This window comes from Rossellomorea sp. H136, from assembly GCF_056838065.1.
In genome coordinates, this window is the sequence record NZ_CM166371.1 from 4,340,034 (window position 1) to 4,397,704 (window position 57,671).

Genomic DNA, 57,671 nt, shown 5'->3' on the forward strand with positions numbered 1-57,671 from the left:
TCAGGAGTTTCATCCATTACAAAATCAAACAGTTCATCTGTTTCATCAAATGATATAAAACCATGGATTAGAGGGTTTGCACGGATTGGATTTATTTCAAGAGGGATTGTTTATATGCTTATTGGCGCATTAGCCATTATGGCAGCACTCGGAATAGGAGGAAGCACTTCGGACTCGAGTGGTGCCTTTTCAGCAGTGGCAAGCAAACCCTTTGGGGAAGTCCTTCTCTGGCTATTAGGTCTCGGCCTGATCGGAATTGTTCTTTGGCACCTCATTCAAGTGGTAAAAGATCCGGAACACGTGAATAATGACGGGAAATCAATGTTTAGAAGACTCGCTAATCTGATCACCGGCATTGCTTACGCTTCTTTGACTTATAATGCTTTCGCCATTGCGATGCATGCCAAAAACTCCGGTTCGGGATCTAAGCAAACCTTATCTGCTAAGTTATTGTCTCAGCCCTTTGGTCAATGGGTTGTAGGAATTGTCGGACTTATCATTATTGGATATGCACTTTATGAAATTCATAATGCTTATACTGAAAAATACACGAACAAATTCAAAAGGCATGAAATGTCCGAGAAAGAATGGGAATTGGGAAGAAAGACAGGCAGGCTAGGGTTATATTCCCGGGGCATCGTCTTTTTACTGATCGGTTATTTCTTTATTCAAACTGCGATCACAGCCGACCCGGATAAAACACAAGGATTGGATGGAGCACTTTCCAAGATAGCCCAACAACCTTATGGTCAATGGCTTCTGGGAATTGTAGCGGCAGGATTGGTACTATATGGCGTATTTCAAATTTTAACAGGTAAAAACCGTCATATGAGCATGTATTAAGAATGAAAAGGAGCAGCCAAAGGGCAGCTCCTTTTTTCTTCTGGCACCACTGTTAAAATGTAACTGGATCCATTTCTTCTGTTAAAGTCTTCATATTATATCCTTGATCAGTCAACTTCTTAAGTAAAGAATCTAAATAAGCGAGTGTCGTAGGTTTTTCATGAATAAGAATGACTTTTGGCTGGTTTTCATATGAATAAGAAGCTAACTGATCCATGACATTCTGAACATACTCCCCACTATGATATTTCCAATCTTCACTATCCACATTCCAATCCCATAAACTAAATCCCTCTCTCTTTACTGCCTTCAAATATTCCGGCTTCATATTGGGTACGGACCCATAAGGAACGCGAATCAGCTCGCTGCGAATACCCGTAATGGACTCTAACGTAGATTGGGCCGTCAACATCTCCCCTACAACCGATTCACTAGATTGGTAGACTTCGGATACATCATGGGTGACACCATGCAACCCGACACTATGCCCTTCTTCCACCATTTGTCGGACGGCCTCACTATGTTTTTTCATATTCGGTTCCAGCATAAAGAAGCTCGCTTTTGCACCATATTGATTAAGCACTTTAAGAATCGCTTCCGTATTTTCATTCGGACCATCATCGAATGTGATGTAGACCGTCTTTTCATCCTCAAAGGTCCCTTGTTTATTCACATTGCTCGGATTCTCCTCATTAGACTTGTCGTCTTCTACAATCACCGCTTCACTGGAATTAGTCTCTTGTTCCTCTGCTTGAGTATTGCTGTCATGTTCCTCAACCCCGACTTCAGGTTGTCCAAATTCGCCTTCCTCTTCTTCAGAAGGTTCTTCCTTGACTACCTTTGGCTGAGTGGTTGTTTCCTTTGTATTCTTCGCTTCCCCAATGTCCAATACCCACGAAGTTGAAAGAATGAGTAATAACACGATCACTCCTGCCAGTCCCCCCAACTCAATGGGTTTGATCCATTTTCTTTTTTTCCGTTGTCTCCCCATGTCGATCACCTTTCTACTTTCTTGTTACCTTTAATGATAGGGTCATAGACGATGGAAAAGGTTACTTCCCGGTTACAAAGTAAGGGAGACTTTTGTAACTTTTTTGTTACTTTTGTCGATTGGGTTTACACTATACTAGTGAAAGCTCTAGGCAGGATGTGATGATCAATTGAAGAAGATTTTCTTCCTAATGGTTTGTCTTTCGATGTGTACGGCTTGCTCTTTATTCCAATCCAATACATCGTTACTTAAACCACCTGAACTTCCGGTTAAACAGCAGGAAGTGAAACAAGCGATCGGAAAATATGTTCCGTCACAAGCGGAATGGGTTTCACCGATTGAAGACAAACAAGCAAACAAAATGATAGAAGCAGATTTGGATCACGATCAAACGAACGAATTGATCGTATTCTATAGACTACCCGATCAAACCTCTCAAATGGAAGCCATTGTTCTAAAGAAGGAAAAAGGGGAATGGAAGGAAACAATGAAATTGAAGGATCTTGGAAGGGAACTTCATAAAGTAGAATTTCTGGACTTTAACCAGGATGGATACAAAGAAATACTGGTTGGGTTCTCCTTCTCAGAAGAAGCTTCTGACAAAGCACTGATCGTGTATGATCTATCTAAAGATAAACCGAAGAAGCTGTTGGAATCCCAATATAGTGCGTTTTTTTCAGGAAACTTCACTAAGGATGGTCAAGGGGAAATCCTCCTTGCCTCACTTGTTCCCAACCAGTCTCATTCTGTTCGTCTTTATCAATTCAGCAATCATAAAATGAACGTATTAGATGAGCTGAAGTTAGATCCATATGTTTACCCTTACTACCATTCTTTAGCCGGTTCCATCGCCCCTTCTTTAAAGGGAGCGATACTCGATGCAGGTGTAGGTGCTCATTCATCTACGTCATTCATTATTGGTGTAGAGAACGAGCAATTGATGAATGTTTTACCGGAAAACATAAGGGAGGAAGAGCTTTTCAGGGCATACGCCGTGAATAGTGAAGATTCGAACGGAGATGGTATCCTTGAATTCACTCTGCAAAAAGAGGCAAGCGATGATAATCTTGCCTATTCTGAGATGCCATTCATCAATGAGTATTATCAGCTCAGCGATCAAAAACAAGCAGAGCTCATTCATCGATACTACGACAATACAGATTATTTATATAGGCTCGAGATTCCACAGGAATGGCCTTCTATAGAAGTGAAGGAATCAGAAGACGGACGTTATGTGGAATTCCTTTCCTTGAAAGATGGCAGCGTGATTTTTGATGTATACGTGATTGACAAAGGTCAATCACTGCCAAAAGGGTGGAATCTATTATATGAAACCAATCAATTCACATATGTAACAAAATACTCAGCGGCAATAGGCAAGCGTCTCTTCCAGCCTATCTGATGAGAAAATGGAGGTGTAGATGGATGAAGCACATTTTGATTATTGAAGATGAAGAACCCATCCGTGGCTTTATCGAGATTAACTTAATGCGATACGGATACGCTGTCTTGCAAGCTGGTAGCGCGGAGGATGGAATTGACCTGGTTAAGAAAGCCCAACCTACAGTCGATATTGTCTTACTCGATGTCATGCTTCCTGGTATGAACGGATTTGAAGCATGCAAAGAAATCAGAAATTGGAATCCATCCATTGGAATCATCATGTTGACGGCTAAAGTACAAGAAATGGATAAGGTACACGGATTGATGAACGGGGCAGATGATTATATCCCGAAACCATTCAGTCCGAATGAGCTCATCGCTCGAATTGAAGCATTACTGAGAAGAATGAATGTCCATCAGGTCAATGAGGATAACCAATCCCCCATCACGTTAGACGAACAGAAGAGACTTCTATTCGTTCAAGGAAAGAAGATTGACCTTTCCCCGATAGAGTACGAATTACTCAGCATCATATTTAAGGCAAAAGGAGAAGCGATCTCTCGAAATGATCTGTTAGATGAAGTATGGGGACTCCAATACGCAGGTGACCCGAAAATTGTGGATGTGAATATTCGACGAATCCGTCAAAAAATTGAAGAAGATCCTTCCCATCCTCACTATATCCTGACGGTTTGGGGATATGGATATCGCTGGAATGATGAAAATGGGAATTAAAAAAAGATTACTCATTCAGAACGTGTCCATTATCACCTTAACTATTCTTTTATTTTTAGGCATTCTCGTTTCCGGAATCTATTCTTATTACTACAACGGTACAATAGATATGCTGAAGAATCATGCTGTTAACTCGTCACAGTTTGCCAATAAGTATATGAACCTTCATTCATTTACCTTAAGGAATGAATTGGCCAATCTCCAGAATAACTTCTCCATCCCTCAAGCCGAAACACAAATATTGAATGCCAATGGAGACATATTATCCTCTTCGACTGGCTTTATTCCGGATCAAAAGCCTGACTTCAAGGATATTGAGGAGGCATTTCGAAATGGCAGCGGAACCTGGATTGGCAACCACCCCAAAACAGGTGAGCATATTTTGGCTGTCTCTGTACCGTTAAATGGAGAGAATAACACCATTGGATTGATCCGGTTTATTACATCCCTGGAATCACTGGATAACAGTTTCCGAACGATCTTGCTTTCTTTATTTTTAATTGGACTGGTTATTTTGCTTATCGTTTTTATGGTGAGTACATTTTTTGCCCGTAATTTAACGACACCTGTGATTGAACTGACCGAAGCATCACAGAAGCTTGCTAAAGGAGCATTGGAAACAAGAATTGTCGGACAATACAAGGACGAATTCCAAACCTTGAGTACGTCCTTTAATGACATGGCGAGGGAACTGCTTAAAACGGAGAAAATGAAGAATGAGTTCATCTCTTCCGTTTCCCATGAACTTCGCACTCCCCTTACGAGTATTAAAGGATGGAGCGAAACATTGCTGACGGGTGATTTACAAAATGTGCAGGAAAACAAAACGGGATTGAACATCATTTCGAACGAAACGAATCGTTTGATTGGACTTGTAGAGGAGCTATTGGACTTTTCGCGATTTTCAAATGGATCATTTACGACTCACCCCACTACCTTTTCTTTCAACCGTACAGTCAATGAAGTCATTCTTCAGCTGGATCAAAAACGGAAAGAAAAAGGAATATCCATTATGTTGGAAAGCGAAGAGACCATGGATCTATTTGCTGATGAGAATCGTATTCGACAAGTGTTGATCAATCTACTAGATAACGCAATTAAGTACTCCGACCCGGATTCAACGGTTTTCATACGTTATAACAAGATGAATTCCCGTTTTACCTTTGAAATAGAAGATGAGGGGCAGGGAATCGACCCAGAACACCTGCAGCATATTGCCACCTTATTCTATAAGGAGAAGGAGAATTCAGATGGGTTAGGGTTAGGACTAGCCATCTGTAAAAACATCATTGAATTGCACCATGGAAAATTGTTTGTAAAAAGTGAAAAGGGTTCAGGTACAACTGCCGGTTTCACCCTTCCCTTACTTTCTTAAAGAGCTTGGATTTTGAATCCAGGCTCTTTTTTTGTATGGATCAGGCATGAATTTTGACACTCCTTTTATTCTGTTGTATCTTATGACAATAAATCCTCACTAAACCTATAAGAATTATGAATATGTATGCTTAGATATTTTGGGAAATCTACAACTAATTAGAAGGAAGGGCTACAATGAAATCTCTTTGGAGAGGGTATCTAAATACATCACTTATTGTGAAAATAACCGTCGCTCTTGTACTTGGGATTGCGGTCGGATTGATATTCGGAAAGGATGCATCAGCCCTTTCCCCCCTTGGCGATATATTGATTCGCTTGCTGAAATTTCTTATCATCCCTCTTATCCTGTTTACATTGATGGTCGGCGTGAATCAGACCAATGTTAGCAAACTCAGCCGAATGGGTGGAAAAACGTTCTTATTTTATTTATTCTCATCAGCATTAGCGATTGTGGTAGGAATTGCCGTTGCAAGTATTTTCAACCCGGGAACAGGCATGACCCTCGATACGACGGAGGAATTCGAAGTACCGGAAAATCCGGGGGTGACCAGTGTACTTCTGAACATCATTCCGGAGAATATCGTCACTGCGTTCACGGAAATGAACCTTCTGGGAATCATCTTTACCGCCCTTGTGTTTGGTATTTCCATATCCTATTTAAGATCATCAATGGAACATCACGAACTGGGTGAACAGGTCTATAAAGTCGTGAACGGATTAAACGAAGCGACCTTAGCCATCATGAAGGTAATCCTTCAATATGTCCCGATCGGTATCTTTGCGATCATGGCAGTTACTGTCGGAAAACAGGGGTTAGACACATTGTTATCATTAGGAAATATGATTTTGGTGCTTTACCTTGCATTGTTTGTCCAAATTGCCATCTATATTGTCGCCTTGCTCATATTCAAGATTAGTCCCGGCAGGTTCTTTGCCCAGGCACGGACACCGATGATCACAGCATTTGTGACCCAGAGCAGCTCGGGTACCCTGCCTCTAACATTAAACGCCGCAAAAAATCTTGGTCTGCCTAAAAGCTTATATGGATTCAGCTTACCACTTGGTGCCACGATCAATATGGATGGCGCTGCGATCCGGATCGCCGTTTCGTCTGTTTTCGCTGCTAACGTAATCGGTAACCCATTAAGCCTGACTGATATGCTGGTCGTTGTCCTCGTAGGAACTCTGGCTTCAATTGGAACAGCCGGTGTTCCCGGTGCAGGTATCATCATGATTGCCACTGTTTTCGCCCAGCTCGGGTTACCGATGGAAACCGTCGCTCTGCTAACGGCGATTGATGCCCTAGTTGGAATGGGTTGTACGGCTCTTAATGTGACGGGAGATTTGGTTGGTACGTCGATTATTGATAAGACGGAAAATGGAGACAATCAGGAAGCCGCTTCCGTATAAATATCGAATAAATAGAGGCTGGGACATAAGTTTTTTAGCCTACGTCAAACCCGAACAAACCTGCTTCTTTGTGTGCAGATTTGTTCGGGTTTATTATTTATTTTCGAAATTTGATTTTAGCTGTTTCCAGCGGTTGATTGGAGTGCAAGACGAAGACTCCTGCGGGAAGAGTAGCTTATGTGAGACCCCGCAGGCTTGCCGAGGAGGCTCACGGGCTACCCGCGGAAAGCGTAGTCTTGCACGGAAATCATTAGCGGTATGAAGAACCTACACTTCCATTGTTCGTCTTTTTATCGTGGTTTTTTAGTCCCAGCCTCTTTATTTAAGGACGGGATTTCCATTCCATTAAGACGGCCATTAATTTCCCGTGCTCTTTTTCTCCCTTAACGGCAAACCTTAACCACCTTCCATCCAACCCTTTGAAATTATGGGTATGGCGGCTCACAATACCATTCTCCAACAGAAAACGAAATAACTCGGTTTGATCGTTAAGATCTGGATCCTTTAAGAGATAAAAGTTCGTCTGACTTGGTGAGTAGTCAAATTGGGATTGGTCGAAAAATGCAAACAGCTTCTCCCTCTCCCTTTTCACCATGTATTGAGTATGTTGAATGAAATCTGTGTCCTCTAAGAGTGTTTCCCCTACTTTTTGAGCGATTCCGTTCACACTCCAATGAACTTGATAGTTTCCCAGTTCCTTCACGACTGTCTCACCAGCCATTAGAAAACCCAAGCGGATCCCAGGAATGCTAAACATTTTCGTCATGCTTCTTAACACCATTAGATTTGAGTATTCCTTTACCAGATGGGCTGCCGTCACCTCTTCCAAAGGAAAATCATAAAATGCTTCATCCACAATCACATAACAATGTTCTTTATGAGCTTCCTTAACAATCTCTTTTATCTTTGAAGCTGAATATAACACACCAGTCGGATTGGTCGGATTACATAAAAAGACAGCATCCACCTTTGAAAGATACGCTGCCAACTTTTTTGAATCAAGATCCCAGTCGTCCTCTTCCAGAAGTAGGTGATGAATGGTGCAGTCATTGATTTGACAAGCCTTCTCGTATTCTGAAAAGGTGGGATGAATGATGAGAACATTCGAGTGGGCCATCCATCTCCCAATAAGATGGATCAGTTCAGCACCACCATTCCCTATGAGAATCTCTTCTTCCCCCACCCCTTCTTTACGGGCAATTTTTCTTCGTAAGGATGCAGAGTGAGGATCCGGATACGTCACGATATCCCCTAATAGATCCTGCCATATCTTTTTTAAACGATCTGGCGGACCGCTGGAGTTAATATTTGCACTTAAGTCGACGATTTGATCAGGCATCGAAATATCCATTGCTCTATATGTATATTGCGGATTCGATCCATGTTCTGGTAATTCCAATAAAAACTCCCCCTATCCAAAGAATCATGATAAAAACGAAACATGCTTTCTGCATTCGCCTAATGGTTGCAGGGATATGATTCCGTTCTAATTCAAAAACCTTTCTCCCCATTTTTTCTCGATGGGAAACCATCCCTTTATACGTGTTGAGGCCGCCCAGTTGAACCCCTAGACTCACCGCCACTGCCGCTTCTCCCCAGCCGCTGTTTGGACTAGGGTGTTTCTTGGCATCTTCCAGTAGAATTCGAAATCCTTCTTTGTAAGTGAAATATTCAGGGCGTATACAGAAAAATAAGATGAATCCTGTGATTCTACTCGGAATCCAATTCAGGACGTCATCCAGCTTGGCTGATGCCCACCCAAAGTCTATGTACCTCTTATTCTTGTATCCCACCATAGAATCGCACGTATTCACACATCTGTACACGATGGCTAGAGGGGCACCGCCAATCAATGCCCAAAACAAAGGAGCTGTTATCCCATCACTTGTATTTTCCGCAACGGTTTCAACAGTCCCTCTTACAATTTCACTTTCATTTAAGTATTCTGTATCTCTGCCCACGATATATGAAAGCTTTTCCCTTGCTGTTTTCAAATCGTTTTCTTCAAGTGGTTGCAATACTTCTAAAGCAGCCAATCTAAGGCTCTTTTGGGAGATGGTCGTCGTGATGACGATGGCTTCTACCAAGATCCCTAAGATTGTATGCATAGAATAACTTGCCCAAATGAGGCAAGAGGTAAGAATAAACGCCGCCACTACCAATATCGATACCATCACTATACCTTTCCTTTTTAGAAACCTTCCTTTATTCAACCAGCGATCTAAACGAGAAATCGCCTTTCCCATCCACTTAACAGGATGAGGCCAGTGGGGCGGATCTCCAATCCATAGGTCCAGCAAATAGGCGATTGTTATAGCAAACAAGTGATGAATCATCAGGTACCCACCCTTTTCTTATACTTGGAAATCGCGTGGATGGTGCACTCATAAACTCCTTTACTAATCCTTTTTCCCAAGGGGGTAATCGTTCCTGCGTATTCCAGAAGAACTCCCTCTTCAGTGCTCGCGATTAATATACTGTCAGTAGAGGTACCCGTTGCTCCACTCCCTGTAACGGGATCTTTCACATTATGAGCTGCAAGTGCTTTCACCTTGGCTTCTGTTGCAGTCATAATCCCTTGGATGCTTGCGGCCTCCGATACTCTCCCATTGATGAACACCCAGATGTTAATCGTACCGGGTGAATGATCAAACGAATGACGGTCACTCATACTTGCATCAACGGCATTGCCGACTCCTGCTGTAACGACAATGAATATAGAAAATGTTTCCTCCTCATAAAACCCCCAGCACACATCTTCCAATTGAACAGCCGTCATCATCCCGACCGTTTCTTCTTTTTTTGCACCTATTTGCTGGAGATAATCTTGCATCTCTTCATGATGGTTATCATTATTGTAGTTTTTTGATACATGGCGATTAACAAACGTTTTATACCAGCCTGTTCCGGCATTGGTGACGCCTGAGGATATTGTTTTGAGTGGGCGTGATGATTGGAGGATGATTTGATTCTTGGAGCAGGTTAGTAAGTGGTGGTTGATGATTTCTCTCTTCATAAGTTACCTCTCCTTTAAACTAACTATACTATTATATCAATTTTGTCATTTACCTTCTAATACCAATCTCATAATCTTGACTTAATACACTCTCCAATGAAAAACACGACAAAAAGAGCTAACTCTTTCATTCCGAAGTTAGCTCTTTCATCATCACATTATGCACCAAGGAAAAATGCCCCATATAGCAATGCAGCACCTATTACGTATGCTGGACTCACTTTCCATTTTTCAAGTAGAAAATAACTGCACACTGCAATCAATCCAGTTTGAAAAATTCCAATGCCCTCATAAGCACTGGTAAAGAAACCAATCGTCATGACCCCTAACAATACTGCAATTGTCGGACGAACCAAATTTGTCATCTTTTTCACTCTAGGGGAATCCTTATTTTTCATTAATAAACCGAGTAACATAATCATTAAGATTAATGAAGGGGCAACTGTTGCAAACACACCGACTATTGCCCCTGGCACCCCGCCTTGCTGGTAACCTATATAACCGGCCATCTTTGTAGCTATAGGTCCCGGCAAAGCATTTCCTAACGCCAAAACTTCACTGAACTCACTTACCGTCAGCCACTCATAATGATCAACCACTTCATTTTCCACCAATGGTATTGATGCCGGCCCCCCTCCATATCCCAATACTCCGGGAATGAAGAAAGCCAAGAAAATTTGAATATAAATCATGATGCTTTCACCTGCTTTTCCTGACCTGGATTTCGTGACAGAAGGGCAAATCCTAGTAAAGCACCAATCACGATAGCCGGGTGAACTCCTAAGACGGAAAGTAATAGAACACTCACTGCCAGCAGAATGATGGTTATTTTCCAGCCCATACTATTTTGAGACTTTTTGACAAACCCCCACGTTAATACACCCAGCATAACGCCGACTACAGGAACTACTGCACTGGCCATCCCCTGTACCCAATTCTTATCTTTATAAGTATTTAGAACAGTCAGCAATAAAACCATCAAAACAATAGTTGGAATGATGGTGGCCAACACGGCATTAATCATCCCTAAGTAGCCACCGACCCGAAATCCGATATACCCCGCCATCTTGGTTGCAATCGGACCAGGCAATGCATTCCCAAGAGCCAAAACATCGGAGAAATCATCATCGTTCATCCATTTATATTTTTCCACTACTTCTTTGTGAACAAGAGGAATGGAGGAAGGTCCTCCTCCAAATCCCAACATACCTACTCGAAAAAAAGCGAGAAATAAATGCCATTGTTTCATGATGTCACCCCCTCTTCCATTCGATCAATCACCATTCATCACCAAGCCGAAATGGCCCCATCGGTCCGTGACTCTGTACCTCCCATTAGAACTCCCGATGTCGGATTTCTCCAAATGATCTGGCCTCTTCCGAAAGATCCGTGATCTGTCGCTACTTGAATATGATGTCCCCTCCTGGCCAATGCCTGGGCAATGTGATTGGGGAAATTGGGCTCAACCAGAACTTCTTTATCCTTTAACCATTGCCACCTTGGTGCATCCAAAGCAGCTTGTGGATTTAAATGAAAATCAATCGTATTCATCACTACTTGGAAATGTCCCTGAGGTTGCATATATCCACCCATCACACCAAATGGACCAATTGCCTCTTCTCCTTTTGTCAAGAATCCAGGAATGATCGTATGATATGTTTTCTTTCCGGGCTTTAGTGCATTGGGATGATCAGGATCTAAAGAGAAATCATGCCCCCTGTTCTGCATGGAAATACCGGTACCCGGAATCACAATACCTGATCCAAATCCCATATAGTTACTTTGAATGAAGGAAACCATATTCCCCTCATCATCAGCAGCAGCCAGGTAGACCGTACCGCCTTTTTGGGGCTGAAATTCTTTTGGAGTGATCGCGTCTTGTTCAATCATTTCCCGTCTTGAGCGTGCGTATCCTTCAGATAACAAATGTTCCACAGAAATCGGCATTTCTTTTTCTTCTGTGATAAATGCTTTTCCATCGGTAAAGGCAAGCTTCATGGATTCGATTTGTTTGTGATATGTATCAACTGCGTCTTTTTCTGATAAATTGAAGCCTTTCACGATATTTAGTCCCATCAAGGTAACCAGCCCTTGACCGTTAGGAGGAATCTCCCAAACATCATAACCTTTGTAGTTTGTTGATATCGGGGTCACCCATTCCGCTTTATATTCTGAAAGATCTTCCTTGGATAAGTAACCACCACACCTCTCGACATAGGAAGAAATCTTTTCCGCGAGCTCTCCCCTATAGAAACTCTCTCCATTTGACTCTGCAATCAACCTGAGAGTCGCGGCGTGACCCGGTGATGTCCATATCTCTCCAATAAGAGGTGCTCTCTGATCGGGCGCAAATGTATCGAACCAGGGCTGAAATTTTTTATCATCTTTAAATAATTCCCTGAATTTCTTATAGGCCAATCCCCAATACTTCCCAAGTACAGGACTGATTGGATACCCTTCTTCAGCATATCGAATCGCTGGTACCAGCACCTCATTTAATGGAAGCTTACCAAATTTGCTTGATAGCTCTGCCCATGCTGAAGGGGCACCTGGAACGGTTATAGGGACAGCTCCATGCACAGGCATCCCTTCATGCCCTTTCCTTTTAACATCTTCAATGGAAATACTTTTTGGAGAAGGTCCGCTTGCATTCAAACCATGAAGTTCCCCTTTTACCCACACCAGGGCAAATGCATCACCACCAATTCCATTTGATGTAGGTTCAACTACTGTCAGCGCAGCCGCAGTGGCAATCGCAGCATCTATCGCATTTCCGCCTTTTTGTAATATCTCCAATCCTGCCTGAGACGCAAGTGGCTGAGAAGTAGCAACCATTCCTTTCTTTGCAAAAACGGTATTACGTATTGAAGAATACGGTTGATATAAATGATCCATCTTCATAGTAGTTCACTTCCTTTTTCGACATGATGACATGCTACATAATGTTGATCTCCCATATCACGCCAAACTGGCTTCTTTTGCTTACATATCTCTGTAGCAATCGGACAGCGTGTATGGAATGTACATCCCGAAGGAGGATTTGCAGGATTTGGGATTTCCCCTTCCAACCGGACCCTCTTCCGATTCCTCTCGATCGAAGGACGGGGAATAGATGACAAGAGAGCCTTCGTATAAGGGTGCAATGGGTTTTCGTAAAGCTGTTTGGCAGATGCCAATTCAGCCGTATTTCCTAAGTACATCACCATTACCCGATTACAAAAATAACGTACCACTCCCAGATCATGAGAGATGAATAAATAGGTTAAACCGTATTTTGACTGAAGAGTCTTTAACAGTTTCAGAACTTGTGCCTGCACGGATACATCGAGTGCAGAAACTGCTTCATCACAAATAATGACAGAAGGATTCAATGCTATGGCACGAGCGATCCCTATTCTTTGGCGCTGGCCCCCGCTGAACTCATGTGGATATCGGTCATAATGTTCTTCCTTGAGGCCCACCTCTTTAAGCAGGTCGATTACTTTCTCTCTTCTATCTTTGCTGGACAGCTTGGTATGCATGATAAAAACTTCTTCAAGGGCATCTCCTATTCGCTGTCTTGGATTCAGTGAAGCATATGGATCCTGAAAAATCATTTGCATTTGTTTCTTGAAGGGAAGTCGGTTACGATCGGATAAATGCTGAAGCTCCTGTCCCCGAAAGATCACTTTTCCTTCAGTCACAGATTCTAGCCCTAGTACGGCTCTGCCTAATGTAGATTTACCACACCCGGATTCCCCGACAACACCTAAACTCTCACCCTCAAACATTTCTAAACTGACATCCTCTACTGCTTTCACTTGACCTTGAACTCTTTTGAGTAATCCCCCATTGATAGGGTAGTATTTTTTCACACTTTCTAACTTAAGTATGGACTTTTTGACGGTTGTCGGCACCTTCGTCTACCTCCTGTAGCCAGCATTTCACTCTGTGGTCTCCTTGCAATTCAAAATCATCCGGAACTTGAACGACACACTTCTCCATTGCATAAGGACACCGGGGATGAAAACGACACCCGTTGATTTCTTCATTAATATTTGGAAGTGAACCAGGGATTGCCTCAAGTTCAAAATCGGGTTCATCCAAATTGGGTACAGATTTCAACAATCCCTTGGTATAGGGATGCTGGGGATTTTCAAAAATGGATTCTACTGATCCCTCCTCTACTTTTTCCCCTGCATACATGACCATTACTCGATCCGCTACTTCTGCCACAACCCCCATATCATGTGTGATCATCATAACGCCCATGCCAAGCTTATCTTTCAAATCTTGGATTAAATCAAGGATTTGAGCTTGAATGGTCACGTCCAAGGCAGTAGTCGGTTCGTCCGCAATGAGTAATTGGGGGTGACAGGCGAGTGAAATGGCAATCATGACTCTCTGCCTCATTCCTCCACTTAACTCATGAGGATACTGTTTCATTCTTTTTTCAGGATAAGGGATCCCTACTTGCTTCAATAACTCAATCCCTTGTTTATGAGCATTTGATTTATTTAGCTTATGATGTAAAATGAGCGGTTCTCTCAATTGATACCCGATTGTCAAAACCGGGTTCAGCGCCGTCATAGGCTCCTGGAAAATCATTGATATATCCTTACCGCGAATCTTTCTAAGTTCCTCTGCAGATAATTGGGTTATATTCCGATCCTTGAAATCAATACTGCCTTCCTTGATGAATCCATTGCTTGGAAGCAGCCCCATCACGGATAAAGAGGTAATGCTTTTTCCGCACCCTGACTCTCCTACGACACAAAGGGTCTCTCCTTTTTTTATAGAGAATGATACTCCCCGGACAGCCGACACATCACCATCTGCCGTCCGAAAAGCTGTGACTAAGTTCTTTACAGATAATAGTTCTGTTGTCATCCTTACCCCTACTCTCTGTAAACGTTGTATAACGACCATTGACCAGTCGGATCTAATTTAAGACCTTTTACAGATTGATCCGTTGCTGCCGTTACCACTCCATGATTCATGACGATGACCGGTGCATCCTTAACGAGTAATTTATTCGCTTCATCCAGTTTCTCGGCACGTACATTTTGATCAACATTTTCTCTCGATTCATTAACGAGTTTATCGAATTCAGGATTACTGTATCGAACACGATTGGATGATCCTACATTATCTGAATGAAAGTTTGGATACAATAGCTCACTTCCATCTGACGTTGTATTAGACCAGCCGAGGAACGTCATGTCATATTTCCCATCACGCGCTGTATCTAAGAATGTTCCCCATTCCATTGTCTCAATGGATACTTTCAAGCCTGCTTCCTGTAACTGCGATTGGGCAATTTCTGCCATCAGCATATAACTATCACGATTCGCCACTAATATCGTAAGCTCTTTTTCTTCAAAGTTATTCTTTTTCACCAGTTCTTTCGCTTTTTCAAGATCGTGTTGATACCCTCCTTCGTTTGCTGACTCATCATAACCGAATACCTTAGGACCGATTACACTGTTCCCTTCAATGCCAAGTCCATTCAACTTTTTCACGTAGGCTTCACGATCGAGTGCATAAGCCACCGCTTGGCGAAACTCGGGATTGTTCATCGGCTCTTTTTCCATATTGAATCCCATATAGTATACAGGGGTCCCTTCCTGCTTCGATACCTCTACATTCTTTATAGACTCTACACGTTGTAATTGTTCGGTAGGAATAGCATCAATAAATTGAACCTTTCCTGTTTGAAGCATAGAAATCGCCGTTGTCACTTCTGGTACCACTTTGAAAACGACTTTCTTAAGCTTAGGTGCATCCTGCCAATACTCTTCATTTTTCTCGATTACAACCTGATCTCCCGGTGTCCAACTTACGAATTTAAAGGGGCCGGTTCCTACAGGTTCTTTCATTAAATCTTGAGATTCATCCGCTGCCGGACTGACAATTGATGAATTTGTATGTGACAATGCTGCCAATAATGGTCCATATGGATATTTCGTTTTAATTTCAACCGTATAGTCATCCACAACATTCACTGACTCAATGGGCTCCAATAGTGACGCACGGGGTGCAGCTGTTTCAGGGTCCATAAATTTATCGAATGTGTATTTAACTGCTTTTGCATTAAAGTCCGTTCCATCATGAAATTTAATATTTTCTTTTAGTGTAATAACCCAAGTTTTATCGTCTGGTGTTTCATATGATTCAGCAAGCAAAGGCTCCATTTCCATCGTCTCTGGATTTCTCGTGAAAAGTGTTTCATAGACTTGTTCAATGACGTTAGAGGAAACCGAATCGTTTGTTAATATAGGTGAAAGCCCCACTACATCGGAAGTTGTCGCATACGTTAACTCCTGAGAGACTTCCCCGCTACTTTTTTCACCACCTCCACTTGAATTGCTTGAACATGCCGTCATGAAAACTACCAATAATCCTACCAATACGATAAGCCACTTCTTCATCTTACATCCCCCTCTATTTTTATTGATTCAGATCCATGTTTGGATCAAGTGCATCTCTTAAACCATCTCCGACTACATTAAATGCAAATACGATCAGCATGATGGCAACCCCCGGTACGATCGTCATATGTGGTGACGTCCACATAAAATTCTGTCCTTGGGCAATCATTGCTCCCCATTCAGGGGTCGGTGGCTGAGCACCCAATCCCAGATAGCTAAGGGCAGCGGTTGATAGGATAGCGGTTGCCATTCTCATGGTTGCGAATACAATGATGGGGGCCATACAGTTAGGTAGAATATGTTTCACCAAGATCCGCAAATCACTGGCTCCCAGTGATTTCATCGCTTGAATGTACTCTTGCTTTTTTACGGATAATACAGATCCTCTTACGATACGTGCGCAAGTTGGGATGGACCAAATACTAATTGCAATCGCCACATTCACTAAACTCGTTCCAAGAACGGCAATGATCAGCATAGCTAGCAGGATACCCGGGAAAGCAAAGAGTAGATCCACAATCCTCATGATGAATCCATCCAGTTTACGGTAATAACCTGACAGGAGACCGAGCGTTACGCCCCCAATCAGCCCCAGACTTACAGCAGTGATCCCAACTACAAGGGAGATTCTCGCTCCAAAGACAATCCTGCTCCACATATCGCGGCCATAGTTATCCGTTCCCAGCCAGTGTCCTTCCGAGAATAGAGGTAATTCACTTGCCGCTAAATCTTGTTTAAGCGGCCCGTGGCTAGTAATCAATGGTGCTGCTATAGCCAGAAAAATTTGGAGGGTTATAATAATCAACCCTATTACGGCTAATTTATTTTTCAATAAACGTTTTACGGTTGTTATCAGATACTTTTCCTTTTTCTTCAATTGAGCGGAGCTTCTTACAGAGTTATTCGTCACCACTTCAGCAGCCATTTTTTCTTTCCTCCCTTCTATTAATCGTAGCTAATTCGTGGATCTATAAAGACATAAATAATATCAACTAACAAATTCACAAGAACAAAGAGCGTTGCCACTAATAAAACGGAACCTTGAACCATTGGAAAGTCCCTGGCTGCTATCGCATCAATCATTAATCTTCCCACACCGTTGATGGCGAAGACCTGCTCCGTAATAATCGTTCCGCCAAGGAGGAAACCAAAATTCAATCCAATTACAGTAATGACAGGAATCATCGAATTTTTAAGGGCGTGGATCCAAATGATTGTTTTTTCTTTTAATCCTTTTGCCCTGGCTGTACGTATGTAGTCTGCCCGAATGACTTCAAGCATTGAGGAACGGCTCATCCTCGCAATCATTGCGGCCGACCCTGTGCCCAATGTAATAGCTGGAAGAATCAGCTGTTTCATCCCTTCTATCGTCCCAAAAGGAGCATCCAGCCCTCCGACTGGTAAGACCTGCAAATTTACTGCAAATACCAGAATCAGAATTGTTCCAAGCCAGAAGTTCGGTATGGAAATACCTGCTAAAGCCACAACCGTGCTCGAAACATCCAACCAGGAATTTTGTTTCAATGCTGAAATAATTCCAGCGATGAGTCCGATCACTACTGCTACGATCATGCTCGCAATAGCGAGATTCAACGTATTAGGAAACCTGACTGCAATCGCTTCGGATACGGATTGCTTTGTTTGATAGGAATAACCAAAATCACCTTGAAATACCCCTTTCAGATAATCCCAATATTGAACCAAGAATGGATCATTCAGACCGAGATTATCGCGGATGGCTGCAATATCAGATTCTGAAGCAGTTGGTCCTCCGATAATGGATGCTGGATCTCCTGGTGCGATATGCATACTGCCGAAAACCAGGAACGAAATACCGATGAGTAAAAGTAAAAGCTCAAAAAACCTTCGTGTTATAAGTGCTGCCAAAATCTTCAACCTCCTTTTCCTTAGTTTTTCCTTTTACAGTCCACTTACGTTTGTTAGGTCAAAATCAATATTAACTTAACAAACGTAGTTAATTTTATGTTATTGACGATTATATCGGATGCCGAAAGGAAAATCCACACATTTTTTCTAAAAAAATTATATATTTTGAATTTTTAGCTTTTATTGGCGTTTTTCAAAAGAAACCAAAAAAAAGAGCTTACCAAAATGATGGTTAAGCCCTTTTTCCTATAATTTAAGTCCACTTCTACTTTTGAATCTTCTTAGTAGAATGTGACTTTCTACTCTGGAAATGCCCTCCAGAGAATACAGTTCATTATTCACAAACTTCTCTAACGCTGTAAAATCTTCGACAAGTACGTGCATATGTAATGTGCTTGGCCCTGTCATTTGATAGCAACTTGCTACACTTGGATTATCGGCTAAGGTTTGAGCGACTTCCACTAAATAAGCTGGCTCACAATCTACTTCAAAGAAAGCCGATACCTGTTTTCCAACTTTTTCAGAATTTATTACCACACTAAATCGCTCTATGACCCCATTTTCCATTAACTGATGTACCCTTTCCCTGACAGATACTCGTGAAAGATTCAACTCTTTCCCAATATCAGCGTAAGAAAGACGTCCATTTTCAGTTAACAACTGTAAAATTTTACGATCAATGTCATCAATCTTCATCACATCACCTCACAAATCAAACATAAAGTATTTTAACAAAGTAAATTCATTATAACGATAAACCAGTTTTGAGAAAAGGGAGTATCAGAATTCCCCGAAAGATTATGAAGGGTATTTCATCACGTTCCTTTAGTCCTTAATCCAGATTAAAAAAAAGATTAATTTCCTCTGAATAAACAGAAGGACCTCCTACTAAAGGAAGTCCTTCTAACTATAGTATCTTTCTCTAAGAGGAGGTTTTCTTGAATTTTCACGAAACCTGATGATGCTCCCATCCTGAAGACTCATCGGCAAAAATGATTCCCAACTCGTGATGATCACCTTCATAGAGGGCTCCCTGCGTAAAGCGGTTTTCCCCGTTTGTCCCAAGCACCTCAAGTTTACAGTAAGCGCCGTTCTTTTGAAGGGCTTCATAAAATGCTCTTTCCGTATTCACTTCCACTCCATTTACTTTCAGGACGATTTCTCCTACTTGAAGCGTCAGTTTCTTTGCAGGAGAACCAGGTAGAATTCCAAGAATCATGACTCCCTTAGACTGTCTTTTAAAGAAGTATGGCTTAGAATCCTCAGCACTTCGGTAGCGATAAGAAATCCATGCCCGTCCTCCCATTGCCACAACAGCTGCCCCGATTGAAAACATAGGAGCCCAGAATCCTGTTACAGCCAGTGTCAATACGAATGCACCAAGCCAGAATACCCTGTATCCCGTATGCTTAATCGCAACTTCAGGCAAGGTGCTTTTAACAAGCTGCTGAAAACCAAGTAGAAAAGGCACACAAAGGAGAGAATACGTCTCTGTCCCCAATGTAAACACCGGCCACCATTCAAATGGAAGGGTCAATGTCCCGGTAGGAATCAGCACAAACATCGGCACAAGCCACAGTTTCTTCCCTTGATGGGCACCTACTTTCAGTCCACGTGCACTTTTAAGAAGACGGGGTGAAGTATGCTTCCACCCGTTCAATCGAATCAGGCTTCCTTCAATCATTGTCAATATACCAAGAAGCACGACGATGGAGCTCAGCAGCCCTAAATTCAAGTTATCTACATATGTATTCACATAAGGGATATCCCACTGAAAATAATCCACCGCAATCAGGATAAAATACGAAAACCCTACCGTCATGGTCGCAGACATGAGGTGAAAACAACTCGTTAATGCAAACAGGATGGATACCAACCCTATTAGCATAATTCCGGCGAAAGGAATCACAACCCCTGCTCCCACTGTAACGACAGAAAAAAGCAATCCAAGTACAACTCCATATGAAAATAAAACTCGCGTATCATGATATCCGTCCAGCAATCTCGTATTAAAGTCTCTTCGTTCTCTTTTGACACGATAATAGCCTGTCATGATAGCGAAAAACACAGACAAATATAAAACAGGATGAAGAAATAACTTTCCAAATCCCTTCAAGACCTCCAGCAACCAAATCTCAACCAATGATCCGTCACCACCTTTTTCAAGAAAATTTGCATTATCTACTATTTTATCAAAAGAATCCATTAAAACCTATTGCAATTTTATTTGATAGTTTTACGATTCGATTTCATTTCCGACAGTATTCTGCATATTTTCCCGGGAAATGATGTCGGATAGACAGGAATAACAAGTGAATATGTGTGATTTTTCAAAATAAAAATTGGGAGCCAACCATCATGATGGTTGGCTCCCAATTTATTAATGCTGTGCTGTTCTTTCAATATATTCTAAAGCCGCCTGCAGCTGTAGGTCATTCTTCTCATTCTTTACCGCTTCAAAGATTTCTTCCTGTAACTTTTCCGCTGTTACAGTATCAATGATCCCTGTAACATCAATGCTCTCCTGACTTTGGAAATCCTTTACGGCCTTTTCTGTTTTCTTACTGAAATATCCATCCACGCGGTCAATGGAGAATCCAAGTCCTTGAAGCATTTCCTGGGCGTTTTGAATCTGTTCATTGTTCATCCCTTCTTGAAGGGGCTTTTCAATTTGAAGCGGATGGGCATAGAAATAGGACGGCTGTCTGACAGGGATATCCGGTTTGATTCCCTTTTTATGAATCCAGTTTCCATTTGGCGTCAGCCACTTGAACATCGTCAGCTTGATATTGCTTCCATCTCCCATTGGAACGGCTTGTTGTACCGTGCCCTTTCCAAAACTCTTCGTTCCGATGAGTGGATACCCTTCCGCTTCTTTTAGTGCACCAGCGAGAATTTCAGAGGCAGAAGCACTTCCTTCATCAATTAACACCACCACAGGGTACGCTTTTCTTGCTTCGCTATTTGAGAAGGATTTCATCACTTCCCCGCTGCGTTCCTGAATTTGCACATACGGCTTTTTCTCTGTTACGAACTCTTTGAGGATTTCTTCCACACTTGAAAGGAGACCTCCTGGATTCCCTCTCACATCAAGGACCAATCCTTCTACCTTTTTCTTCTCAAGTTCTCCTAATTGCTTTTTAAAATCAACGGCTGTATTTTCTGAGAAAGTAGTAATCTGGATGTATCCTGTTTTCTTTCCATTAACTTCCTTCACATCAGAGATGACCGTCTCGACAGGAATCTCATCACGTTTCACAGATACTTTGATGGGATCCGTCAGTCCTTCTCGCGTAATCTCCAATTGAACCTCAGTACCCTTTTTCCCTCTGATTTTCAAGGTAGCTTCGTATAGGTCAAGTCCTTCGATGCTATTTCCGTCTACTTTAATGATCCGGTCATTCGGTTTCAACCCCGCTTCTTCCGCAGGAGAATTTTTAAAAGGAGCGACAATGATCAGCTTTCCGTCCATGATCGTGACTTCTGCTCCGATTCCTTCAAAAGAAGAATCCAAAGCGTCATTAAATTGCGATGCCGTTTCGGCATTCATGTAAACGGAATAAGGGTCATCCAGAGTCTTCAGCATTCCCTGAATCGCACCTTCCACCAGCTGTCCTTTATCCACATCCTGAAAGAACTTGTCACTAATCAAGTCGTAGGCTACTTCTACTTTGTGTAGCTTGTCATTAAGCTCGCCTTTTCCGTCAAACTGAGCAAGCTCGTCCCCATCCTTGCCCGTCCATTCCAAGCCGCCATACATTCCTCCAGCACCGATCAGCATACTGATGATGATTGTGATTATGAGCTTTCTGCCCGTCCACTCCATATATTCCCCTCCAGCTTGTTGTTGGTCTTTGTATAGATAAGAGTGGCGCGACTAAGAGCCTTTCTTATCCAACGAAATAGACACCACACAAAAACGCGCTAAGGCGGTGCGGTGTCTTTGCTTATCTAACTATATGCCGGAGGGGGACGAGTTATGATAAGGCGATCCTTATTTTATTCCAGTAAAAACTCTTTGAACGTGATGGTTTTGAAGGTGAGAAGCAATGATTCCTCCCCACTTTTCAAATTCCACCAGGAACCCGTCATGACCAAAGGCGGTAGAGATAAAGTAATGTTCACTCTTTGGTACAAGATGTGTAAACTCTTTTAGATACCCAGGTGAATAAATTAAATCTCCTTCATAACTGATCGAAATCAGTTCGCACTGGTAGTTTCTCGCTACCTCTTCTGTTCCTCCTCTTCCCCTTCCGATATCATGTGAGTTCATCGCATTCAGCAAGGTAAGGTAGCTGTTTGGGTCAAACCGCTTTCCTAATTTCTTTCCTTGGTAATCGAGATAGCTTTCGACATTGAAGAGTTCGTTTTGCTTTTCACGCTGGAAACGATGGTCGAACAGTTCCTGTGTCCGGTACGTGACCATTCCAACCATTCTGGCAATCTCTAACCCTTTTAAAATGGAGCCTGGTGGATAATACCCCTTTTGAAACTCAGGGTCCTTTTCAATCGCTGTGATTCCGATGTGATTAAAGGCGAGACCGTAATCATTTAAGGCAGGAGTGACGGCAAGGGCGAACACTTTATTTATAAAGGCAGGATAGAGGGCTCCCCATTCTAAGGCCTGCATCCCTCCCAGTGAGCCTCCGATGACCGCTTCCATGTGGTCGATTGAAAGTTGTTGGAGTGCTTTATATTGGGCATGGACCATGTCCCTTATCGTAATACCAGGGAAGTCCGGACCGTAACGCTCTCCCGTATGTTGATTGGTGGACGCCGGTCCCGTACTTCCTTCACATCCTCCTAATACATTAAAGGCAATCACATTAAAATGTTCGGTATCAATATACGACCCCCGACCAATCAGTCCGTCCCACCAGCCGCGGTCTTCACTCGTCCCCTTTACGATATGGGTCCCGGTGAGAGCATGGCAAACCAGGATGGTCGGTCCTTCTTTGTTTCCTGTTCGTTCATACGTAAGATCTACATTTTTCAACGTGGTGCCGGACTCTAATGTTAGGGATGGGATGGTAATGGAGCTAACTTCATATGTGTATAGCTTCTCCATTCCTCCACCTCCTTTTTTGATGTTGTGGCGGGGTGATCAGGATTCCACTCCGGATACCCCCGCGTATAAAACAGTTGATTTTGTACTGTTTTTTGGATAATTGCCATTATGGGAGTTGAGAATTCGTCGTTAAGTCTATCGTCATGAATTCAGATTTTCATTCGAGGGGACTGCGAGCAACCTGTTCGCTGATATATTGGGAATTTCGCTGATAAAAGCCCGATTTCGCTGATATATTCGAAATTCCGCTGATAAAATCAAATTTCCGCTGATATCTCCCTTACATAGTCCCTGGATGGCCTATAAATAGTATCCAAAATCCACTTTTTCACCCTGTAATTTGATTTCAATTACGATTTTAGGGTTAGTTTCCCCAGTTTCTATCATACCCGTGATGTTTCCAACGCCACTTCAATGGCATGATCCAAGTCCTCGATCAGGTCCTTCGCAGACTCTAATCCAACAGAAAGTCTCACAAGGTCCTCGGTTACCCCTGTCGCACGGATTTCCTGGTCGTTTAATTGTTGATGGGTCGTAGAAGCCGGATGGATGATCAGCGATTTCGCATCCCCTACATTGGCAACATGAGACCAAAGGGAAATGTTATCGACTACTTTCCGTCCTGAATCTCTACCACCTTTAATTCCGAAGACGACGATGGATCCCGCTCCATTTTTCAAGTATTTTTGAGCAAGTTGATGAGACGGATGCTGCGGCAGCCCAGGGTAAGATACCCAAGCGACACCATTATGCTGATCTAAATGCTCCGCAATCTTCAAGGCATTCTCTGTGTGACGTTCGATGCGAAGATGCAGCGTTTCTAATCCCTGCAGCAGCAGGAATGCGTTCTGTGGACTTAAGCACGCTCCCAAGTCACGAAGCAGCTGCACTCTTAATTTTGTAATGAAGGCTGCCGGCCCTACATCCTGTGCATAACGCAGTCCGTTATAGCTACGGTCCTCTTCCGTGAAGCCCGGGAATTTTTCATGATTCCAATCAAACTTCCCTCCGTCAATGACGACTCCCCCGATTGCTGTACCATGACCGCCAATCCATTTTGTTGCAGAGTGGATGACGATATCAGCTCCATACTCGATCGGCTTACATACATATGGAGTGGCAAAAGTATTATCGATGATCAGTGGGATGTGATGGTCATGAGCCACTTTTGCTACCTCTTCAATATCAAGCACATGTAGACTTGGATTTCCGATCGTCTCAGCGAATACAGCCTTCGTTTTTGGCGTAATCGCTTTACGGAAATTTTCCGGGTCAGTCGGATCTACAAAATGAACCTTGATTCCGTATTTCGGAAGGGTGGTCGAGAATAAATTATAGGTTCCACCGTAAAGATTGGTAGCTGCTACAATTTCATCACCTGCTCCGGCGATATTTAAGATTGATAGTGAGATAGCGGCCATTCCCGATGAAACACCTAGTGCTCCGATTCCACCTTCTAAAAGAGCGAGGCGCTTTTCCAACACGTCTACAGTTGGGTTCATGATTCGGGTATAAATGTTTCCCGGTTCTTCAAGTGCAAATAATTTTGCTGCATGATCACTGTTATCGAAAACGTAAGATGTCGTTTGATAAATCGGCACTGCCCTCGAACCTGTAGATGGATCCGGCTCCTGGCCACCGTGAAGTAAAAGTGTGTCGAAATCGAATGATTTTGTCATTGATAATTCCTCCTAAATGGTTTTGGTGTTTGGGTTTCCGTTTTGCGGTTGGATGTTTTGGACGTTTGCCTGTTAAAGTTTGTTGGAATTTTGACTGTTGAATTCGGAATTGACTGTTAAAATAATTCGTTTTTTTATCAGTTAAATACCGACCTATTCTCTCATGTTAAATTTCGGCCAAAATTCCCCTGTTGAACTCAGAAACTGAAAAATCGAAGAAGTATATTTTCCTAAGAAGATGGAAGAGGAAAAAATAAAAAACCCTCTTCCTAAGAAGAGGGTCTAATTTAATAGGGTCCTCCTCTTATCTTTCAGGCAGATCGCCTGCAGGAATTAGCACCTTTTCATGTGACGCATTACTGCGTACATGAAGGTTGCCGGGTTTCATCGGGCCTAGTCCCTCCACCTCTCTGGATAAGAGCATGTAGTTGTCAATGTGAAAATTCTTGCGTTGAGATGAATTATAAGGGGTAACCGACCTCAACGTCAAGAGTATTTTTAGAATTTTTACATTATTTAATTTTTAATAGAGGCTGTAATCGCTTCGTTAAATTGAACGACGATGTCTTCCCCATCTTCAATACCTATCGATATGCGTACGACATGTGTATTTATTCCGAGTTTTTCCTGCGCATCCTTCGGTAGAGCACGATGAGACGTTCCTAATGGATAAGAAACCGTTGTCTCTACACCTGCAAGGGAAGGGATGATTTTAATCCATCCAAGTGATTTGAAGAATGTGCTTATATCACATGTGTTGGATAGCTCGATTGTTACGATTGCGCCATTTCCTTTATCCGATAGATCGGTTGGGTAATAGACTCCTTTCACATAATCATTTGATCGAAGGTCTGCCGCAAGAACTTCTGCATTTCTTGCTTGGGTTCCCATACGAAGAGCCAGTGTTTTCGCTCCACGGCAAGTCAGCCACGCTTCAAATGGACTCAAATTTGACCCGATGTTGACAACTTTCTCTCTCGCTTTTTGAACAAGCTCTTCTTTTCCCACGACGACACCTGCTGTGATATCACTGTGTCCTCCGATATACTTCGTGGCACTGTGAGCGACAAGGTCGACCCCTTCCAAGAAAGGCTGGCGCAGAAACGGTGTGGCAAATGTGTTGTCGATCATTGTTTTCAGGTTGTGTTTTTCAGCGAAGTCAACCATTTTCGGGATATCTTCCACTCGCATAAACGGGTTTGTTACGGTCTCACTGAAAAGGAGTTTGGTTTGTGGAGTAATGGCTTCCTCTAATTCTTCCACACTTGTAAAATCAACGAATGAAGTTGAAATACCGAATGATTTCAGCTCTTCTTTCAGCATATGGAACGTACCGCCGTATAAATCCTCGGCGGCAATGATATGATCGCCTGATTGCACAACAGCGAGGATTCCAACAAGGATGGCCGATAATCCAGAAGAAGTCGCGACACCTGCTGGAGCTCCTTCCAAGTCTGCTACCATCTTACCAAGCTCGTCTGTATTTGGATTTCCCGTTCTCGTATAGAGATAGGGGGATTTCCCTTCATAGAAACCCTCCAACTCTTCTAAAGAGGTAAAAGAAAAGGCAGATGTTTGGTAAATCGGAGTCGCTTTACTGCGGATTTCCTCAGTCCCTTTTAACTGACTATGTACGACCTTCGTTGTGAACTTCATCTCTGTCATCCTTCCTGAATCTATGTATTTTTAAAAGTGTATCATATTCAGAAGATTGTGAGGAGTAAGATGTATTCCAAGGCATAAAAAAACACCTGCCCCATTGCAACAGGTGCTCGCCGATTCCGTTTATTGAACGTTATTTAAACATCCGATCAAGCGATTTTCAATATCCGATGCCAGGCTTTTCAGTTCATCGTTATCCACCATTTTGATCAGCTTGCTTGGTTTTGCCATACCAATCTTGGTTGTACCGCTTTCTGTGTATACCGTCACTTTGCAAGGCAGGAAGTAGCTTACGAGCATGCTTTCTTCCAGCACTTTCTTCGCTTCGTGAGGATTACACACCTCTAATACGACTACCTCTTCATTGAAATCATGGGCCTTATCCTGCAGTTCTGAGCAAGATCAAGATTCCATAACACGCCAAAGCTTTCATCTTTCAAGGCAGTTTCTACTGCTTCCACCGCTTCTTTCACACTTATTGAAACTTCCTTTGTGTAATGAAACATGTTCACATCTACACCTTTATCTTTCTCTGAGTCTATATTCTGTTAATACCTCACAGTGTATCAGGTCAAACATCCCTATTTAGAGGTCCGTCCCTCTCGATTATTCCATTCCTTCAACCATTTGACCCATCATGTCTTCGTTCATGGGGCCGACGATTTTGTGTTGGATGATGCCTTTGGTGTCGATCATGTATGTGGTCGGGATGGTGAACGCCCGGTATTCGTCTCCGATTTCTCCCTTTTCATCCATCGGAATGGGGAAGGTGAGTTCGTAGCCGTCGACAAATTGATGGACGGCCTTTTCCCCATCGTCCATGGAGGTCAGGTTGACGGCAAGGATTTCAACGTTTTCTTTCTCCGCATTCTCTTCGTAGTAACTCTGCATATGGGGCATTTCCGCTTTACATGGCGGACACCAGGTAGCCCAAAAGTTCAAGATCACTTTTTTACCTTGATAATCTGAAAGCTTTACATCTTCACCATCTAAAGTGGTTAATTCAAAATCCGGAGCGCGGTCCCCTTTTGCGAGCCCCTGCTCTGCATTAGAAAGATCCATGGATTCATTGGCTAATTGAGCGGCCTCTTCCCTTGCCTTCTTTTCCTGCTGATCCTGAAAAAAGTTCGCTAAGAAGATGCCAATCAGAAGCGCAACGATGGCCAATGCAAAATTTCGTTTATTCATTCTGTTTCCTCCTTACGTTTAAAAGAAAGATGAGATAAGTCATCATGATCAAATACGTCCAGGCGGTGACGGTCAATTCAAATCCTCCAATGAAGGCACTTAGAAATAACTGGACCAAAGTAAACATAACCAATAACTGTCCTGCCCAGATATCGCCGCCGGGATCACTTGCTTTTTTTATAAAAAAGTCAAGGATTAATAGATTGAGCACAACTTGGATACCAGCTAAAAGATAATGGTGATGAAGCATATGAAGGAAAGCTTCTAAGACAAGAACTGTGACCATCCATGAAATGATGATAGTAGCCGGATAATCTACTTTCTTAACAAATATGTAAGTTAGAGCTGCTATCAGTCCTAACCAGTACCCAATGACTCCTCCATGAAAATAGAGGATTGTAATGGGATGCTCCATAACCGTTTGAAAGTCAACCACTATCACACTCAGCTTCCAAACGAGTAAAAAACTAAAAATACTATTCGAATACCAGTCGCTCGCCTTTCTATTCCAAAAATAGAGGAACAAGAAAGTGAGTATGAACGAAGCGATAATGGCTCCCCAAGAAGCCGGAAATGTGAAGGAGCCTATGGTGTGCCATCGTTCAGTCATAGGCATTCCCCTCCCTTCAGATATTTTCTGGCTTATCTATTATTCTTTCTAACAACAATATAATAAACCGATGGATGCAAGTGACCTACTGTTGTGTGGAATCCGGATGATTGGAGCTGTCGATCGAGTTCCTCGGAAGAAATCCGATGATTTAAAGGCGGTCCCATTTCTGATTCTACCTTTTCCCAATCAAGGATCAGCCAAATTCCATCTTCCTTCAGCATATCGTGTAAATCCTGAAATACTTTGATCAGATCGGGAACTTCGTGCAAGACGAAAGCGGATACGATTTTATCCAAAGTACCTTTGTTAAAGCTGAGGTACTCAAGGGATGAATTCTCGTAAATAATATTGTCTACATTCTCTTCAGTGGCACGGTGTTTCAGGTACTCCAGCATTTCCTGTTGCAGATCTACCGCCTGGACCTTTGTTTCAACCGTTTTGGCAATAGGAAGCGTCAGGTAGCCATTGCCACAGCCTAAATCGGCGACGATATCGTCTTTATTGAGTTTGAGAAGTTCGAGTACTTTGTCCACCGGTACGAGCTCTTGACGTTTTGGATCGAGGAGCTTTGAAGCTTTGTGATGTTCAAATAAATCTCCGGTCATCGGGGTTCCTCCGTTCGGTAAATATACCCTATTGTGTATTAGTATCTTAAATCTTTTAAATACAAGCAAGTTATTTACTCATAGTGTATCCTATAGGAGAATTATTACAGATAGTGCGGGGAAATGTGTGTCGAATTTTTGAATAATAAAGAGTCTGGGACAAAACTAAAAAACCCGATAAAAAGACGAACAATAGAAGTGTAGGTTCTTTATACCGCTAATGATTTCCGTTCCGTGCAAGACTACGCTTTCCGCGGGTAGCCCGTGAGCCTCCTTGGCAAGCCTGCGGGGTCTCACATAAGCTACTTTCCCGCAGGAGTCTTCGTCTTGCACTCCAATCAACCGCTGGAAACAGTTAAAATCAAATGATTAGAAAACAAATAATAAACCCGAACAAATCTGCGCACTAAGAGGCAGGTTTGTTCGGGTTTGATTTAGGATAAAAAACTTTTGTCCCAGCCTCTATATTCCTTAATTAGGGCTTTCGTATAGGGATTTTTTCCATGTTGCTTTTCTTCAAAAAAATTATTTAAAAACCGCTTTATAGAAAGAAATTCACCTGTTCATTTATATCCCGGCATCCTCATTTAGAAACCTCTTCATAACGCAATGATTACGATTTAAACTCTATACTAATACTTCTTATTTAGTATAAGCATGATCCATGGAGAAGAAGAAGTAACTTGAATTTATTGCTTCTGGTCCTTTCATCGACCGTATGGTTTCTGTATAATCAATCCATGTTACATTTTGCAGCTTCTGATCTAATCTCGTATTAATCTCTTGTTCGATATCCCTCATCCGTTTCATCAGCTCTCCAAAGCTCATGTTAAAATGAGAGGCTGCCTGTTGATGAGGAGAATGTTTCACAAGTAAGGCCATAAATTCCTCTGACGTCTCGGATCGGCTCGCCAATTCATCTTCAAGACCGACTACATATTGATAGATGTCCCTTTTTCCCTTAGGCAGGCCTTCAACAATATCCCTTGCGACAATTTCCATTAAATGTTCGTTCATCGTAGTCACCTCGGCATAAGTCTATACCTCAAACTATTCTTTCTGACAGCAATAAATTCACTATTTCATGTTGTATTTTTTCAAGAAGCGTTCTGCACGGCCTCCACGATCTGAGAACTTCTGTCGTCCTGTATAAAAAGGATGCGTGTCTGAACTTACTTCTACTTTTAATAAAGGATACGTTTTCCCGTCTTCCCACTCAATCGTTTCATTGGATGTTTTTGTAGATCCTGTTAAAAAGGAAAAACCGCTGTTCGTGTCCATAAATACCACCTGTTGATACTCAGGATGAATTTCTTTTTTCATTCTTACTCCTCCTTATAGTTTCGTGGATTACCAGCTTGATTTTTTGACTCCGGGTATCTGCCCTTTATGAGCAAACTCCCTAAAAGCGATACGGGACATCTTAAATTTACGGAGATACCCCCTCGGTCTCCCTGTCACTTCACAACGACTATTTATTCGTGTCGGTGAGGAATCCCTCGGCAGCTTTCTTAACGCTTCATAATCACCATTCTCCTTTAACTCCCTGCGCAAATCTGCATATTTCCGAACAAGCTCCTGACGCTTCTTCTCTTTTACTACCTTTGATTTTTTAGCCAATTTGATTCACTCCTTTTTTGTTAATCGTAATGATTACGTTTTATAACGCATATGGTTATTAAACCATACTCTTTTTCTTTTTGCAATGATATTTGCCTACAACCTGCAGGAGAGTACTCCCCGACTTACACACTACTGTTGAAACATAAATAAAACCGAATGCCATTCGAGACCGGCATTCGGTTTTTATGTATTCTTATGCTGCTTTCAATCCCTCTAAAATAAGCATAAAATATTTAACTGTATCTCCGTTTCGACGATTGATTATATCAATATCGGCTAGAATTTTTTTAACCTCTTCAGCACCCAGACTCTGGATAAGCATTTCACTGATTTCTTCTGCTGTATATTCACCAACATAGGTATGCTTTAATGCAGTACGGTTCCTTCTACAAAAACTTCTTAATTGCCTTTTTAATTCAGTCGATTCCAACATCATCATCCTTACTACAGATTCAAATCCTACTATAATGGACATATAGATAAAAAAATCCCACCAGAATGGCAGGCAAAATGATACTAATAAAACGTCCTAATTAGTATTCATTGTAATCCATTATTTTCGGGAACCCGGTGATCATTATTGTATTATAAAAAATGGAAGACCCGTGGTTTTGCGTCCTAATCTTTCAATTAGATTGCCTTTACGAAGGACTATACAAATCATTATTTTAATATTTAGGTAATATAGTTGTCATTATACTAGAAGGAAAAGGATATGAAAACAGTCATGAGAATAATATTCCATTCCATTTCCTTACATATTAATGTAATGCTGGCCAAATAAAGATATCCAATAAAAGAAACCCCGCACATGGCGGGGTTTTCTAATTAAAAGTTAATATATTGACGTGGGTTTACAGCATTTGATTTAGATGCATTCCAAGAACCTGCATGAAGCTCAAAGTGTAAATGCTGTCCGAAAGAATATCCTGTGTTACCCATGTAACCGATTCTGTCACCTTTGTTGACTGCTTGTCCAGTGCTTACTGATGAAGAAGCCATGTGGGCATAAACCGTTGTGAACGTTTGACCATTGATTGAGTGAGTGATGTAAACGACATTTCCATAGCTTGAGCTATAGTGGCTCTTGATGACATATCCATCAGCTGCTGCTGAGATTGGAACACTGCCTCTTGCCGCGATATCCGTACCATAGTGGAAACGTTTCTTACCGTTTAATACATCCCAGCCGAAGTTTGTTGTAATCGTTCCAGAAGCTGGGGCTGTCCATGCACCAGCACTTACTGGAGCACTTGGAGCTGTATCAGCAGGAGAAGAACCGCCGCTGCTGTTTGTTGCTTGTTGTTGTGCTGCTGCACTTTTTGCCGCTTCAGCCTCCGCTTGACGCTTGCGTTCGATTTCACGCTGGCGTGCAAGTTCCGCTAAACGTGCTTGTTCAGCCTGGATTTCACCTTCAAGCTGGTGTTCCATTTTAGAAAGCTCATCAGATTCAGTTTGAAGATCTTTTTTCTCCACTTCCAAAGATGCCTGCTGAGCTTCTAGCTGCTTGAATAAATCCGCTTTTTTAGCTTTTTGACTATCAAGATCTTTTTTCAGAGATTCTAGACTTGCTTTAGTAGACTCTAATTCTGCAAGCTTGCCTTCTACTTCTTCTTGTTTCTTTTCTAATTTAGCCTGATCACGTTTTTGTTCGTCCATGATTTTCTTATCTGCACTAACAATCGTGTTCACTGCTGTTACACGGTTGATGAAGTCACCGAAGCTGTCCGCCCCAAGTAATACATCAAGATAATTTGCAGAGCCGCCTTTTTCCTGGATCGCCCGGGCACGTTCTTTTAATAGTTCGTTACGCTCTTCTATCTTTTGCTTTAGAACTTCAATTTCTTCTTTAAGTTTATTGATTTCTTCAGTTGTTTCGTCAATCTCTTTTGATTTATCGGCAATCTTTGTTTCAGTATCTTTTAATTTTGTACTGATTTCAGCAATCTGTGATTGAATTTCTTGTTGTTTATTGATGTTTTGGTTAATTTGTGATTTTTTCTCATTAATCTTGCCATTGATTTCCTCTTTTTTAGAAGAAATGCCTTCTTGTTGCTTCTGTAATTCCTCCACGGAGGAATGAGCGTTAGCAGTTGTCCCTAACGTTGGTAGACTTCCGATTGTTAATGCTGCTGCAATTGATAATGATATGAAATACTTCTTGTTCAAGCGGCATGCTCCTTTCAGCTTCTATCAACCTATCAAATTTTACACTTTTAAGAATTTACGTACAGACATAAAGCTTCCCCAAGCCCCGATCAAGCAACCCATTAATAGAATCAATCCGTTTACTTGATAGATAAAGGGGGTAAAATCTAATATCTGAATAAAATGGTTTTGTAGTTTTGGTTTAATAAATTCATAAGCATAGTAGTAACTTGTTGTGACAAGAGCGATCGGGATAATAGAACCTAAGATTCCAAGCCATAATCCTTCTAGAATGAATGGCCAGCGTACAAACCAGTTGGTTGCACCCACGAGTTTCATTATCTCGATTTCCCTTCTTCTGGCGACAATGGTGATTTTTATTGTATTCGAGATGAGGAACATGGCGGTAAACAATAGACCGATGATTAACACTAATCCAACGTTTCGACTCATTTCCAGTACATTAAACAATCTTTCTATCTTCGCTTCACCATAAAGTGCTTCGTTCACACCCTCATACTTGCTGACTTCAGCAGCGATTTTCCCAGTATCACGGGGATCTTCCGCTTTTACGATAAATACATCGTATAATGGATTATCCTGTTCGAATAACCTGAAATCGTCTCCTAAATCCTTTACCAGATTTTGAAGCTCTTCTTCTTTAGAAGAGTATTCTACGGATTCCACACCACTTATTTGGTTAATCTTCTTATCTATTTCTTCTACTTGAGCTTTTTCAGTACCGATCTCAAGTAGTACGCGTACTTCAACGTCTTTCTCAATATCGGTTGCAACCTTGTTCATGTTCAGCATAAGTACCATAAATACACCAACAAGTAGTAAGGTTACAGTAACGGCACTCACAGATGCGAATGTCATCCAGCCATTACGTCCGATGCTTTTGAAGCTTTCTCTTAGATGTCGACCATACGTCCTAGCTTTCATAACCGTAATCACCTCGCTGTTCGTCACGAACAATTCGGCCATTTTCGATGGCAATTACCCGATGCTTGATGGTATTTACGATTTCCCGGTTATGAGTAGCCATGATCACCGTTGTTCCACGATTGCTGATATCTTCAAGAATGTTCATGATATCCCAAGATGTTTCCGGATCAAGGTTACCCGTAGGCTCGTCAGCAATCACAAGTTTCGGCGTATTCACGATAGATCGTGCAATCGATACACGCTGTTGCTCTCCGCCTGACAATTCATTCGGAAGCATTCTTGCTTTATGCTTTAACCCTACCAGATCCAGTACTTCCATGACTCTCTTCTTTATTTGCTTTGGATGTTCTTCTATTACTTCAAGAGCGAAGGCAATGTTTTCATAGATTGTAAGAGAAGGTAACAGCTTAAAATCCTGAAACACGACTCCAACGTTTCTTCGTAAGTATGGAACTCTACTATTTTTTAATTTTGCAAGATTAATACCGTTTACGATGATATCACCTTTAGAAGGCCTCTCTTCGCGGTACATCATCTTGATGAAAGTAGACTTCCCGGCGCCACTTGGACCCACAACATACACAAACTCACCTTGCTTAATGTGGACGTTTAAGCCATTGGCAGCCATGACACCGTTGCTGTACTGCTTATACACGTCTTTCATTTCTATCATTATAAAATCACCTAATTTGTATTATGTAGTTACCCTCTTGGCTGTTATCGACATATGTACATGGTTTGAACACAACGACGTCTTTACCATAATTAGACATGAAATGGCGAAAAACCTCGAATTGCTCTTCCGAGAATTATTATAACATCACTTTGTACGTTGTTAAGGAAAAAAATTATTACATTTACGTTTCAAAGATTGAAATAATGTGTATATTTTACCTTTTTTCTTGTCGATTATACCTATTTCCCGTTATAAAAATAGGTATTTTTATCTAGAACCTGGTACTATAAGCAAGTAGAAAAGTTTGATAGTATGAGGAGGATAAACCTTAGGCTGATGCTAAACTCAGTAAGTTACTAGGTTATAATTATTTGCAGTTCAATTGCTGATTTCTTAATATATTTATTAGATGAGCTTTTGTAACATATATTTAAAGAAGGGATAGGGGAAAGTTTGTGGATAAATCAAAAAAAGAAGAATCCTCAGTTCGGGATTCTTCCTCCTCACTTACTTCTTATTTGCCAACCACTCTGCCACTGCTTCTGCTTCTTCACCTTCGATGAGTCCTGCAGGCATTTGACCTTTACCATTTTGAATGACTTCCAAGATCTGATCTTTGTTTAATTCAGCACCGATTTTATCAAGGGCTGGCCCCATACCGCCTTCAAGGTTTCCACCATGACAGCTGGTGCATTTATTGTTTACGATTTTTTCAGGGTCTACTCCGCCAGAGCTTGTTTCTGTACTTTCTTCGCCGCCGCCACCACCGCAAGCTGCAAGTACCAATGAAGCGCCAAAAACAATACCAAGTAGCTTTTTCTTCATTTTTTATCCCCCTAGGAACACATTTTAAGAGTAACGGTAAGTATCCAAGTCCGTCCCTCTATTACATAATTATACCAAGGTTAAACCCGTTTGAAACCTTCACCTAACACCTCTGAAGCGTCCATTGTGACGACAAAAGCAGAGGGGTCAATGGTTTTGACCAGTTGTTTCAGTTTTGTGAATTCTGTTTGATCAACCACACACATAAGGATCGGGCGCTCATCGTCCGTATAACCACCGTATGCAGATAGTTTTGTCACACCACGATCAATTTTATTCAGGATCCCTTCACGAACTTCTTCCTGTCTGTTTGTAATGACAAGTGCCATTTTTGAACGGCTGATGCCGACCTGGACTAAATCAATCGTTTTACTTGTCACATAAAGGCCGATAAGAGCATATAAACCACGTTCGATGTCAAACACGATCGCAGCAGAAAGAACAATCATTCCATCGATAAGCGCAACACACGTTCCCAAGGACAACCCGGTGAATTTGTTTACAATCTGGGCTGCAAGGTCCGTCCCTCCTGTAGAGGCTTTACCTCGAAAGACGATTCCCAACCCCAGTCCTACACCAATTCCACCGAATAAAGCTCCAAGCAAGGGATCTTCCGTCCACGGCTTCCAGTCTTCTGTTAAAAATACTACCAGCGGCAGGAAAACAGTACCGATGGCTGTTTTAACTCCAAATTGAAGCCCTAGGAAGATTAACCCTGCAATGAATAACGGGATATTAAAAGCCCACTGAACAAAGGCAGGCTTCCAATCAAACAGACCTTTCAGGATGGTCGATATCCCGCTCACCCCTCCTGAAGCCACCTCATTCGGCAGTAAGAACACATTAAACGCAAGGGCCACAATCGTTGACCCAATCACAACAAACAAATACTCTAACAACTTCTCTTTCCGCGGATTAAATGCCTGCCCACGACGTCTCTCTTTCAAACCCATCCAGTACGACTCCTTTAACCTATGTATTTATAGTATGAGTACAACCTCTTCCATTCATGCAGAGTATGCAGAGGGACGGACCTCTAATTGGTCATGTCGTGAACCTCTAAGGATGAAGATTGTTCATAAATTTCGCTTAATATAGTTGAAAAGCATATGTATGAACCAGGTGCAAATTAACTTCTCCACCCTTCAAACACGCTCTGTATCAACCTTTGAGAGTATAGCATGGGTACTTGGAGGTGTAAATGACACTTCAATAACGTGGTAAAGCATTAATAAGTCGGGGTGTTGTGGTGGTGAGGGACGGACCTTTAATTAATGAGAGGCTTTACACCTGCATTTCGCATTTCTGCAATAAGTGATAACCTCGGTAGTCGGCGTGTAATTATTCGTGTGTGTAATGTAGTTCCACGTTCTCGTTTATACATATAATGGAAAAAACGCATCATTTTTTGAGGTACATCCCTCAAAAAAACTGAATCCTCCAATTAATGGGAGGATCCAGCTTGAGTATGATTATTGAATTTTAGAACGAAGGTAAGCGTTGATGAATGGGTCGATGTCTCCGTCCATGACACCTTGTACGTTTCCTGATTCTGTGTTGGTTCTGTGGTCTTTGACCATAGAGTATGGATGGAAAACGTAGGAACGGATCTGGCTTCCCCATCCGATTTCCTTTTGTTCTCCACGAATTTCGGCGAGCTCCTGTTCCTGCTCTTCGATTCGCTTTTGGTAGAGCTTTGCTTTCAGCATTTTCATGGCTGACTCACGGTTCTTGATCTGAGAACGTTCAGATTGGCAGGTTACCACGACATTCGTCGGTAAGTGAGTGATCCGGACAGCCGAGTCCGTCGTATTGATGTGCTGTCCACCGGCCCCACTTGCACGATAAGTATCAATTTTCAGGTCTTCTGTACGGATTTCGATTTCGATTTCTTCATTGAACTCAGGCATGACTTCACAAGACACGAAGGAAGTGTGACGACGTCCTGAAGAATCGAATGGTGAAATACGAACAAGACGGTGTACACCTTTTTCAGCTTTTAAGTAACCGTACGCATTGTGACCTTTAATGGCAAGAGTTACACTCTTGATTCCAGCTTCATCGCCAGGAAGATAATCAAGGGTTTCTACTTTGAAACCTCGTTTCTCACCCCAGCGCGTATACATGCGAAGCAGCATGGAACCCCAATCCTGTGACTCGGTTCCACCTGCCCCAGGATGCAGCTCAAGAATCGCGTTATTTTTATCATGTTCTTCGCTTAAAAGAAGCTGAAGTTCGTAGTCATTTAATCGTTTGACCAAATCACCCAGCTCTTCTTCAAGATCTTTTTGAAGTTCTTCGTCCGGTTCTTCTTTGATAAGTTCAAGGGTAAGCTCAAGGTTTTCTTGGGATTCAAGCAATGATTTGTATTCATTTACAAGATCCTTCAAACCGTTTCCTTCATTTATTAATCCTTGAGCTTTTTGCTGATCATCCCAGAAGTCGGGTTGAACCATGATTTCGTCCAGCTCTTGAATTCTTGCCTCTTTGTTTTCTAAGTCAAAGAGACCCCCTGAAGTCCGCTAATGTTTTAGCTGATTTTTCTAACTCTGCTCTGATTTCTGATAGTTCCATGTGTGGTCACCTCTATAGTTATTTGGGTTCTTGAATTTATTTTGTATTGATGATATCTGGAATAGAGTGGCCGTGTTTTATTAGACAGTAGTGGTTGATTTCCGCTCCAGGTGCTTACTTTCCGCGGGGCGTGAGTTGAGCCTCCTCGGGCTTTGCCCTGCGGGGTCTCAACTTTCACGCTATTCCCGCAGGAGTCGAGCACCTTCCGCTCCAATCAACTTTAAAGTTATGCTATTACATAACCTATTTTAAAAAACACTATTACAAGAAACATCCAATTATTAGTAAACTCTATCCCAGGCACCCGTAAAAAACGGAAAAGTACCTGGCACTTATTTTATCAAAATAAGTACCAGGTAGCATCTCTTTAATTATCCAGTTATGCCGTGGCAGTGTTTGTACTTTTTGCCGCTTCCGCATGGACATGGCTCGTTGCGTCCTACGTCTTCTTGCTTGCGAACTGGTTGTTTCTTAGCCTTACCGCCATCTTCTTTAGGGTTCACTGCTTGACCTTTGGCTACTTCCTGACGTTCAAGATTGCTGCGGATTTCAGCTTTCATGACGTATTTTGCCACGTCTTCTTCGATTGCGAGTACCATGCTTTCGAACATGGCAAATCCTTCATGCTGGTATTCGCGCAGTGGGTCGGTTTGACCGTAGGCACGAAGGTGGATACCTTGACGCAATTGATCCATGGCATCGATATGATCGATCCATTTCGAATCAACAGCGCGTAGCAGGATGACTTTTTCAAACTCGCGCATTTGCTCCGGAGTAAGCTCTTCTTCTTTTTCATCGTAACGGTGTTTCACATCTTCATAGATCAGGTCCATCATTTCTTCCGGCTCTTTTCCACGAAGATCATCAACTGTTACATCGTTTTCTGGAAGAAGATTTGCGTTCACATAATCAACGATGCCTTGAAGGTTCCAGTTTTCCATATCTTCTTCAGCAGTATGGGCTGCTACCTGACGTTCGATTGCTGATTTGATCATTCCCTCAACGATTTCACGAAGGTTTTCTGAGTCGATTACTTCATAACGTTGTTTATAAATGATTTCACGCTGTTGACGTAAAACATCATCGTATTGCAGAAGCTGTTTACGAGCATCGAAGTTGTTTCCTTCCACTCGTTTCTGGGCCGATTCTACAGCACGGCTGACCATTTTACTTTGGATTGGCTGAGTGTCATCCATCCCAAGGCGCTCCATCATACTCTTCATATTGTCAGAACCGAATCGGCGCATCAATTCATCTTCCATCGAAAGGTAGAACTGAGTCACACCAGGATCTCCCTGACGTCCGGAACGTCCACGTAGCTGATTATCGATACGGCGTGATTCGTGACGCTCGGTACCAATAACGGCTAGACCGCCACGTTCGATGACGCCTTCACCAAGCTTGATATCCGTACCACGGCCGGCCATGTTTGTCGCGATGGTTACGGCACCAGGCTGCCCGGCTTCCAAAATGATTTCCGCTTCACGGCCATGGTTTTTCGCATTTAACACATTGTGGCGAACGCCTTTTTTCGTCAATAGTTTAGAGATAAGCTCTGACGTTTCAACAGCAACAGTTCCAACCAGTACAGGCTGTCCTTTTTCATAACGCTCTTTGATATCCTCGACTACAGCAAGGAATTTCCCTTCTATAGAAGCATAGATCAGATCGGCGCGGTCATCACGAACGATCGGCTTATTCGTTGGGATCACAATAACATTCATATTGTAGATATTACGGAACTCTTCTTCTTCCGTTTTCGCCGTACCGGTCATTCCGGAAAGCTTTTCGTACATACGGAAGTAGTTCTGGAACGTAATCGTTGCCATCGTCATGCTTTCATTCTGGATTTCAAGACCTTCTTTTGCCTCGATTGATTGGTGAAGTCCGTCACTGTAGCGACGACCTTTCATCAGACGTCCTGTGAAAGAGTCAACGATGACGATTTCACCTTCCTGAACCACATAGTCCACATCACGATGCATGCTAACGTGAGCCTTTAACGCTTGATTGATATGGTGGTTAAGGGTTACGTGTGAAATATCGAACAGGTTTTCAATGTGGAAAGCTCTTTCTACTTTGCTGATTCCATCTTCTGTTAATTGAACACCTTTTGTTTTTTCATCATATGTGTAATCTTCATCTTTTTTCAGGGTACGTACGACAGCGTTTGCCTGAATGTAAAGCTGAGGCGTACGTTGTGCGTTACCGGAAATGATCAGAGGTGTACGTGCTTCATCGATCAAGATCGAGTCAACCTCATCGATTACGGCAAAATGAAGTGGACGCTGCACCATTTGATCTTTGTACAGGACCATATTGTCACGTAGGTAGTCGAATCCAAATTCGTTATTCGTACCATACGTAATATCCGCTTTGTATGCCTCACGTTTTTCGTCTTTGGACATCGAGTTCAAGTTCAGTCCTACAGTGAGTCCCAGGAAATTGTATAGCTTTCCCATTTCCTCAGCATCACGGCTTGCCAGGTATTCGTTGACTGTGATAACATGAACGCCTTTTCCAGTGATCGCATTCAAGTACACAGGCATCGTCGCTGTCAGCGTTTTACCTTCACCGGTTTTCATCTCGGAGATGTTCCCGCCATGCAGGGAGGCACCACCCATAAGCTGAACGCGGTACGGATATAAACCAAGAACTCGGCGAGCCGCTTCCCGTACGACAGCGAAAGCCTCAATCATCATATCTTCCAGGTCTTCACCCTTTTGATAGCGCTCCTTGAATCTTTCTGTTCTTTCACGGATTTCATCATCCGTCAATCGCTCCATATCGGGGCCTAATTCTTCTATTTGATCAGCCAGTTTTTCAAGCCTCTTTATTTCTCTTTTATTCGCATCGAACACTTTGTTTAATAGACCAAGCATGTATAAACGCTCCTTTATCTGTGTTTAAATGAGAGCCGAACGTCACTAGAATAACGAAAGAAAATGAAATTCAGATGAGAATCATGAAAAATCCATGTAAAAGTCACCTTCACACGTTCCAATCACTCTACTTAAAATTCGCTACAAAATCCAAATATCCTCCCACAAAAACACGATATATTCCCTACCAATCTTACCACTATCCTATATGGGTTACAACTCAGGGAGGGACGGACCTCTCAATCACAGAGCTTTTAATGGTTGGAGGCTTTACTATCACGCGGTATTCCTGGATAGCTCATGAAATGCGAGTTCCGTCCTCTTGAAATAGCGTCGATTTAGGTTGAGGGACGGACCTCACCTACTAAAATAATTTGTCTAGGTTTGGCCACTTTACAGAATTTCCCCATATATTTGGCGAAGAGGGAGGTCCGTCCCTCAAACAAAAAAGCCGCCTATGCAGACGACTTTTAGATGTTGTGTATTTGAATGGTTAGGCTTTAGTTGCTTTTAGTAGTTCGTAGACGGTGTCCTGGTAGCTTTCCCAGATTTGTTTGCTTCGTCTTGAGATGCTGTTGGCGGAGACATCGAAGTATTCAGCCAGTTCTTTTTGGACGTGGCGGATACTGATTTCCTCGATGTTTTTCGCCATGTCCACCAGTGCACCCGAGTAGATTTTAGGATTGCGGATTGTTGGGCGCTCTGTGTAGAAGTATTTTTCCAATACGGCTACCAGCAGCTCACTTTCTTCTTTGTCTTCCCCTTTTTCAGTCAGGAAGTTTTGAAGAGATGTGATCGCTTCAACGTATTCCGGCGTTTTCCAGATTTCTACTCCTTCGATTGCTTCTTCGGCTTTCTCATCCGAATCCTTGGAAGTATCTGTTTCATCCGTGACTTTAGTACATGCTGCTGCTTTTCCGGCCTTTTTCTTTTCAGCACTATAAAGAACGAATCCGACATCTGCTATTTCCAAGTACTGCCCTGATAAGTAGTCATGCAGATTTCCAAACTCACCTTGTTCAAATCGGATTTTCACCAGTTCCATCGCTGCTTTCTCTATCGCAGGATAAATGAAGTACTGAGCGAATGGAAGATACTTCTCCCCATTCGGCAGCAATAGCCCCAAGAAGAAACTATTCTCTTCTAACTTCCCGAACTTTTCAGTTACAATCAGCACATCACCAGTGATGGCTTCTTCCACACGTAACGTATTTTCATCCAGCTTCTCTACGGTACCTGCCGTCACACGCACGTTTTTCCAAGACTCCAGTACTTCAGCTGTCTGAGGACGAGTCACCGTGCTCAACTGCTTATCAACAAAGCGTTCGATCAAACGAACACCGTCAGCATCCTTCTGAGTCGCTCCGTACCAGCTGACAAATGCCATTTCATAAATATCCGGATCCGCTTGCATCAGATCCATTTTCGCTAAGTAGTGATGATAGGATTCTTCCATCTCTGTTGACTGCGCCGTAGCAATATAATCATAGAGTTGCGCCTGAAGCACATCAAGCTCCTGACTCACCAACGTATCTATATTCACAACATTTTCTTTTTCACAGCATTTCTTATATTTTTTCCCACTGCCGCATGGGCATGGTTCATTTCTTCCGACTGTACTCATGTTTGTATTTACCTCCAACTTCTTGAGTCCCGTACACAAATGTTCATTATATAACATTTGAAGCGTTCCTTAAACTGTTTTAGAACAAGAAAAAAGAACCAATCGTTTTTGGACTGGTTCTTCACATTCATGATTGGAGGTAATCTACTTCCTGAGTGAACCTTCTTTTTCAATAATCTTAAGAAATAGATCCTGATCTTTCCATAGGATTCCCGTCTGTTTCGCAATAACAATACCCTCTTCTTCGCTCCCAGGCGCATATGTCCGAGGCAACTCATCCGGTAATGGCCAAACTCCTGTCATATAGGCCATTGCAAAAGGGTTTTCGCCCACTGCTGCATCCGCCTTCTCTTTCACATTTCCCTTTTCAAAGTAGATACTCATAAAGAATTGTATATAGTAAGCATATGCATACTCTTCCTCGTACATATCCAGCAGGCCTTCCACTTCTCTTTTCTTCCGGGAAGCAATTAGTAAAGGAATCAATTCGTATCGTACACCCTGATTATCCTCAGCATTCAATTTCATCAACTGCTTCATATAATGAATTGCCTCGTCATACCTGGAAGCTTCCTTCAATGCAAGAGCAAGGTTAAGGGTCAATCTCATATAAGGGCGAGTCCTGACATACTTCCAGAAAGGCGTCCCGTCGTGAAAGCATTCCCTGATTTCTTTCTTAGCAAGTCTCATGCCTTTCTCCAGAAGCTTAAGCTTTGTTTCCATCCTTTTTTCTTTTTCAGCTAATAGGTTATAAGCATCTGCACAATCTGCATCGACTTTCAAAGCTTTTTCACAAAGGGTATACCTTTCCGGTGGCTGTGCTTCAAATGCTTCATAAATCAATTGCTGAGCTTCTTCTTCCTGAGTTAACTCAGGAAGCCTGATTCCACCTTCACGAGTCTGCCTCATGACTTGATCCAGATCTACATCATCACTATCCTCTGTCACCAGCATGATTTCCCACATCGTCTTCTCTGTCGGAGCCGGTTCGTTTCCATAAAGGAATGAAAGAGAAGGTCCCCCATGCTGCTCCAACATCGAAAAATCATAGGCCATCCTCTCTCCAATCGCCTCATCGATCGTATAAGAACGATTTGAAATACTTGCAGGCGAGACGTCAAAGAACGCTCCAAGTTCCTTTTGAGTAAACTGAAGAATCGGCAATACTTCGCTGCACATATAATAAAGAGCCGCCGCATAAATGCGTGGATTCCGGATTCTCGCTGACGCCATTTGAAAGTAATCATTTAAATATTTTGTGATCAAATACGCCCATTCCTCTTGATGATTATGGTCGATTACAAACGAATAAAGCTCTTGACCAGCATTTTCTTCCAGATCATTTCTCCATGTGAAGGAATCAACGCTTAAATTCTCATCATCGTGCATTTTTTCAAATACGGAATCGATTAAACGCAGAAAATTCTCTCTGTAAAACCCTTGCAAATCCCTTGAAGAATCTTCAAAGAGATCCCCGACGATTTTTTTGGCCAGAGTTGTGACGTCCGGATCTAAGTTGAAAAAGGTAGTAAAGGGCACAAACTGACCATTTTCATAAGGCATGGCAGCTGTGAACACCGTCTCTCCTATCGCAAAAGACAAATCAACTCCCTTAAATTCAAACCGTTCGCTACTCATGAAATCCTCAACTAACATCCTTTCGCCATCGTTCTCCTTCACTTCCCCGACGACAAATGCAAATGAGGCCCATCGACTTACAACGTCCCGGACTCTTGTACGGGGGATGGTGTTCAATCGTTCATTGATAAAACTTTCCAGTATAGTGCCGTGATCTTTTCCTTTAAAAGCGACCAAAAACCATGTGTAAAATAGGAAGTCCCCACCAGGCGTCTCGAAATTAAAAGAACATAGTTGTCTGGTAACCTTTTGTTTTTCATGCTCGAGCTTCCATTCAAACCTCTCATATGCAAAATCAAGTACATTCGCAAAAACCCGCTCGAGATCTTCAAGAATTAGATGATCCAACTGAGCGACATTCACCCCACCACAACATTTTTTATATTTCTTCCCGCTTCCACAAGGGCACGGATCATTTCGGCCAACATCAGTCAACACTCTCCACCCCACTCTATTCATTATGAATCTATTATATCCTCAATATTGTTAACACATACAGTGAATCAATTATAGATTCTCATAAAAAATAGCCCTCCTCAAGATAAAATACCTATCCTGAGAAAAGCTTTCTATTATCTGCCTTGCTTCTTCATATAATCCAGCACATCCAGATCAATATAGTTCTCATCCTGCTCACGCATTTCAAAGTTTTCTGTATGGAGATAGTCTTTCAAGCTCTGATGAAGAGACTGTCTTTCTTTTGCATAACCAAGACGTGTAAGTTCCCGCTCAACATCATCATGTATTTCACCTTCCAGCAATACGACTCTACCAGGCTCTGACTCTTTAAAATAGAGCTGATGCATCAAGTAGATTCGTTTCAATTCCTTAATGGGAGACGCGTGATCATCCACCCTGAGATCGATGTACCGATCATTGAAGCCACCATATCCACCGCTTTCCTTCACTACTAGAAGCGCAGCAGACTGCATGCCCCGTGAATCACCTCCTGCTTCCTGCCCGGCATCGAGTGCATGGAGTAATCGTTCAGCAAGAGATCCCGTTGTCGACTCAAATGTATCTGCCATCGCCTTTACGGTATTCTCATCTACTAAAATATTTCCTTGAGCTGCGAAATGCTTTCCAGTTTGTCCACCGGCCCAGTCATAGCATCCCTCTCCCGTAAAAGTCGCGGGATTCCCACCAGCATCAATCAATCCCACCTGTCGTAATGGACGCTCGGGATCATCCTTTGTGATGATATCCAGCGCTTCCTCTGCCGTCTTTCCTTCTTCCATTAATTGAAGTGCATGAGGTCCGTACGAAGTATTCGCGTAAGACTGAGTCGCCACGGCTCCCACTCCTGCTTTCGCAAAAGGTACGACAGAACCAACACCGAGGAATTTGGATTGTACTGCAATCCCCCACTCTTTCTCTTCCGGGTCATAACCTACAATGGAATACGTCATGATGAAGTCCTCCTTTAAATTAAAGCGTCAGGATTTAATCCTTTTAGCTCTTCTACTACAAATAACCCATCTCTCCGAATTAAAACATCATCGAAGTAAATTTCTCCTCCGCCATATTCCGGACGCTGGATACAGACCATATCCCAATGTACATTCGAACGGTTTCCATTATCCGCTCCTTCATTGGCCTGTCCTGGTGTGAAATGGAAGCTGCCGTTTATTTTTTCGTCAAATAAGATATCAAGCATCGGCTCATTGATCTTCGGATTTACACCAAGGGCAAACTCCCCAATGAAACGGGCACCTTCATCTGTATCCAGAATATCGTTCAATTCCTTCGTTTTATCAGCAGTGGCTTTCACGATCTTCCCGTTCTCAAACATCAAAGAAACATTGTCAAAAGAAAATCCGCGGTACAGTGTCGGCGTATTGTATGTAATCGTCCCATTTACACTATCCTTCACGGGAGCTGTATAAACTTCCCCGTCCGGAATATTCCGCTCTCCAAAGCACATGACAGACGGAATATCCTTGATGGAAAACGTAAGGTCCGTCCCTTCGCCGGTAATCCGTACTTTATCGGTTTTATCCATCAGCTCTTTAAGAGGCTTTTGGGCTTCTTCCATCTGCTTGTAGTCTACGGTACAGACTTCCAGGAGATAATCGAAGAATGTGTCATAACTCATCTTCGCTTTTTGAGCAAGTGACGGATTTGGATAGTTTAATAGAGCCCATTTCTTATTTTGAATGAGATAGTCATTGGATTCTTTCATATGCGGCATGAGGACCTGCCACTGTTCTGCCGGCACTTCACTCATCTCTGCATCATTTGCTTCGCTTGAAATGTTGAGAAACGCATCGATATCCTGATACTTTTCCATATTCCATTTATTTTGCAGAATCATTTGTTCCGGTTTCGCATGAGTGGCCATGATACGCAGTAACTCCTGATCGCCGAGCTCATAGTATGGAATCACCCCCATCTCATACGCTTTCTGAAGGACCTCCTTTACAAGCGGTTTTGTCGAATGCTCTCCCATTATAAAAAGCTTCTCCCCTTCTATTAATTTCAAGGAGTGGGTCAGCAGTATCTCTGCCAACTTCTCTAATCGTGGATCTCTCACTTGGTATCCCCCTAAATTTTGTCTACCTTCAAACTTCGACAAAAAATGGTAAAAGCCTCCTTCGGAATAAAAAAATCCTGCGGTCTCAGTGACCGCAGGATTTAAGGTTATTAGTTTGTTTCGATCAAGCCATACTTCCCGTCACGGCGCTTGTACACAATATTCGTTGCGTTGGTCTCGGCGTCCGTGAAGATGAAGAATGTGTGACCCAGCATGTTCATTTGAAGGATCGCTTCTTCGCTGTCCATCGGTTTAAGATTGAACTGCTTCGTTCTTACTACTTCCGTATCGTCCTCTTCCTCCAGTTCAACCGCAGCTGCACCATTTGGAGAAACGTGATTCAGATCTTCCTGAGCCGCGAAAAACTCCTTCGGGCTACCCTTCTCACGCATCTTTCGGTTCACTCTTGTTTTATGTTTGCGAATTTGACGCTCCAATTTATCTACAATCAGATCAATGGCCGCATACATATCCGTGTTGCGTTCCTCTGCACGTAACACTAATTGCGGCATTGGAATAGTCACTTCAGTTTTCGTATTTTTATCAGGATACACTTTTAAATTAACATGTACATTTGCATCAGGAGTTTCATTAAAGTAACGGTCTAACTTGCCAATCTTCTTCTCCACGTGTTCGCGAATCGCTGGAGTTACCTCAATGTTCTCGCCTCGAATGTTGTAGTTCAACATGTAAACTCCTCCTTTTAAAAATAAAGCTATGTTTATATATTCTCCATTCCCTCAATTATTCCTCCTTAAACTTTCTAAATTTTTCGTCAATTTTTAGTAAAGTTTGTAATATGGTGTCGAGAGTGTTGATGGGTGTGGGATTGGAGAATGAAAGAGTGAGGTGATGGTTGCGAGTATGTAGGGTTCATCTTTCACTCTTTATATTATTATTTTCTCATTTTTTGAGGAGAATAAACGGTGGGAATTTGGAGGATTTGTGAATGGTTTGGGGCGGATTTGTGAAGGTTTGAGTTGAGGCTTTGGTGTGTTAGATTTTTTGGTACCTGGTACAAATGCTGCAGATTGTACCAGGTACCATTAAAGTTCGTTGTACCAGGTACATTTACTACCTAATGTACCTGGTACAAAATAAAACCAACCATTATACCGGCTGGTTCCAATCCTTTATATTATATTTTGTTTCTACATAAAATTTATATTTCTCATATGGATGATCACCAAGATTTGAAAGAATCTTTTGAGTATCAACCATTGATTTATAACCTGCAGTAATAAAACTCTTATAGCTGCTCCAATGATAGTCTTCAGGTTGTTTAGAGTACTTGGATTTCACCGGGTTCAAATGAATGTAACTACTTGTATCGATAAGCTGCTTAGAATTATTAATTAACTTAGCATAATATCGGTCCTGAAACACATGACCAACATAATTGTATTTCCGGTTAAAATACCTTGCATAGATAGAATGGATGTAATGGATAATGTCGGAAGGAGAGTTATCGAGTGTCCCAATAATAAGATGAACATGATTGGGCATGAGGCAATAGGAGTGGAGAGTGAATGGGGTTTTCTCTTTTGCTCTTTGCACTAATCCTAAATAATGATTAAAATCTTTTCTATCTCGAAAAAGATTATTCTTTCTGTTACCGCGTGCAGTTATGTGATAAATGGCTCCAAGATACCAAACTCTATGGTTTCTTGTCATAGACTCTTCCTTTCTCTAATCAAGTTACAACTATTCCTATTCGACATAATTTGAAATTTCCCTCCTTATAATGGTGTGTTTGGAAGGAGAAGTTTATTTTGTACCTGGTACAGCTGAACGTTTTTGTACCTGGTACAAATGATGTCGATTGTACCAGGTACAAAAACATTTCCACTAAACATCCACATCCCTCCTCCCAAAATACCACCCCGCCAATCCACCAAACCCAATCAAATACACCACAATTACCCCTACCGAAAACAAAAACGTCATCCCTTCAAATGGCGGAGTTCCGAAGAAATACTGCTGCAAATCGGTATTGGCGAACAACAAATACCTCCCCCATTCCATTCCCCGCTCATTCATGACAATCAAGAAAGTTCCTGCAGAAAACGTCAGAAAGAGAGTCGTTCCAATGGCAAAGGAACTGCTTCTCGTCAATACAGAAAGGGTGAAAGCCATAGAACAGATGACGATCAGTTCAAGGAATTTCAGGACATAAGCACCTGCTACCAGAAAAAAGTTTACGTTGAACTCAAAGAAGCTGTCGTAGAACCAAAGAATACCCAGTACGGCAGAAAATAAGAAATGGGCAGAAGTAAGAATGGTTGCTATGACGATAACGGCTAAGTATTTGGAGAGCAGTATTTTCACACGGTTAACAGGCCGTATGAGCAGTAGCTTGATGGTACCTGACGAAAACTCATTGGATACGATGTCACCTGCTATGATGAGGCAGAAGACTTGTAGGACGATGATAAGATTTGAGCTGATTCGCATATACTCCCAGAAGGAGAATTGGATTCCTTCGAATAGCATGTAGACGAAAAGGGATGCGATGGAGTTGATGAATATCATGACCCCGAGGGAGACCCACATGCGGGGACGGGATAGTTGTTTTAAGAGTTCATTGGTGACTAGGTTGATCATGTGTCTTCATCCGTTTCGTAATTGATTTGCCAGTTTCTTGGGAGCCACTCTCAAATAGCCTTCGTGAATCAAGGCTTCAATGGCTTGCCATCCTACTTTCTTTGTCTCTACTAACACCCAGCCATGTCTTCCAATGTAGGGGGCTTTAGTATAGCCTGGCTGCTCGAGTAAGATTTCTTGAGTGGTTGGGAGCGTTTTTATAGATAGGGAGAGATTATTCTCCTCTCCTATTATCACGAATGGCTTGTCCTTCACCCGGAAAGAAGTGTGTCCAAAGCCGTCTATATGTTCATGAACTTCAGGGTAGGTTACGCAAAGACTTCTGATTTCTTCTACCAGACTATTTTTCATCAAGTCTTCCTCCAGCATTTTTCTATTATTATAGCATGAGAGTATTTGGAAAAAGAAAAAAGCCTCGAGGCTTCGAGACTTAGTGTGTTAGATAGGGATTAAGTTCGTTTTCAATTGTCATTTTCCATGTAGAAAATGCGGGTGACAGTATTTCCTGCACAATACTTTGTTTGTCTATGTTGTTTTCTAACTGCCCATTCAATCTCCATACCGGATCCGTAACGGTTTCAAATTGGATTAAAGCTCTCTGAATGCCTTCGCTTCCATTAAATATTTCTTTTAACAAGGGGTTGCATTCTGAAATCTGCTCAACGGTCAGGAAGACCTCTGAAAGGAGCATGTCCCCTTCTGTTTTGCTTAAATCAGTGAAGCTTGCTACAACGTACTTCAGTGCTTCATCGATTATATCAAGCAAACCGACGTATTGGCTGACCAATTTATATTGTTTTTCTTCTAAGTTAGTCGCAAAATTCAAAGAACCACCTATTTCTTTTTATCGTAGAACATTCCATCATATTGCAGGGATTCATATGGATTTGAATACTTTTGAACGGAAGTTTTTTTCTTCGTCAACCCATTCATATCTCGCTTGATTTCCAAACGCAGTTGAGCCAACTGCCGATCAATCTGATGGTTCCAGGCAATCATCTGCTTGCCGAGCTTCTGCTCATCCTGAGTATAAGGCGGCTTGATTGTCCCAAGTACACTCTGTCTTTTCTCTAAAAGAGATTCCACTTCCTCGATCGTAGATTCCCTGTTTTCATCAGTCACCTGTTCCAATGCTTCTTTCAATTGCTTCGTGATCGTATAGCAATGAAGGACCGAGCTCATTACACCTGTCCACCTTGTCCGGCATGCTGCTTCTGGCGGTTCAGTTGAATGACTTGTTTCCATGTGTCACGGAAATCAGTGATGAGACCCTCTACTTCTTCTAAAATCGCCAAATCATTCTTGATATTGGCTTCTGTTAAGCGACGGTTGATGTAGTCGTAAAGGGACATGAGGTTCTGTGAGACTTCAAGATCCGTGTTTAATGTCACCATCAGTTCATTTACGATAGCTTGGGTCTTTTGGATGTTGGTATTTTTCAGTTCAATATTTTTTTCTTCAATCGCTTTTTTCGCGATATGAATAAATTTCAGGATTCCGTTATAAAGCATAAGGGTGAGTTCACCTGGTGATGCGGTGTTGACCGAGTTATTCTGGTATGCTGCATACGGGTTGTTGATGGCCATAGTGACACTCCTTTAGTTATGATTAGCCGCCAAATTGGTTCATGAGGAACATGGATTGTTCGTTGGAACGTTGGATGGCTTTTTCCATGGCGGTGAATTGGCGCCAGTAACGATCTTCGACTTGAGTTAAACGGTCTTCGAAACGGTCCATTTGGCTCTCCATGTTATTTAGTAAACGGCCCAGAGTAAATGTATTATTGGTGCTCGAAGCCTTCCCTGCTTTTTGCTCAATACTGTCCATTGTATCTTTTAACGTATCACGCAAACGACGGGCGATACCTTGTTCATTTGAAGTCGCACCATCCTTAGCAAAAATCTCATAGATTGCATTCGGGTCTTTGGAAATTGCTTCTTTCAGCTTGCTTTCATCAATAATCAGCTTTCCACGATCAAGGTAGTTACTTGATGTTTTGATCCCGATCTGGGCTAATTGGTCAACGCCTGATGTTCCACCAGAGATTGGAGTGTACATGTCGGTTCGCATTTTGTTGAGACCAGATGTAAGAACGGAATCATTTCTCAGAGTACCACTGCGTGACTTTTCTTCCCATAGTTCGATTTCTTTTTCTTCCATTGACTCTTTTTGTTCAGCCGTCAATGGTTGGAAATCGCGGTATTTCTTTTCGTTCACTTCACCGTTTACTTTTTCGATGAGTTTGTTGTATTCGTCGACGAATTTGACGATTTTTTCTAGGATTTTGTCGGTGTCGGGTTGTGAAGCGAAAGTTACATTTGTATTGGATGCGTTCTTCAGAGTAAGTTCAAAACCGTTGATGGTAAACGTGTTGGACGACCGTTCAGTTGCCATTCCGTTGTATGTAAATTTGGCATTTTCACCAATGGAACCCCGATTATTAGCTAGGGCAACATCATTATCTGCATCCAATTTCAGGTGTGTGGTAAATAGATCACCCTGTAACTCGATCTCAGCCCCACCGGCATTACTTCCTGTATTTTCACTCATAACTGACATTTGCTTTGTATGCTGGTCATAAAACATCGTCACACCTGTTTGCGCATTGATCTTGGATATTAAACTATCCAGGGTTTCATCCTCAGCATTAAATTTAATTTCAGTAAAATCACCCGACATTGTTCCGTCTGCTTTAATTGCCTTTACTTTAATACTTTGCTCACCAGTCATACCGAACGACTCACTCAATTTTTTCTTAGGATCAAATGCTCCCCCGTCAGACTGAGTAATGCCTGAACTGTACATAGTAGCAGCAGTAGCCAGCTTCTCAACTTTTAATGTTCCGGTAAAATCGGTAGTTGAATTGATGTTTTTAATCGAAACTTCATTCGGATTTGAGACTGTTACTGTTTTCTGTGTATACGTCCCCTTCTTCATCACTCCGTCAAAAATAAGATTACTAAAGTCAAACATCATTTTATTCATATCCCGGTAGTCATCACGCTGCCATTCAAGGTATTGTTTTTTCTGTTCTAATTTGTCTAAAGGGATTCTTTGCGCCTTCATTAAATCTTTAATGATTTGATCCGTGTCCATACCACTGGCAAGACCACCAATTCTCATATCAGCCATATGTATCTCCTTCCATTAAACCTTCTTATCGACCAGTAAACCAACAAATTCCGTCATTGCGGCGTGCATATCTAGCATTTTCTTTGCTGGTATTTCTTTTACTATCTCCTGCGTACGATCATCAACAATCGTCACATAGTATTCTTTCAATTTATCATGAAATTCAAATTTGAGGTGTGTATTCGAAGTGGACATAAACTCATTCATCCCATGAACGACAACTTCCAATTTTTCTTTGGTGACAGGTTCTTTCGTTGTGGTTTCTTCATGGTGTCGTTCCTGCGCTTGAATTTGTTTCACTTCTTCACTTGTTTGATTCTCTAATCTAGTAAATGATTGTATTCCGGGTACTCCGCCTGTCACTTTATCAATCATCTTTTGAACCTCCTGAGGGTTATATGGGTTATATCGGAATTTGGTGGGGAAAGTTTAGTAGTTAGCTAGACTATTCAAATTTAAACATAAAAGAAGAGACTCTATTGCTAGAGTCCCTCTTAGAAAAATAAAAATTAACGAAGAAGTTGTAAAACTCCTTGTGGTTGTTGGTTCGCTTGCTTTGCGACTATGTCTTTCGATCATAGAATAGACTATATCTTCACCCTTGTATGTTAGGGGCTGGGCACTTCGAACAGTGTATACTGCCCTACGAGATTCATAGCCCTAGCTTTTGCCTTAGACCGTGTTCTCTAGTCGTTGAACCTTCTCCAGAGTTTCCTCACAGGAGCTTGGCTGCTGATTATCCATTGTTGAATCTCTATCATTTTTAAACCGTTCCGCTTACCGTTTCCAGTTACGTTGTGGTTGATAGAGCTTTAGGAAGTTCCAGCAATTCACCCAGTTATACTCCAGTTCGTTACCAAACTGGACGCCCTCTAATCAATTATCTCAGAAGTTGTAAAACTCCTTGAGGCATTTGATTGGATTGAGCCAACATAGCTTGTGATGCTTGAGAAAGAATTGAGTTCTTTGTTTGATTCATCATTTCTTTTGCCATGTCTACGTCACGGATACGAGACTCAGCTGCAGTTAAATTCTCAGAAGATGTGCCTAGGTTGTTAATTGTATGTTCTAGTCTATTTTGCTTTGCACCTAGCTGAGAGCGTTCATCTGATACTAATTTAATTGCGGCATCAATTGTTGCGATAGCTGTAGAGGAAGTACCTGAATCGACACTTAAATCAATACCATCTATTCCAAGTGCCGCAGCTTGCATGTCAGCGAATGCTACGTCTAATGTTTGGGAATCGTTAGAACCAATTTGGAACGTAAATGTACCTGTTGTTCCGCCAGTAGCATCTAGTAGATTTTGACTGTTAAATTGAGTAGTTGTTGCAATTCGGTCAACTTCATCAATTAAATCTGTAATTTCCAATTGAATTTCAGCTCTATCATCAGCTGTATTTGTATCATTTGAAGATTGAACAGCTAACTCACGCATACGTTGTAAGATCGCATGCGTTTCATTCAATGCACCTTCACCAGTTTGAATCATAGAAATAGCATCCTGAGAGTTACGTTGAGCTTGATCCAATCCACGAACCTGAGCACGCATCTTTTCAGAAATCGCTAAACCAGCAGCATCGTCACCAGCACGGTTAATACGAAGTCCTGAAGACAATTTCTCCATTGATTTACCTTGTGCTCCATTCGCACTATTCAATTGACGATAAGTATTCAAAGCCGCAATATTATGATTAATTCTCATAACAATAATTTCCTCCTTGAAAGTAAGCCCACATCCATGTGAACTATCTAGTTTTTAGTTTGCAACAAGTCCCGAAGGTCGGCCGCCCTTTCCCTCATTGCTTACAATACTATTATCGGTCGTTTCTACTAGTGTTTAATAGTTTGAGAAAAATAATTAATCATTTTTCGGCAAAAGGTTAAGCAGATTGTCGATTCCTTTCGAAGCTTTGGTGTTTTCCTCCTGAATAGACAGATAGACTTCTTTCCGATGGATATCTACGTTCTTTGGGGCATTGATCCCGAGTTTCACTTGATCACCTTTTACAGAGATGACCGTTAGCTCAATGTCATCCCCAATCTGAATGCTTTCTCCCGTTTTTCTTGTCAGTACTAACATCCCCTCACCCCTTCTTTCCTGCAGGCTGAGCAAAGATCAGGTGCTTGGTTTGGTAGTCAGTGTTGGTTAAGATGACTTGCTTTCCTTTGCGATTTGCTAGATTGATAATGATTGGAGCCTGTAAATTTGCAGTCGATTCATGAAGTGTTTGTCGAACAGTTAGAATAGACAGAACCTGTACTTCTTTTTCCGCAGGGTGTCCCAATAACTCCACGCTCGCCTGATCCAATTCAATATCATAATCCTTAAAGAACATAAACGGATCTGCCACTACAAACCCAAGCTGAGGCGTCTTCACTGACTGCAATATATGAAACCACTCATTCTCTGGAAGTGCCAACAATACAAACTTCTTCTCTTCCCCAAAACCGGGGATCCCGTGTTCAAATGTCAAAACTTCTTCTGAATTTACTTCGATTTCCCCATGATATTTCGTATCAATTTTCATCCGCTTCATTCCTTCATCCTATATTTCTTGATCGTAGTTAATCCCGACGTGCTTCAAATTAGCAAAATCAATTTGTAAGTCTGCATACCGTTTCAAACTGACATCTACATGGGCTGGAGTATACTGTATATTGGGCTTTTGAGGACGAGAGTGATTCACCACTTTTTGCGGTTCAATGTTAACCTTTACATTTCCGGGGTCATAGCTGATTTTGACGCTCCCCGCCGAAGGAATCCATCCTATGTTGAACTCATACATCGGATCCTCACTGTTCCGCTTAGCCTGAGCGGTAATCGCACCCCCACCATTCTCGATCATCATCAGCTCATCCCCATCCTGGGCGACCCTGGCAAGTCCCGATAACCAATCCTCATATCCTTGTTGAGAATATTCTTCTATCCTCCGACGCACCGACTTCAAATCCATATCGGCCCGGGCCTCTGTTTGGTCGATGGTCAGCTTGGAAGGCGTCCGTTTAATCTCCATCTTTGCCTGCGGCTGCTGGATATCCAATTCTGCCGGTGGCTGCTCAATGTCCATCCGCCCTGGAGTCGTCCGGATGCTCAAGGCTGCTGACGTAGACTGCAATCTTATTTGTGGAACGTTCACACGTACTCACCTCCCATTTTCATATAAAAAAGGACTCACCCCTAAGGTGACAAAACACCTTAAAGGGTCAGTCCCCTTGCTTTTATCGTAGAAAATCCATCAATGTTGGCTGAATGATTCTGGCTCCGACGCTGAGTGCCGCTCTGTGGACACTCTCCTGGGTTTTCAAATCCGTGATGACGCGTTCAATGTCAGCGTCTTCGTTGTCAGAAAGAATTCGGCTTGCTGTTACTTCCTGCAAACCCAGCCGGTCGTCTACCATTTCAAGACGATTATAACGGGCACCGAGTTCGGAACGTTCTGCTGATAACGTGTTCATGACATTATCGAGATTCTCAAGCTCTGTATCAAGGCCCGCGCCATCTCCCGACTCCAATGCTTTTTGGATATTGTGCACTGTATCAAACAGTTTCTGATTAAAGACATTATTCGGATTAACATTGGCTTTTAAAGAAACACCTTGTGAAACCTCTACAGGATAAGCATCGATAGCACCGTTTCCTAAATTATCAGCAACTTTAGGGGCACTGCCATCTGCAGGATTCCCGTCCTTAATCGGTGAATTCCCAACATCCGTTCCATGAAAAATATATCTTCCCGCTACTTTCGTTTCAGCAACACTGACCAAGTCTTGTTTAATCTGTTCAATTTCAACAGCTACGGCTTTTCGGTCTTCCGGGCTTAACGTTCCATTTTTCCCCTGAAGCGTCAATTCACGAACACGCTGCAAACCTTGATTCGCCTGCTCGATTCCAGATTCCGAGTTCTCCATCCACAAATAAAGTTCCGATAAATTCCGCTTATACTGCTCGATCCCGGTCAGGTTCGAACGATAAAACATCCCTTTCATGGCAACCACGGGATCATCCGATGGCTTTGTAATCTTCTTCCCTGTCGCCAATTGATCCTGCAGTTGACCCATTCGTCCATAGGAAGAACTAAGGTTTCTCATCGAGTTCGCTGTCAGCATACTTTGTGTTACGCGCATATTCATTCACCTACCTATCTTCCAACGGTTCCCATGCCGTTGATGATTTTATCAAGCATTTCGTCCTGAAGTGTGATCATTCTGGCAGAGGCATTGTAGGCATGCTGGAATTTGATCATGTCGGTCATTTCTTCGTCAAGGGACACACCGCTGACGGACATTCGGCGTTCGTCCACTGCTCCTCTTAATACGTTGGAGTTGCTTGCGAGTCGCACGGATTCTTGTGATTCTACTGCCATTTTTCCGATCACGGACTCAAAGTGTCCTTGGAATGAGGCTTCTTTTTCACCATAAGGCAGTTTAGTCGTAGTGATGATGTCGGCAAGCGCCAGAACATTGGATGCGTCACCAAGTGTGGGATTATCTGGACCCGCTGTCGCGATGTTATCGAGGTTGCTCATTTCATCGGCCACCCGGATTCTTTGAGCGAAGCCTGCTTTTGGCACACCGTCCAAATCTGCTGCGGCATTTTTTGCATCCTGGAAGAACTTCGGTGTATCCGGAGTATCGTTGTCAGGATCAAAGTTTGGATCGTTCATTTGTTCAGGTGTGAAACCTTTTTGATGCTGTTCATTGAATGCTTTGGCAAATTCATAAGCCATGCTGTCCAGTTCATCGAGCATGCTGATGTAGGAGCCTTCTGCTTCACCGTCTTTATTTTTGAAGCCGTATGTATCGACAAGGGCCCTCAGTTTCCCTTCGCCTTGTGATAAGAAGTCTTTGACGTCGAGTGTCTGATTTCCGATCGTTACGGTATCCACTGTATTTTGAGGACCGTCATAGGTAAGCTGTAATTCATTGACTCCACCTTTACCGACAAGGTTGACGGCCAGGTTTCCCTCTTTTCCGACCAATGTGACCGTGACCGCACCTTCTGCGATTGGTGATGACGCTCCTCCATTGGACTGGTAGCTCGTTTGGATGGAAACATGCTGTGAAAGTTCATCGATCAATCGGTCCCGTTCATCATATAGATCATTTGGAAGATAGCCATGTGGTTCAACCTCGGCTATTTGTTTATTGATGTTATCGATTTGTCTCGACAGGGAATTGATTTGCTTTTCACTGACAGACAGTTCATTTTTCAAATCGCCTCTGACACTTGTTAAGGATGACGATAAGTAGTTAAATGTTTCAGCAACAGCCCTCCCTCTTTCGACGACTACTGACCGAGCACCCGAATTGGACGGGTTCACCGCTAAATCCTGAAGGGACTGCCAGAACATATCCATCGTTTTCGATAAGCCTGAATCCGATGGTTCATTCATGACTTCTTCCATCTTCTTCATCGCTTCCATTTTTGTTTCCCAGTAGCCAAGCTTTTGGTTTTCACCTCTATACTGCATGTCCAGGAATGAATCACGCACACGTTGAATCGAACCGGCGTCGACTCCCGTTCCAATTTGACCTGGGATTTGCGGACGGTTCATAGAGGGGGCAGGATAAGGTGTCGTTTGTTCAAAATTGAC

At 42.3% G+C, this 57,671-nt stretch carries 58 protein-coding genes and 2 riboswitches (2 of these 60 cut by a window edge); of the genes, 5 read left to right on the forward strand and 53 right to left on the reverse strand.

The features are described from left to right. On the forward strand, window positions 1–843 hold the 3' portion of the coding sequence (locus ACYH0O_RS21890; protein ID WP_482630314.1) for a DUF1206 domain-containing protein. 3 nt of this gene lie to the left of the window's left edge; the window shows 843 of its 846 coding nt (coding positions 4–846); its start codon lies off the left edge, out of view; the stop codon is at window positions 841–843. Between the two features lie 52 nt (window positions 844–895). Here the strand turns inward: ACYH0O_RS21890 and ACYH0O_RS21895 are convergent, their stop codons facing one another. Further along, window positions 896–1,834 (reverse strand): polysaccharide deacetylase family protein, encoded by a 939-nt coding sequence (locus ACYH0O_RS21895; protein ID WP_482630315.1) that lies wholly within the window; start codon window positions 1,832–1,834, stop codon window positions 896–898. Between the two features lie 169 nt (window positions 1,835–2,003). Between ACYH0O_RS21895 and ACYH0O_RS21900 the strand changes: the two genes are divergently transcribed. The 4 genes from ACYH0O_RS21900 (at window position 2,004) to ACYH0O_RS21915 (ending at window position 6,739) form a co-directional block, all read left to right on the forward strand. After that, the gene (locus ACYH0O_RS21900; protein WP_482630316.1) at window positions 2,004–3,236 is read left to right on the forward strand and encodes a hypothetical protein; all 1,233 of its coding nucleotides are present in this window, start codon (window positions 2,004–2,006) and stop codon (window positions 3,234–3,236) included. A 23-nt stretch (window positions 3,237–3,259) separates the two neighbouring features. Then, complete coding sequence (locus ACYH0O_RS21905) at window positions 3,260–3,952, forward strand: response regulator transcription factor (protein ID WP_482630317.1); 693 nt, start codon at window positions 3,260–3,262, stop codon at window positions 3,950–3,952. Then, a complete protein-coding gene (locus tag ACYH0O_RS21910; protein WP_482630318.1) occupies window positions 3,933–5,327 on the forward strand; it encodes a sensor histidine kinase in 1,395 nt (464 codons plus the stop codon). The genes ACYH0O_RS21905 and ACYH0O_RS21910 overlap by 20 nt, the downstream gene beginning before the upstream one ends. Window positions 5,328–5,503: 176 nt before the next feature. After that, the gene (locus ACYH0O_RS21915) at window positions 5,504–6,739 is read left to right on the forward strand and encodes a dicarboxylate/amino acid:cation symporter (protein WP_482630319.1); all 1,236 of its coding nucleotides are present in this window, start codon (window positions 5,504–5,506) and stop codon (window positions 6,737–6,739) included. Between the two features lie 322 nt (window positions 6,740–7,061). Here ACYH0O_RS21915 and cobD read toward each other — a convergent pair whose 3' ends face one another. From cobD to flgK, 52 genes are all read right to left on the reverse strand, one after another. Continuing rightward, window positions 7,062–8,138, reverse strand: coding sequence for a threonine-phosphate decarboxylase CobD (gene cobD, locus ACYH0O_RS21920; protein WP_482630320.1), 1,077 nt, complete (start codon window positions 8,136–8,138; stop codon window positions 7,062–7,064). Further along, window positions 8,095–9,075, reverse strand: a complete 981-nt coding sequence (gene cbiB / locus ACYH0O_RS21925) for an adenosylcobinamide-phosphate synthase CbiB (protein ID WP_482630321.1) — start codon at window positions 9,073–9,075, stop codon at window positions 8,095–8,097. The genes cobD and cbiB overlap by 44 nt, the downstream gene beginning before the upstream one ends. Beyond that, window positions 9,075–9,755, reverse strand: a complete 681-nt coding sequence (locus tag ACYH0O_RS21930; RefSeq protein ID WP_482630322.1) for an adenosylcobinamide amidohydrolase — start codon at window positions 9,753–9,755, stop codon at window positions 9,075–9,077. The genes cbiB and ACYH0O_RS21930 overlap by 1 nt, the downstream gene beginning before the upstream one ends. 158 nt (window positions 9,756–9,913) lie before the next feature. Then, window positions 9,914–10,447 (reverse strand): chromate transporter, encoded by a 534-nt coding sequence (locus tag ACYH0O_RS21935; RefSeq protein ID WP_482630323.1) that lies wholly within the window; start codon window positions 10,445–10,447, stop codon window positions 9,914–9,916. After that, complete coding sequence (locus ACYH0O_RS21940; protein WP_482630324.1) at window positions 10,444–11,004, reverse strand: chromate transporter; 561 nt, start codon at window positions 11,002–11,004, stop codon at window positions 10,444–10,446. The genes ACYH0O_RS21935 and ACYH0O_RS21940 overlap by 4 nt, the downstream gene beginning before the upstream one ends. A 38-nt stretch (window positions 11,005–11,042) precedes the next feature. After that, window positions 11,043–12,656 carry a gamma-glutamyltransferase family protein gene (locus ACYH0O_RS21945; protein WP_482630325.1) on the reverse strand — a complete coding sequence of 538 codons (1,614 nt, stop codon included), beginning with the start codon at window positions 12,654–12,656 and terminating at the stop codon, window positions 11,043–11,045. Then, on the reverse strand, window positions 12,653–13,651 hold the full coding sequence (locus ACYH0O_RS21950) for an ABC transporter ATP-binding protein (protein WP_482630326.1): 999 nt from the start codon (window positions 13,649–13,651) through the stop codon (window positions 12,653–12,655). The genes ACYH0O_RS21945 and ACYH0O_RS21950 overlap by 4 nt, the downstream gene beginning before the upstream one ends. After that, on the reverse strand, window positions 13,620–14,624 hold the full coding sequence (locus ACYH0O_RS21955; RefSeq protein WP_482630327.1) for an ABC transporter ATP-binding protein: 1,005 nt from the start codon (window positions 14,622–14,624) through the stop codon (window positions 13,620–13,622). The genes ACYH0O_RS21950 and ACYH0O_RS21955 overlap by 32 nt, the downstream gene beginning before the upstream one ends. Before the next feature lie 8 nt (window positions 14,625–14,632). Continuing rightward, complete coding sequence (locus ACYH0O_RS21960) at window positions 14,633–16,165, reverse strand: glutathione ABC transporter substrate-binding protein (protein WP_482630328.1); 1,533 nt, start codon at window positions 16,163–16,165, stop codon at window positions 14,633–14,635. A gap of 19 nt (window positions 16,166–16,184) precedes the next feature. Further along, window positions 16,185–17,090, reverse strand: coding sequence for an ABC transporter permease (locus ACYH0O_RS21965; RefSeq protein ID WP_482630329.1), 906 nt, complete (start codon window positions 17,088–17,090; stop codon window positions 16,185–16,187). A 20-nt stretch (window positions 17,091–17,110) separates the two neighbouring features. After that, the gene (nikB, locus tag ACYH0O_RS21970) at window positions 17,111–18,052 is read right to left on the reverse strand and encodes a nickel ABC transporter permease (RefSeq protein WP_482630330.1); all 942 of its coding nucleotides are present in this window, start codon (window positions 18,050–18,052) and stop codon (window positions 17,111–17,113) included. A 246-nt stretch (window positions 18,053–18,298) separates the two neighbouring features. Beyond that, the gene (locus ACYH0O_RS21975) at window positions 18,299–18,748 is read right to left on the reverse strand and encodes an Lrp/AsnC family transcriptional regulator (RefSeq protein ID WP_148970246.1); all 450 of its coding nucleotides are present in this window, start codon (window positions 18,746–18,748) and stop codon (window positions 18,299–18,301) included. A 250-nt stretch (window positions 18,749–18,998) separates the two neighbouring features. Next, complete coding sequence (locus tag ACYH0O_RS21980) at window positions 18,999–20,195, reverse strand: PDZ domain-containing protein (RefSeq protein ID WP_482630331.1); 1,197 nt, start codon at window positions 20,193–20,195, stop codon at window positions 18,999–19,001. A gap of 237 nt (window positions 20,196–20,432) precedes the next feature. Next, complete coding sequence (locus ACYH0O_RS21985; protein WP_482630332.1) at window positions 20,433–21,878, reverse strand: S41 family peptidase; 1,446 nt, start codon at window positions 21,876–21,878, stop codon at window positions 20,433–20,435. Between the two features lie 168 nt (window positions 21,879–22,046). Next, a complete protein-coding gene (gene metX / locus ACYH0O_RS21990) occupies window positions 22,047–23,120 on the reverse strand; it encodes a homoserine O-acetyltransferase MetX (RefSeq protein WP_482630333.1) in 1,074 nt (357 codons plus the stop codon). 383 nt (window positions 23,121–23,503) lie between these two features. Then, window positions 23,504–24,799 (reverse strand): O-acetylhomoserine aminocarboxypropyltransferase/cysteine synthase family protein, encoded by a 1,296-nt coding sequence (locus ACYH0O_RS21995; protein ID WP_482630334.1) that lies wholly within the window; start codon window positions 24,797–24,799, stop codon window positions 23,504–23,506. A gap of 301 nt (window positions 24,800–25,100) precedes the next feature. Further along, window positions 25,101–25,220, reverse strand: a riboswitch (SAM riboswitch). A 95-nt stretch (window positions 25,221–25,315) separates the two neighbouring features. Continuing rightward, window positions 25,316–26,455 carry a trans-sulfuration enzyme family protein gene (locus tag ACYH0O_RS22000; RefSeq protein WP_482630335.1) on the reverse strand — a complete coding sequence of 380 codons (1,140 nt, stop codon included), beginning with the start codon at window positions 26,453–26,455 and terminating at the stop codon, window positions 25,316–25,318. A 129-nt stretch (window positions 26,456–26,584) separates the two neighbouring features. After that, complete coding sequence (locus ACYH0O_RS22005) at window positions 26,585–26,803, reverse strand: DUF302 domain-containing protein (RefSeq protein ID WP_482630336.1); 219 nt, start codon at window positions 26,801–26,803, stop codon at window positions 26,585–26,587. 11 nt (window positions 26,804–26,814) lie between these two features. Next, complete coding sequence (locus tag ACYH0O_RS22010) at window positions 26,815–26,967, reverse strand: hypothetical protein (protein WP_482630337.1); 153 nt, start codon at window positions 26,965–26,967, stop codon at window positions 26,815–26,817. Between the two features lie 100 nt (window positions 26,968–27,067). Next, window positions 27,068–27,649 (reverse strand): redoxin domain-containing protein, encoded by a 582-nt coding sequence (locus ACYH0O_RS22015; protein WP_482630338.1) that lies wholly within the window; start codon window positions 27,647–27,649, stop codon window positions 27,068–27,070. After that, window positions 27,642–28,259, reverse strand: coding sequence for a hypothetical protein (locus tag ACYH0O_RS22020; RefSeq protein ID WP_482630339.1), 618 nt, complete (start codon window positions 28,257–28,259; stop codon window positions 27,642–27,644). The genes ACYH0O_RS22015 and ACYH0O_RS22020 overlap by 8 nt, the downstream gene beginning before the upstream one ends. 32 nt (window positions 28,260–28,291) lie before the next feature. Beyond that, a complete protein-coding gene (locus tag ACYH0O_RS22025; protein WP_482630340.1) occupies window positions 28,292–28,867 on the reverse strand; it encodes a class I SAM-dependent methyltransferase in 576 nt (191 codons plus the stop codon). A 642-nt stretch (window positions 28,868–29,509) separates the two neighbouring features. Continuing rightward, a complete protein-coding gene (locus ACYH0O_RS22030; protein ID WP_482630341.1) occupies window positions 29,510–29,884 on the reverse strand; it encodes a hypothetical protein in 375 nt (124 codons plus the stop codon). A 60-nt stretch (window positions 29,885–29,944) separates the two neighbouring features. Continuing rightward, the gene (locus ACYH0O_RS22035; protein ID WP_482630342.1) at window positions 29,945–30,190 is read right to left on the reverse strand and encodes a type B 50S ribosomal protein L31; all 246 of its coding nucleotides are present in this window, start codon (window positions 30,188–30,190) and stop codon (window positions 29,945–29,947) included. 27 nt (window positions 30,191–30,217) lie between these two features. Continuing rightward, a complete protein-coding gene (rpsN, locus tag ACYH0O_RS22040; RefSeq protein WP_482630343.1) occupies window positions 30,218–30,487 on the reverse strand; it encodes a 30S ribosomal protein S14 in 270 nt (89 codons plus the stop codon). Between the two features lie 196 nt (window positions 30,488–30,683). Then, entirely contained in the window at window positions 30,684–30,965 is a 282-nt protein-coding gene (locus ACYH0O_RS22045; RefSeq protein ID WP_482630344.1) for a hypothetical protein, read from the reverse strand. 83 nt (window positions 30,966–31,048) lie between these two features. Beyond that, window positions 31,049–31,140, reverse strand: a riboswitch (cyclic di-GMP riboswitch). Between the two features lie 178 nt (window positions 31,141–31,318). Continuing rightward, window positions 31,319–32,659, reverse strand: coding sequence for a murein hydrolase activator EnvC family protein (locus ACYH0O_RS22050; RefSeq protein ID WP_482630345.1), 1,341 nt, complete (start codon window positions 32,657–32,659; stop codon window positions 31,319–31,321). A 39-nt stretch (window positions 32,660–32,698) separates the two neighbouring features. Beyond that, window positions 32,699–33,583, reverse strand: a complete 885-nt coding sequence (gene ftsX, locus ACYH0O_RS22055) for a permease-like cell division protein FtsX (protein WP_149156513.1) — start codon at window positions 33,581–33,583, stop codon at window positions 32,699–32,701. Continuing rightward, a complete protein-coding gene (ftsE, locus tag ACYH0O_RS22060) occupies window positions 33,573–34,259 on the reverse strand; it encodes a cell division ATP-binding protein FtsE (protein ID WP_149156512.1) in 687 nt (228 codons plus the stop codon). The genes ftsX and ftsE overlap by 11 nt, the downstream gene beginning before the upstream one ends. 510 nt (window positions 34,260–34,769) lie before the next feature. After that, a complete protein-coding gene (gene cccB / locus ACYH0O_RS22065; protein ID WP_482630346.1) occupies window positions 34,770–35,087 on the reverse strand; it encodes a cytochrome c551 in 318 nt (105 codons plus the stop codon). Window positions 35,088–35,167: 80 nt separating this feature from the next. Beyond that, window positions 35,168–36,040 carry a YitT family protein gene (locus ACYH0O_RS22070; protein WP_482630347.1) on the reverse strand — a complete coding sequence of 291 codons (873 nt, stop codon included), beginning with the start codon at window positions 36,038–36,040 and terminating at the stop codon, window positions 35,168–35,170. A 519-nt stretch (window positions 36,041–36,559) separates the two neighbouring features. Further along, window positions 36,560–37,661 (reverse strand): peptide chain release factor 2 gene (gene prfB, locus ACYH0O_RS22075; RefSeq protein WP_149156509.1). Its coding sequence is split into 2 segments (ribosomal slippage): window positions 36,560–37,588 and window positions 37,590–37,661, totalling 1,101 coding nucleotides; the frame shifts between segments, so codons are not numbered across the junction. 371 nt (window positions 37,662–38,032) lie between these two features. Next, entirely contained in the window at window positions 38,033–40,543 is a 2,511-nt protein-coding gene (secA, locus tag ACYH0O_RS22080) for a preprotein translocase subunit SecA (RefSeq protein WP_482630348.1), read from the reverse strand. 493 nt (window positions 40,544–41,036) lie between these two features. Further along, the gene (locus ACYH0O_RS22085; protein ID WP_482630349.1) at window positions 41,037–42,167 is read right to left on the reverse strand and encodes a YecA family protein; all 1,131 of its coding nucleotides are present in this window, start codon (window positions 42,165–42,167) and stop codon (window positions 41,037–41,039) included. Between the two features lie 144 nt (window positions 42,168–42,311). After that, window positions 42,312–44,240 carry a YecA family protein gene (locus tag ACYH0O_RS22090; RefSeq protein WP_482630350.1) on the reverse strand — a complete coding sequence of 643 codons (1,929 nt, stop codon included), beginning with the start codon at window positions 44,238–44,240 and terminating at the stop codon, window positions 42,312–42,314. A 137-nt stretch (window positions 44,241–44,377) separates the two neighbouring features. After that, window positions 44,378–45,214, reverse strand: a complete 837-nt coding sequence (locus tag ACYH0O_RS22095; RefSeq protein ID WP_482630351.1) for a DUF1028 domain-containing protein — start codon at window positions 45,212–45,214, stop codon at window positions 44,378–44,380. Window positions 45,215–45,228: 14 nt separating this feature from the next. Next, window positions 45,229–46,338 carry an aminopeptidase gene (locus tag ACYH0O_RS22100; RefSeq protein ID WP_482630352.1) on the reverse strand — a complete coding sequence of 370 codons (1,110 nt, stop codon included), beginning with the start codon at window positions 46,336–46,338 and terminating at the stop codon, window positions 45,229–45,231. Between the two features lie 110 nt (window positions 46,339–46,448). Next, on the reverse strand, window positions 46,449–47,027 hold the full coding sequence (hpf, locus tag ACYH0O_RS22105; RefSeq protein ID WP_113971339.1) for a ribosome hibernation-promoting factor, HPF/YfiA family: 579 nt from the start codon (window positions 47,025–47,027) through the stop codon (window positions 46,449–46,451). Window positions 47,028–47,448: 421 nt separating this feature from the next. After that, window positions 47,449–48,012 (reverse strand): REP-associated tyrosine transposase, encoded by a 564-nt coding sequence (locus tag ACYH0O_RS22110; RefSeq protein WP_482630353.1) that lies wholly within the window; start codon window positions 48,010–48,012, stop codon window positions 47,449–47,451. Between the two features lie 174 nt (window positions 48,013–48,186). Continuing rightward, the gene (locus ACYH0O_RS22115) at window positions 48,187–48,942 is read right to left on the reverse strand and encodes an ABC transporter permease (protein WP_482630354.1); all 756 of its coding nucleotides are present in this window, start codon (window positions 48,940–48,942) and stop codon (window positions 48,187–48,189) included. A gap of 6 nt (window positions 48,943–48,948) precedes the next feature. Next, a complete protein-coding gene (locus ACYH0O_RS22120; protein ID WP_482630355.1) occupies window positions 48,949–49,293 on the reverse strand; it encodes an MmcQ/YjbR family DNA-binding protein in 345 nt (114 codons plus the stop codon). Between the two features lie 79 nt (window positions 49,294–49,372). Then, window positions 49,373–49,768 carry a DUF8042 domain-containing protein gene (locus ACYH0O_RS22125; RefSeq protein WP_482630356.1) on the reverse strand — a complete coding sequence of 132 codons (396 nt, stop codon included), beginning with the start codon at window positions 49,766–49,768 and terminating at the stop codon, window positions 49,373–49,375. A gap of 8 nt (window positions 49,769–49,776) precedes the next feature. Continuing rightward, window positions 49,777–50,124, reverse strand: coding sequence for a flagellar protein FliT (fliT, locus tag ACYH0O_RS22130; RefSeq protein WP_482630357.1), 348 nt, complete (start codon window positions 50,122–50,124; stop codon window positions 49,777–49,779). Further along, window positions 50,124–50,528, reverse strand: coding sequence for a flagellar export chaperone FliS (gene fliS, locus ACYH0O_RS22135; protein WP_482630358.1), 405 nt, complete (start codon window positions 50,526–50,528; stop codon window positions 50,124–50,126). Before fliS ends, fliT begins: the two co-directional genes overlap by 1 nt. A 22-nt stretch (window positions 50,529–50,550) precedes the next feature. Further along, a complete protein-coding gene (locus ACYH0O_RS22140) occupies window positions 50,551–52,074 on the reverse strand; it encodes a flagellar hook-associated protein 2 (protein ID WP_482630359.1) in 1,524 nt (507 codons plus the stop codon). Between the two features lie 15 nt (window positions 52,075–52,089). After that, complete coding sequence (gene flaG / locus ACYH0O_RS22145) at window positions 52,090–52,449, reverse strand: flagellar protein FlaG (protein WP_482630360.1); 360 nt, start codon at window positions 52,447–52,449, stop codon at window positions 52,090–52,092. Window positions 52,450–52,954: 505 nt separating this feature from the next. Continuing rightward, a complete protein-coding gene (gene hag, locus ACYH0O_RS22150; protein WP_482630361.1) occupies window positions 52,955–53,779 on the reverse strand; it encodes a flagellin Hag in 825 nt (274 codons plus the stop codon). Window positions 53,780–53,935: 156 nt separating this feature from the next. Then, complete coding sequence (gene csrA, locus ACYH0O_RS22155; RefSeq protein WP_482630362.1) at window positions 53,936–54,157, reverse strand: carbon storage regulator CsrA; 222 nt, start codon at window positions 54,155–54,157, stop codon at window positions 53,936–53,938. 4 nt (window positions 54,158–54,161) lie between these two features. Continuing rightward, entirely contained in the window at window positions 54,162–54,605 is a 444-nt protein-coding gene (gene fliW / locus ACYH0O_RS22160; protein ID WP_482632640.1) for a flagellar assembly protein FliW, read from the reverse strand. 18 nt (window positions 54,606–54,623) lie between these two features. Next, complete coding sequence (locus ACYH0O_RS22165; protein ID WP_482630363.1) at window positions 54,624–55,214, reverse strand: DUF6470 family protein; 591 nt, start codon at window positions 55,212–55,214, stop codon at window positions 54,624–54,626. 82 nt (window positions 55,215–55,296) lie between these two features. Next, a complete protein-coding gene (gene flgL / locus ACYH0O_RS22170; protein WP_482630364.1) occupies window positions 55,297–56,202 on the reverse strand; it encodes a flagellar hook-associated protein FlgL in 906 nt (301 codons plus the stop codon). Between the two features lie 14 nt (window positions 56,203–56,216). Beyond that, window positions 56,217–57,671, reverse strand: the 3' portion of a protein-coding gene (gene flgK / locus ACYH0O_RS22175) for a flagellar hook-associated protein FlgK (RefSeq protein WP_482630365.1). Its footprint extends 123 nt past the window's final position; 1,455 of the gene's 1,578 nt are visible here — the last part of the coding sequence; the start codon falls outside the window, past its right edge; it ends in the stop codon at window positions 56,217–56,219.

Excerpts from the sequence above, each read along its gene's own strand:
- ACYH0O_RS21895 (WP_482630315.1), bottom strand. The coding sequence starts at position 1,834 with ATGGGGAGACAACGGAAAAAAAGAAAATGGATCAAACCCATTGAGTTG.
- ACYH0O_RS21905 (WP_482630317.1), top strand. The coding sequence starts at position 3,260 with ATGAAGCACATTTTGATTATTGAAGATGAAGAACCCATCCGTGGCTTT.
- ACYH0O_RS21910 (WP_482630318.1), top strand. The coding sequence starts at position 3,933 with ATGATGAAAATGGGAATTAAAAAAAGATTACTCATTCAGAACGTGTCC.
- ACYH0O_RS21915 (WP_482630319.1), top strand. The coding sequence starts at position 5,504 with ATGAAATCTCTTTGGAGAGGGTATCTAAATACATCACTTATTGTGAAA.
- cbiB (WP_482630321.1), bottom strand. The coding sequence starts at position 9,075 with ATGATTCATCACTTGTTTGCTATAACAATCGCCTATTTGCTGGACCTA.
- ACYH0O_RS21930 (WP_482630322.1), bottom strand. The coding sequence starts at position 9,755 with ATGAAGAGAGAAATCATCAACCACCACTTACTAACCTGCTCCAAGAAT.
- ACYH0O_RS21935 (WP_482630323.1), bottom strand. The coding sequence starts at position 10,447 with ATGATTTATATTCAAATTTTCTTGGCTTTCTTCATTCCCGGAGTATTG.
- ACYH0O_RS21940 (WP_482630324.1), bottom strand. The coding sequence starts at position 11,004 with ATGAAACAATGGCATTTATTTCTCGCTTTTTTTCGAGTAGGTATGTTG.
- ACYH0O_RS21945 (WP_482630325.1), bottom strand. The coding sequence starts at position 12,656 with ATGAAGATGGATCATTTATATCAACCGTATTCTTCAATACGTAATACC.
- ACYH0O_RS21955 (WP_482630327.1), bottom strand. The coding sequence starts at position 14,624 with ATGACAACAGAACTATTATCTGTAAAGAACTTAGTCACAGCTTTTCGG.
- ACYH0O_RS21960 (WP_482630328.1), bottom strand. The coding sequence starts at position 16,165 with ATGAAGAAGTGGCTTATCGTATTGGTAGGATTATTGGTAGTTTTCATG.
- ACYH0O_RS21965 (WP_482630329.1), bottom strand. The coding sequence starts at position 17,090 with ATGGCTGCTGAAGTGGTGACGAATAACTCTGTAAGAAGCTCCGCTCAA.
- ACYH0O_RS21975 (WP_148970246.1), bottom strand. The coding sequence starts at position 18,748 with ATGAAGATTGATGACATTGATCGTAAAATTTTACAGTTGTTAACTGAA.
- ACYH0O_RS21985 (WP_482630332.1), bottom strand. The coding sequence starts at position 21,878 with ATGGAGTGGACGGGCAGAAAGCTCATAATCACAATCATCATCAGTATG.
- metX (WP_482630333.1), bottom strand. The coding sequence starts at position 23,120 with ATGGAGAAGCTATACACATATGAAGTTAGCTCCATTACCATCCCATCC.
- ACYH0O_RS21995 (WP_482630334.1), bottom strand. The coding sequence starts at position 24,799 with ATGACAAAATCATTCGATTTCGACACACTTTTACTTCACGGTGGCCAG.
- ACYH0O_RS22000 (WP_482630335.1), bottom strand. The coding sequence starts at position 26,455 with ATGAAGTTCACAACGAAGGTCGTACATAGTCAGTTAAAAGGGACTGAG.
- ACYH0O_RS22010 (WP_482630337.1), bottom strand. The coding sequence starts at position 26,967 with ATGTTTCATTACACAAAGGAAGTTTCAATAAGTGTGAAAGAAGCGGTG.
- ACYH0O_RS22015 (WP_482630338.1), bottom strand. The coding sequence starts at position 27,649 with ATGAATAAACGAAATTTTGCATTGGCCATCGTTGCGCTTCTGATTGGC.
- ACYH0O_RS22020 (WP_482630339.1), bottom strand. The coding sequence starts at position 28,259 with ATGACTGAACGATGGCACACCATAGGCTCCTTCACATTTCCGGCTTCT.
- ACYH0O_RS22025 (WP_482630340.1), bottom strand. The coding sequence starts at position 28,867 with ATGACCGGAGATTTATTTGAACATCACAAAGCTTCAAAGCTCCTCGAT.
- ACYH0O_RS22030 (WP_482630341.1), bottom strand. The coding sequence starts at position 29,884 with ATGAACGAACATTTAATGGAAATTGTCGCAAGGGATATTGTTGAAGGC.
- ACYH0O_RS22035 (WP_482630342.1), bottom strand. The coding sequence starts at position 30,190 with ATGAAAAAAGAAATTCATCCTGAGTATCAACAGGTGGTATTTATGGAC.
- ACYH0O_RS22045 (WP_482630344.1), bottom strand. The coding sequence starts at position 30,965 with ATGTCCATTATAGTAGGATTTGAATCTGTAGTAAGGATGATGATGTTG.
- ftsX (WP_149156513.1), bottom strand. The coding sequence starts at position 33,583 with ATGAAAGCTAGGACGTATGGTCGACATCTAAGAGAAAGCTTCAAAAGC.
- ftsE (WP_149156512.1), bottom strand. The coding sequence starts at position 34,259 with ATGATAGAAATGAAAGACGTGTATAAGCAGTACAGCAACGGTGTCATG.
- cccB (WP_482630346.1), bottom strand. The coding sequence starts at position 35,087 with ATGAAGAAAAAGCTACTTGGTATTGTTTTTGGCGCTTCATTGGTACTT.
- ACYH0O_RS22070 (WP_482630347.1), bottom strand. The coding sequence starts at position 36,040 with ATGGGTTTGAAAGAGAGACGTCGTGGGCAGGCATTTAATCCGCGGAAA.
- secA (WP_482630348.1), bottom strand. The coding sequence starts at position 40,543 with ATGCTTGGTCTATTAAACAAAGTGTTCGATGCGAATAAAAGAGAAATA.
- ACYH0O_RS22085 (WP_482630349.1), bottom strand. The coding sequence starts at position 42,167 with ATGAGTACAGTCGGAAGAAATGAACCATGCCCATGCGGCAGTGGGAAA.
- ACYH0O_RS22095 (WP_482630351.1), bottom strand. The coding sequence starts at position 45,214 with ATGACGTATTCCATTGTAGGTTATGACCCGGAAGAGAAAGAGTGGGGG.
- hpf (WP_113971339.1), bottom strand. The coding sequence starts at position 47,027 with ATGTTGAACTACAACATTCGAGGCGAGAACATTGAGGTAACTCCAGCG.
- ACYH0O_RS22110 (WP_482630353.1), bottom strand. The coding sequence starts at position 48,012 with ATGACAAGAAACCATAGAGTTTGGTATCTTGGAGCCATTTATCACATA.
- ACYH0O_RS22115 (WP_482630354.1), bottom strand. The coding sequence starts at position 48,942 with ATGATCAACCTAGTCACCAATGAACTCTTAAAACAACTATCCCGTCCC.
- ACYH0O_RS22120 (WP_482630355.1), bottom strand. The coding sequence starts at position 49,293 with ATGAAAAATAGTCTGGTAGAAGAAATCAGAAGTCTTTGCGTAACCTAC.
- fliT (WP_482630357.1), bottom strand. The coding sequence starts at position 50,124 with ATGAGCTCGGTCCTTCATTGCTATACGATCACGAAGCAATTGAAAGAA.
- fliS (WP_482630358.1), bottom strand. The coding sequence starts at position 50,528 with ATGGCCATCAACAACCCGTATGCAGCATACCAGAATAACTCGGTCAAC.
- ACYH0O_RS22140 (WP_482630359.1), bottom strand. The coding sequence starts at position 52,074 with ATGGCTGATATGAGAATTGGTGGTCTTGCCAGTGGTATGGACACGGAT.
- flaG (WP_482630360.1), bottom strand. The coding sequence starts at position 52,449 with ATGATTGATAAAGTGACAGGCGGAGTACCCGGAATACAATCATTTACT.
- hag (WP_482630361.1), bottom strand. The coding sequence starts at position 53,779 with ATGAGAATTAATCATAATATTGCGGCTTTGAATACTTATCGTCAATTG.
- csrA (WP_482630362.1), bottom strand. The coding sequence starts at position 54,157 with ATGTTAGTACTGACAAGAAAAACGGGAGAAAGCATTCAGATTGGGGAT.
- fliW (WP_482632640.1), bottom strand. The coding sequence starts at position 54,605 with ATGAAAATTGATACGAAATATCATGGGGAAATCGAAGTAAATTCAGAA.
- flgL (WP_482630364.1), bottom strand. The coding sequence starts at position 56,202 with ATGCGCGTAACACAAAGTATGCTGACAGCGAACTCGATGAGAAACCTT.